General features: G+C 63.4%; 54 protein-coding genes (1 of these 54 cut by a window edge). 41 read left to right on the top strand and 13 right to left on the bottom strand.

What is annotated here, in order from left to right; genetic code table 11:
• Window positions 1-126 precede the first annotated feature (126 nt).
• The 3 genes from WH303_RS11845 to WH303_RS11835 form a co-directional block, all read right to left on the bottom strand.
• Entirely contained in the window at window positions 127-885 is a 759-nt protein-coding gene (locus WH303_RS11845) for a 3-hydroxyacyl-CoA dehydrogenase (RefSeq protein ID WP_312986395.1), read from the bottom strand.
• Window positions 886-992: 107 nt separating this feature from the next.
• Window positions 993-2,036, bottom strand: a complete 1,044-nt coding sequence (locus WH303_RS11840; protein ID WP_339518675.1) for an extracellular solute-binding protein — start codon at window positions 2,034-2,036, stop codon at window positions 993-995.
• A 360-nt stretch (window positions 2,037-2,396) separates the two neighbouring features.
• On the bottom strand, window positions 2,397-2,954 hold the full coding sequence (locus WH303_RS11835) for a phasin family protein (protein WP_027011309.1): 558 nt from the start codon (window positions 2,952-2,954) through the stop codon (window positions 2,397-2,399).
• Window positions 2,955-3,348: 394 nt separating this feature from the next.
• On the opposite strand from WH303_RS11835, the gene WH303_RS11830 reads away from it, so the two are divergent.
• The 13 genes from WH303_RS11830 to WH303_RS11770 all read left to right on the top strand — a co-directional run bounded on the left by WH303_RS11830 (window position 3,349) and on the right by WH303_RS11770 (window position 17,871).
• Window positions 3,349-3,816, top strand: coding sequence for an acyl-CoA thioesterase (locus tag WH303_RS11830; RefSeq protein ID WP_445228279.1), 468 nt, complete (start codon window positions 3,349-3,351; stop codon window positions 3,814-3,816).
• 169 nt (window positions 3,817-3,985) lie between these two features.
• A complete protein-coding gene (pncB, locus tag WH303_RS11825; RefSeq protein ID WP_339518673.1) occupies window positions 3,986-5,239 on the top strand; it encodes a nicotinate phosphoribosyltransferase in 1,254 nt (417 codons plus the stop codon).
• A 130-nt stretch (window positions 5,240-5,369) separates the two neighbouring features.
• Window positions 5,370-6,791: a sodium:proton antiporter gene (locus WH303_RS11820; RefSeq protein WP_339518671.1), complete on the top strand. Its 1,422-nt coding sequence runs from the start codon at window positions 5,370-5,372 to the stop codon at window positions 6,789-6,791.
• A 19-nt stretch (window positions 6,792-6,810) separates the two neighbouring features.
• Window positions 6,811-7,806, top strand: coding sequence for a 2-hydroxyacid dehydrogenase (locus tag WH303_RS11815; protein WP_339518669.1), 996 nt, complete (start codon window positions 6,811-6,813; stop codon window positions 7,804-7,806).
• Window positions 7,807-7,982: 176 nt separating this feature from the next.
• Entirely contained in the window at window positions 7,983-9,470 is a 1,488-nt protein-coding gene (rmuC, locus tag WH303_RS11810; protein ID WP_445228280.1) for a DNA recombination protein RmuC, read from the top strand.
• Window positions 9,471-9,523: 53 nt separating this feature from the next.
• On the top strand, window positions 9,524-10,783 hold the full coding sequence (locus tag WH303_RS11805; RefSeq protein ID WP_339518665.1) for an MFS transporter: 1,260 nt from the start codon (window positions 9,524-9,526) through the stop codon (window positions 10,781-10,783).
• 85 nt (window positions 10,784-10,868) lie between these two features.
• Window positions 10,869-11,222, top strand: coding sequence for a single-stranded DNA-binding protein (locus WH303_RS11800; RefSeq protein WP_021028635.1), 354 nt, complete (start codon window positions 10,869-10,871; stop codon window positions 11,220-11,222).
• A 42-nt stretch (window positions 11,223-11,264) separates the two neighbouring features.
• Window positions 11,265-11,960, top strand: coding sequence for a dTMP kinase (tmk, locus tag WH303_RS11795; protein ID WP_339518663.1), 696 nt, complete (start codon window positions 11,265-11,267; stop codon window positions 11,958-11,960).
• Between the two features lies 1 nt (window position 11,961).
• A complete protein-coding gene (locus WH303_RS11790; protein ID WP_339518661.1) occupies window positions 11,962-13,005 on the top strand; it encodes a DNA polymerase III subunit delta' in 1,044 nt (347 codons plus the stop codon).
• A 97-nt stretch (window positions 13,006-13,102) separates the two neighbouring features.
• Complete coding sequence (locus WH303_RS11785) at window positions 13,103-13,477, top strand: PilZ domain-containing protein (protein ID WP_021027879.1); 375 nt, start codon at window positions 13,103-13,105, stop codon at window positions 13,475-13,477.
• Window positions 13,478-13,633: 156 nt separating this feature from the next.
• The gene (locus tag WH303_RS11780) at window positions 13,634-14,440 is read left to right on the top strand and encodes a TatD family hydrolase (protein ID WP_021027878.1); all 807 of its coding nucleotides are present in this window, start codon (window positions 13,634-13,636) and stop codon (window positions 14,438-14,440) included.
• Window positions 14,441-14,469: 29 nt separating this feature from the next.
• Window positions 14,470-15,255, top strand: a complete 786-nt coding sequence (locus WH303_RS11775) for an ankyrin repeat domain-containing protein (RefSeq protein ID WP_339518775.1) — start codon at window positions 14,470-14,472, stop codon at window positions 15,253-15,255.
• A 111-nt stretch (window positions 15,256-15,366) separates the two neighbouring features.
• Window positions 15,367-17,871 (top strand): heavy metal translocating P-type ATPase, encoded by a 2,505-nt coding sequence (locus WH303_RS11770; RefSeq protein WP_339518659.1) that lies wholly within the window; start codon window positions 15,367-15,369, stop codon window positions 17,869-17,871.
• A gap of 222 nt (window positions 17,872-18,093) precedes the next feature.
• On the opposite strand, the gene fabI is transcribed toward WH303_RS11770, so the two are convergent.
• The gene (gene fabI / locus WH303_RS11765) at window positions 18,094-18,894 is read right to left on the bottom strand and encodes an enoyl-ACP reductase FabI (protein ID WP_021027875.1); all 801 of its coding nucleotides are present in this window, start codon (window positions 18,892-18,894) and stop codon (window positions 18,094-18,096) included.
• 121 nt (window positions 18,895-19,015) lie between these two features.
• Between fabI and WH303_RS11760 the strand changes: the two genes are divergently transcribed.
• Complete coding sequence (locus tag WH303_RS11760; RefSeq protein ID WP_339518658.1) at window positions 19,016-20,854, top strand: extracellular solute-binding protein; 1,839 nt, start codon at window positions 19,016-19,018, stop codon at window positions 20,852-20,854.
• A 134-nt stretch (window positions 20,855-20,988) separates the two neighbouring features.
• Window positions 20,989-22,014 (top strand): microcin C ABC transporter permease YejB, encoded by a 1,026-nt coding sequence (locus WH303_RS11755; protein ID WP_021027873.1) that lies wholly within the window; start codon window positions 20,989-20,991, stop codon window positions 22,012-22,014.
• A 52-nt stretch (window positions 22,015-22,066) separates the two neighbouring features.
• On the opposite strand, the gene WH303_RS11750 is transcribed toward WH303_RS11755, so the two are convergent.
• Window positions 22,067-22,540 carry a DUF2127 domain-containing protein gene (locus WH303_RS11750; RefSeq protein WP_027011109.1) on the bottom strand — a complete coding sequence of 158 codons (474 nt, stop codon included), beginning with the start codon at window positions 22,538-22,540 and terminating at the stop codon, window positions 22,067-22,069.
• Window positions 22,541-22,710: 170 nt separating this feature from the next.
• Between WH303_RS11750 and WH303_RS11745 the strand changes: the two genes are divergently transcribed.
• From WH303_RS11745 to WH303_RS11730, 4 genes are all read left to right on the top strand, one after another.
• Window positions 22,711-23,850: an ABC transporter permease gene (locus WH303_RS11745; RefSeq protein WP_021027871.1), complete on the top strand. Its 1,140-nt coding sequence runs from the start codon at window positions 22,711-22,713 to the stop codon at window positions 23,848-23,850.
• Complete coding sequence (locus tag WH303_RS11740) at window positions 23,843-25,480, top strand: ABC transporter ATP-binding protein (RefSeq protein ID WP_043341057.1); 1,638 nt, start codon at window positions 23,843-23,845, stop codon at window positions 25,478-25,480. Before WH303_RS11745 ends, WH303_RS11740 begins: the two co-directional genes overlap by 8 nt.
• A gap of 84 nt (window positions 25,481-25,564) precedes the next feature.
• Entirely contained in the window at window positions 25,565-26,350 is a 786-nt protein-coding gene (locus WH303_RS11735; RefSeq protein ID WP_043341056.1) for an ABC transporter ATP-binding protein, read from the top strand.
• Window positions 26,347-27,099, top strand: coding sequence for an ABC transporter ATP-binding protein (locus WH303_RS11730; RefSeq protein WP_339518653.1), 753 nt, complete (start codon window positions 26,347-26,349; stop codon window positions 27,097-27,099). The genes WH303_RS11735 and WH303_RS11730 overlap by 4 nt, the downstream gene beginning before the upstream one ends.
• Window positions 27,100-27,321: 222 nt before the next feature.
• Here the strand turns inward: WH303_RS11730 and WH303_RS11725 are convergent, their stop codons facing one another.
• The 3 genes from WH303_RS11725 to WH303_RS11715 form a co-directional block, all read right to left on the bottom strand.
• Window positions 27,322-27,924 carry a lipocalin family protein gene (locus WH303_RS11725; RefSeq protein ID WP_021027869.1) on the bottom strand — a complete coding sequence of 201 codons (603 nt, stop codon included), beginning with the start codon at window positions 27,922-27,924 and terminating at the stop codon, window positions 27,322-27,324.
• A 520-nt stretch (window positions 27,925-28,444) separates the two neighbouring features.
• Window positions 28,445-28,765: a hypothetical protein gene (locus WH303_RS11720; RefSeq protein ID WP_052330099.1), complete on the bottom strand. Its 321-nt coding sequence runs from the start codon at window positions 28,763-28,765 to the stop codon at window positions 28,445-28,447.
• A gap of 2 nt (window positions 28,766-28,767) precedes the next feature.
• Window positions 28,768-29,733: a DnaJ C-terminal domain-containing protein gene (locus tag WH303_RS11715; protein ID WP_021027867.1), complete on the bottom strand. Its 966-nt coding sequence runs from the start codon at window positions 29,731-29,733 to the stop codon at window positions 28,768-28,770.
• A gap of 187 nt (window positions 29,734-29,920) precedes the next feature.
• Between WH303_RS11715 and WH303_RS11710 the strand changes: the two genes are divergently transcribed.
• The 8 genes from WH303_RS11710 to WH303_RS11675 all read left to right on the top strand — a co-directional run bounded on the left by WH303_RS11710 (window position 29,921) and on the right by WH303_RS11675 (window position 39,562).
• Window positions 29,921-30,295, top strand: coding sequence for a thioredoxin family protein (locus WH303_RS11710; protein ID WP_021027866.1), 375 nt, complete (start codon window positions 29,921-29,923; stop codon window positions 30,293-30,295).
• A 195-nt stretch (window positions 30,296-30,490) separates the two neighbouring features.
• Window positions 30,491-31,090 carry a ribosome maturation factor RimP gene (gene rimP / locus WH303_RS11705; protein ID WP_021027865.1) on the top strand — a complete coding sequence of 200 codons (600 nt, stop codon included), beginning with the start codon at window positions 30,491-30,493 and terminating at the stop codon, window positions 31,088-31,090.
• Window positions 31,091-31,159: 69 nt separating this feature from the next.
• Window positions 31,160-32,644 carry a transcription termination factor NusA gene (gene nusA, locus WH303_RS11700; protein WP_021027864.1) on the top strand — a complete coding sequence of 495 codons (1,485 nt, stop codon included), beginning with the start codon at window positions 31,160-31,162 and terminating at the stop codon, window positions 32,642-32,644.
• A gap of 23 nt (window positions 32,645-32,667) precedes the next feature.
• Window positions 32,668-35,529 (top strand): translation initiation factor IF-2, encoded by a 2,862-nt coding sequence (infB, locus tag WH303_RS11695; RefSeq protein ID WP_021027863.1) that lies wholly within the window; start codon window positions 32,668-32,670, stop codon window positions 35,527-35,529.
• Window positions 35,530-35,535: 6 nt separating this feature from the next.
• Entirely contained in the window at window positions 35,536-35,913 is a 378-nt protein-coding gene (gene rbfA, locus WH303_RS11690; protein WP_021027862.1) for a 30S ribosome-binding factor RbfA, read from the top strand.
• 4 nt (window positions 35,914-35,917) lie between these two features.
• A complete protein-coding gene (gene truB / locus WH303_RS11685; protein WP_021027861.1) occupies window positions 35,918-36,910 on the top strand; it encodes a tRNA pseudouridine(55) synthase TruB in 993 nt (330 codons plus the stop codon).
• Window positions 36,907-38,736, top strand: a complete 1,830-nt coding sequence (gene typA / locus WH303_RS11680; RefSeq protein ID WP_021027860.1) for a translational GTPase TypA — start codon at window positions 36,907-36,909, stop codon at window positions 38,734-38,736. Before truB ends, typA begins: the two co-directional genes overlap by 4 nt.
• A 352-nt stretch (window positions 38,737-39,088) precedes the next feature.
• Window positions 39,089-39,562, top strand: a complete 474-nt coding sequence (locus tag WH303_RS11675; RefSeq protein WP_027011106.1) for a hypothetical protein — start codon at window positions 39,089-39,091, stop codon at window positions 39,560-39,562.
• A 22-nt stretch (window positions 39,563-39,584) separates the two neighbouring features.
• Here the strand turns inward: WH303_RS11675 and WH303_RS11670 are convergent, their stop codons facing one another.
• The gene (locus tag WH303_RS11670; protein WP_339518641.1) at window positions 39,585-40,475 is read right to left on the bottom strand and encodes a LysR family transcriptional regulator; all 891 of its coding nucleotides are present in this window, start codon (window positions 40,473-40,475) and stop codon (window positions 39,585-39,587) included.
• A gap of 106 nt (window positions 40,476-40,581) precedes the next feature.
• On the opposite strand from WH303_RS11670, the gene WH303_RS11665 reads away from it, so the two are divergent.
• From WH303_RS11665 to WH303_RS11635, 7 genes are all read left to right on the top strand, one after another.
• The gene (locus tag WH303_RS11665) at window positions 40,582-41,760 is read left to right on the top strand and encodes a CaiB/BaiF CoA transferase family protein (RefSeq protein WP_339518639.1); all 1,179 of its coding nucleotides are present in this window, start codon (window positions 40,582-40,584) and stop codon (window positions 41,758-41,760) included.
• Between the two features lie 87 nt (window positions 41,761-41,847).
• Window positions 41,848-42,285, top strand: a complete 438-nt coding sequence (locus WH303_RS11660; RefSeq protein WP_407928857.1) for a MaoC family dehydratase — start codon at window positions 41,848-41,850, stop codon at window positions 42,283-42,285.
• Window positions 42,286-42,335: 50 nt separating this feature from the next.
• Window positions 42,336-43,313 carry a Bug family tripartite tricarboxylate transporter substrate binding protein gene (locus WH303_RS11655; RefSeq protein WP_339518636.1) on the top strand — a complete coding sequence of 326 codons (978 nt, stop codon included), beginning with the start codon at window positions 42,336-42,338 and terminating at the stop codon, window positions 43,311-43,313.
• 15 nt (window positions 43,314-43,328) lie between these two features.
• Window positions 43,329-44,486, top strand: coding sequence for an acyl-CoA dehydrogenase family protein (locus tag WH303_RS11650; RefSeq protein WP_339518634.1), 1,158 nt, complete (start codon window positions 43,329-43,331; stop codon window positions 44,484-44,486).
• A 16-nt stretch (window positions 44,487-44,502) separates the two neighbouring features.
• Entirely contained in the window at window positions 44,503-45,528 is a 1,026-nt protein-coding gene (locus WH303_RS11645; protein WP_339518632.1) for an acyl-CoA dehydrogenase, read from the top strand.
• An 82-nt stretch (window positions 45,529-45,610) separates the two neighbouring features.
• Entirely contained in the window at window positions 45,611-46,705 is a 1,095-nt protein-coding gene (locus WH303_RS11640) for an enoyl-CoA hydratase/isomerase family protein (protein WP_339518630.1), read from the top strand.
• 255 nt (window positions 46,706-46,960) lie between these two features.
• Window positions 46,961-48,925 (top strand): oleate hydratase, encoded by a 1,965-nt coding sequence (locus WH303_RS11635; RefSeq protein WP_339518628.1) that lies wholly within the window; start codon window positions 46,961-46,963, stop codon window positions 48,923-48,925.
• Between the two features lie 90 nt (window positions 48,926-49,015).
• On the opposite strand, the gene WH303_RS11630 is transcribed toward WH303_RS11635, so the two are convergent.
• The 3 genes from WH303_RS11630 to smpB all read right to left on the bottom strand — a co-directional run bounded on the left by WH303_RS11630 (window position 49,016) and on the right by smpB (window position 50,731).
• Entirely contained in the window at window positions 49,016-49,417 is a 402-nt protein-coding gene (locus tag WH303_RS11630) for a COG4315 family predicted lipoprotein (RefSeq protein WP_027010979.1), read from the bottom strand.
• A gap of 122 nt (window positions 49,418-49,539) precedes the next feature.
• A complete protein-coding gene (locus tag WH303_RS11625) occupies window positions 49,540-50,154 on the bottom strand; it encodes a Pr6Pr family membrane protein (protein ID WP_339518626.1) in 615 nt (204 codons plus the stop codon).
• Window positions 50,155-50,257: 103 nt separating this feature from the next.
• Window positions 50,258-50,731, bottom strand: coding sequence for an SsrA-binding protein SmpB (gene smpB, locus WH303_RS11620; protein WP_021027262.1), 474 nt, complete (start codon window positions 50,729-50,731; stop codon window positions 50,258-50,260).
• Between the two features lie 137 nt (window positions 50,732-50,868).
• On the opposite strand from smpB, the gene WH303_RS11615 reads away from it, so the two are divergent.
• Both WH303_RS11615 and WH303_RS11610 read left to right on the top strand, forming a co-directional pair.
• The gene (locus tag WH303_RS11615) at window positions 50,869-51,309 is read left to right on the top strand and encodes a type II toxin-antitoxin system RatA family toxin (protein ID WP_339518623.1); all 441 of its coding nucleotides are present in this window, start codon (window positions 50,869-50,871) and stop codon (window positions 51,307-51,309) included.
• Complete coding sequence (locus tag WH303_RS11610) at window positions 51,302-51,658, top strand: RnfH family protein (protein ID WP_339518621.1); 357 nt, start codon at window positions 51,302-51,304, stop codon at window positions 51,656-51,658. Before WH303_RS11615 ends, WH303_RS11610 begins: the two co-directional genes overlap by 8 nt.
• Before the next feature lie 86 nt (window positions 51,659-51,744).
• Here WH303_RS11610 and WH303_RS11605 read toward each other — a convergent pair whose 3' ends face one another.
• Window positions 51,745-52,323 carry a DUF4124 domain-containing protein gene (locus WH303_RS11605; RefSeq protein ID WP_339518619.1) on the bottom strand — a complete coding sequence of 193 codons (579 nt, stop codon included), beginning with the start codon at window positions 52,321-52,323 and terminating at the stop codon, window positions 51,745-51,747.
• A gap of 144 nt (window positions 52,324-52,467) precedes the next feature.
• Between WH303_RS11605 and guaB the strand changes: the two genes are divergently transcribed.
• The 5 genes from guaB to guaA all read left to right on the top strand — a co-directional run.
• A complete protein-coding gene (gene guaB, locus WH303_RS11600) occupies window positions 52,468-53,943 on the top strand; it encodes an IMP dehydrogenase (protein WP_133858778.1) in 1,476 nt (491 codons plus the stop codon).
• Between the two features lie 61 nt (window positions 53,944-54,004).
• Window positions 54,005-54,463 carry a DIP1984 family protein gene (locus WH303_RS11595; RefSeq protein ID WP_239811727.1) on the top strand — a complete coding sequence of 153 codons (459 nt, stop codon included), beginning with the start codon at window positions 54,005-54,007 and terminating at the stop codon, window positions 54,461-54,463.
• A gap of 381 nt (window positions 54,464-54,844) precedes the next feature.
• Complete coding sequence (locus tag WH303_RS11590) at window positions 54,845-55,105, top strand: type II toxin-antitoxin system Phd/YefM family antitoxin (protein WP_116924086.1); 261 nt, start codon at window positions 54,845-54,847, stop codon at window positions 55,103-55,105.
• On the top strand, window positions 55,102-55,548 hold the full coding sequence (locus WH303_RS11585) for a type II toxin-antitoxin system VapC family toxin (RefSeq protein ID WP_021027255.1): 447 nt from the start codon (window positions 55,102-55,104) through the stop codon (window positions 55,546-55,548). Before WH303_RS11590 ends, WH303_RS11585 begins: the two co-directional genes overlap by 4 nt.
• A 45-nt stretch (window positions 55,549-55,593) precedes the next feature.
• On the top strand, window positions 55,594-55,882 hold the beginning of the coding sequence (guaA, locus tag WH303_RS11580; RefSeq protein ID WP_339518609.1) for a glutamine-hydrolyzing GMP synthase. Its footprint extends 1,328 nt past the window's final position; 289 of the gene's 1,617 nt are visible here — the first part of the coding sequence; the start codon lies at window positions 55,594-55,596; its stop codon lies beyond the right edge, outside the window.

Genomic DNA, 55,882 nt, shown 5'->3' with positions numbered 1-55,882 from the left:
TTGTCATGCTGCAAGAAGGCTTTTTTCATGGCGGCTGCCCGGTGTGCAGCGCCCAAGAAAAAGCCGATCGCCGGGTGGTCCCCGCAGATCGGCTTTTTGCTGGCCAAGGCCCGCAGGCCTCTGGTTTTACTTCGGTGCCAGTCGGATGGCGCCGTCGAGGCGAATCACTTCGCCGTTGAGCATGTCGTTCTCGACAATGTGCTTGACCAGCTTGGCATAGTCCTCAGGGGTGCCCAGGCGGCTGGGGAAGGGCACGCCGGCGGCCAGGGCATCCTGCACCTCCTGGGGCATGCCAAACAGCATGGGGGTGCCAAAAATGCCGGGCGCAATCGTCATGTTGCGGATGCCGCTGCGCGCCAGATCGCGGGCGATGGGCAAGGTCATGCCGACCACACCGCCTTTGGAGGCCGCATAGGCCGCCTGGCCAATCTGGCCGTCATACGCAGCCACGCTGGCCGTCGAGATCAGCACGCCGCGCTCGCCGGTGGCTTCGGGCTCGTTCTGGCCCATCGCTTCGGCGCAGAGGCGGATCATGTTGAAGCTGCCGATCAGGTTGACCGTGATGGTCTTGCTGAACAGCTCGAGCGAGTGGGCGCCTTTTTTGCCCACGGTCTTTTCAGCCGGTGCGATGCCGGCGCAGTTGACCAGGCCAAACAGCTTGCCCAGCGAGACCGCCTTGGCAACCACGGCCTGGGCTTGCTCTGCATTGGACACATCGCATTGCACAAAGGCGCCGCCCAGCTCCTGGGCCAGGGCCTGGCCTTTTTCTGCCTGCATATCGGCGATGACGACGGTCGCGCCCTCGCGGGTCAGCATGCGTGCCGTGCCTTCTCCCAGGCCCGAAGCGCCGCCTGTGACGATAAATACCTTGTTGGCGATTTGCATCGCTATGTCTCCTGGTTGTTGGATCCAAAGCATCTTAGCCCAGAGCCGGGCAGCGAGCAGTCACAAAAAAAGCCCGCGAACGGGCTTTTCGTGACAGGGCGCAGCGCTTATTGGAAGCCGGCGCGGTCCAGCATCTGCTGCACCTTGGGCATATTGCTGCCCACGGCACTGATCGGGATGGTCTCGCTCTTGAACGGCTTGTTCTGCGTCATCGTCTTCAAAGCTGGGTTGTCGGTCTCGACGTTCTTGGCCGCAGGCCACTCGTTGTTGCCGTTGGCAAAGTAGGTCTGGGCCTCGGGGCTGGCCAGGTACTCCAGGAACTTGACGGCATTGTCCTTGTTCTTGCTGTACTTGGCGACGGCGCCACCAGCGATGTTCAGGTGCGTGCCCCAGCTGCTTTGGTTGGGGAACACCACGCTGACCTTGTTGGTGATTGCGACATCGTCGGGGTTGCTCGAGCGCATCAGGCGGGCAAAGTAGTAGCTGTTGGTGATGGCGATATCGCATTCACCAGCGGCCACGGCCTTGATCTGGTCGGTGTCGCCACCCTTGGGTGGGCGGGCCAGATTGTCCTTGACGCCTTGCAGCCATTGCTGGGCCTTGGCCTCGCCGATGTGCTCGGTCACGGCGCCAAACAGGCTCAGGTTGTAGGGGTGCGAGCCCGAGCGGATGCAGATCTTGCCCTTGTTCTTGGGATCGGCCAGCTTTTCGTAGCTGTCGACATCTTCCAGCTTGACCTTGTCCTTGTTGTAGGCGATCACACGGGCGCGGGTCGAGAGACCGAACCAGGTGATGCCGCCATCGGCTTCGGGTTGGGCGTGCAGGTTGGCGGGAATCACTTCCTCCAGTTTGGCCGAGCGGATCGGCAGGAACAGGTTGTCCTTCTCGCCGCGGTACAGGCGTGCGGCATCCACCATCAGCACCACATCGGCAGGGGAGGCGGCGCCTTCTGCCTTGAGGCGGGCCACAATGCCTGCGTCGTCCGAGTCCACACGGTTGATCTTGATGCCGGTCGCTTTTGTGAAGTTGTTATAGAGCGCCTCATCCGTCGCATAGTGGCGGGCAGAGTACAGGTTGACCACTTCTTGGGCTTGTGCGGCGGCACCTGCCGTGATGGCGCAAGCCAGTGCAAGGATTTTGAAAGAATGCATAGGGCAAAACGTCTCTGTAAAGTTGGAGACGCGATCTTAATTGAAACAAGAATTGTTTCTATTTAAACCATTGCAGGCTCTGAGCTTATTCAGGTCGCGTTAAGTGTGGCTCTGGTGATAAGAAGCGCATGTAGCGCTATTGCCAAATGCAGCGCAAAAAAAAGCCCGGCAAGGCCGGGCTTTAAAAGGATCCAAGAAACCAGGTTTCGAAAAGATCCAAGGAGACAACTGGGTGCGTTGAAATTTTCAACACCATGGGTAAATTATAGGGTTTACCCTTGAGTCTGTCCAGCGCGCTGGCGAAAATTTGACCAAACTGTAGGTCTTGGGCAACGGCAGCGCGCTCAAGAGGCTCGCTAATTAGCGCTTGCGAGCGGTCGCGGCGCTGACGGTGCCAGCAGCCTTGACGGCGTTGTTGGTGATGGTGTTGAAGTTGGTTTCAGCCACTTCACCGGCTTGCTTGACCGCCTTTTGCACGGAGTCGTAGGCATTGTTGGCAGCAGCAACCGCAGTCTTCATCACGGCCACAGCGCTTTCGGAGCCAGCTGGTGCGTTCTTGGCAGCGGTGTCCACAAATTCGTTGAACTTGGACTGGGCTTCAACGGCCTTGTTCTCGAAAGCCTTGCTGAATTCCAGGCTGGTAGCAGCGGCGATTTCGTACAGATGACGGCTGTAGGCAGCGGTCTTTTCGGCCATGGGTTGCAGCAGGCCGCTTTGCACGCTCAGCAGGTCTTGGGCGTTCTTGGCATCGAGCACGGCCGAGGTGTTGGCCGAGACATCGGACAGCGCAGCGCGGGTTGCAGCCACGTTCAGTTCCACCAGCTTTTCCACGCCTTCGAAGGCCTTGTTGGTCAGGCCCAGCAGGGTTTCCAGATTAGCTTTGTGTGCAGCCAGGATTTGGTCAGGGGTCAATGCCATGTTCATACTCCGTCTCGTTAGAAGTGTTGAAGGTACAAATCCGGGCACGTCCTGTGCGCCGGAGGTTTGTGCATTGCGTTGAATTTGCTGCACTGCACAATGACTCTATTGTTGGGTATCTGCGCGCCTTTTGCAAGCCTTTTTTGTGCAGTGCAGCAAAAAAGTCTTTTGTTTTGATTTCAATCATTTACCATTTGTTTAATTGGTTGATCGGGTAACGAATTAGCCGCCTGGCAACCGACTGAAATCAGCTTGCTCTGACGTTGTAGTTGCGCCATGTGTCAGCACGATGGCAGCGCCTGTGATTGCCTGCCATCGCCTGTCCCCGACGTGCAGTGTGGCGCTGGCGCCTGGGGCCCGCACTTCTACAATGCCTGCGAACGATGTGACCAGGATGGCCAAGATGTCTTCTTCGCAGCAGCATGCCGAGCGCCCCCAGCCCCAGCCCCGATCTGCCTATGCGCAGTTTGTGCGCGTGACCACGCGCTGGGCCGACAACGATGCCTATGGGCACGTCAACAATGTGGTGTATTACAGCTGGTTCGATACCGCTGTGAACCGCTTGCTGATCGAAAAGGGCGTGCTCGACATTGAAGCGAGCAGCAGCATTGGCCTGGTGGTGGAGACCCAATGCCATTATTTTGCGCCGGTGTCCTATCCGCAGGATGTGGATGTGGGCGTGCGGGTGGCGCACCTGGGTAAAAGCAGCGTGCGTTATGAACTGGCGATTTTTGTCGCCGGTGAATCGCAAAGCGCCGCTTGCGGGCATTTTGTCCATGTCTATGTGGACCGCAGCAGCCGCCGCCCGGTAGCCTTGCCCGATGCCACGCGCGTGGCGCTGGACAGCTTGCGTTTGACCTGAACCAGAGGCTTGCCCTGCCTCGCAGCAGGGCAGCGGGCAATCGCCTACACTTGCCGCTGTTGCGACCTTATGAAATAGGCGCTGGGTTGTGAATATGAGACATGGCGTCTGCCTGTAGCAGCCGAAGGGGCTGCTGCACGTGTTGGCGCGCAACCCTGTGCTGCCAACCATGATTATCCAAAGTCTGCTGGACACCGACCTGTACAAGTTCACCATGATGCAGGTGGTGCTGCACCAGTTCCCGGGGGCCCAGGTGGAATACAAGTTCCGCTGCCGCAACCCCGGCGTGCAATTGGCGCCGTATGTGGACGAGATTCGCGCCGAAATCCAGCACCTGTGCAGCCTGCGTTTTGCCGATGACGAATTGGCCTATCTGCAATCGCTGCGCTTTATCAAAAGCGACTTCATCGATTTTCTGCGGCTCTACCAGCTCAAGGAAAAATACATCAGCGTGCTGCCGCTGCCCAGCGGCGAGATCGACATCACCATCACCGGCCCCTGGCTGCATACCGTGCTGTTCGAGATCCCGGTGCTGGCCATCGTCAACGAGGTCTACTGTCGCAATACCCAGCCGGAGCCCGACTGGGCCGAAGGGCGCCGGCGCCTGGCAGGCAAGATCGAGGCTATGCGCGGGCCGGGGCTGGAGGCGCTCAAGATTGCCGACTACGGCACGCGCCGGCGCTTCAGCCACCGCTGGCAGCGCGAGGTGCTGGGCAGCCTGGTAGGCGGGCTGGGCGTGGCCACCCATCCTGCGATGCCGGGCGAGCGCCGAGGCCAATTGGCCGGCACCAGCAATACCTTGTTTGCCAAGCAGCTGGGTCTGACCCCGCTGGGTACCATGGCCCATGAATACCTGCAGGCCTGCCAGGCGCTGGGCCCGCGCCTGCGCGAGAGCCAGATCTACGGCTTTGACATGTGGGCCAAGGAATACCGGGGCGACCTGGGCATTGCGCTGTCCGATGTCTATGGCATGGATGCGTTTTTGCGCGACTTCGACCTGTACTTCTGCAAGCTCTTTGATGGCGCGCGCCATGACAGCGGCGATCCTTTCAGCTGGGGGGAGCGCCTGATCGCGCACTACAAACTGCACAAGGTCGATCCGCTGACCAAGATCCTGATCTTCAGCGATGCGCTGACGATACCGCGCACGATTGCGCTGTTCGAGCGCTTCCAGGGTCGCTGCCAGCTGGCCTTTGGCGTCGGCACCAACCTGACCAATGACCTGGGCTACGAGCCGCTGCAGATCGTCATCAAGATGACGCGCTGCAATGGCCAGCCCGTCGCCAAGATCTCGGACACGCCCGGCAAGAGCATGTGCGACGACGAAAAATACCTGGCCTACCTGCGCCAGGTGTTCAACCTGCCCCCCAGCCAGCACATTCCCCCCCAAGGCGTGGCCCCCGCCCCCGCACGTGCGGGTTAATCGGGATGGCTGCTGTCGCCAGCGGCCCGTCTCGGGACAGGACCGCTGACTAAAATCACCGGGCTGCGTGCGTCTGCCGGACGGTGTTGGGCTGCCATGCATGAATAAGCACAAACACAAGGAGCAGGTTATGGGGCAGCAGTATGGGGTCTGGGGCAGGGTGGCGGTGGGCGCTGCGGTGCTGGCGCCGGGGTGGGCCGGCGCGGCCACAGTCAATGGGGCCGAGCTCTCCGTTTTCTGGGGCATCCCCTTTGCCGGCATTTTGCTGTCGATTGCGCTGATGCCGCTGTTTCTGCCCAGCTTCTGGCACCACCATTTTGGCAAGGTGGCCGCGTTTTGGGCGCTGGCCTTCTTGCTGCCTTTTGCGGCAGTCTTTGGCCCGGGGCTGGCCGCTGGCAGCCTGGCCCATGCGCTGGTGGCCGAATACATTCCTTTTGTGATCCTGCTGACGGCCTTGTTCACGGTCTCCGGCGGCATCTATATTCGCGGCAACCTGCATGGCTCGCCGGGTTTGAACACGGCCATCCTGGCCATCGGCGCGGTGCTGGCCAGTTTCATGGGAACGACGGGAGCCTCCATGCTGCTGATCCGCCCGCTGATCCGTGCCAACGATGCGCGCCGCAGTTGCGCGCATGTGGTGGTGTTCTTTATCTTCATCGTCTCCAACGCCGGTGGCTCGCTCACGCCGCTGGGTGATCCGCCGCTGTTCCTGGGCTTTTTGAAGGGCGTGGATTTTTTCTGGACCGTGCGCCATATCTTTGCCGAGACCCTGTTCCTGGTCGGTGCGCTGCTGGTGATCTTCTACCTGCTCGACCGCTATATGCTGCGCTTCGATGCGCAAAAACCCCGCAGCGACCCCACGCCCGACACCCACAGCCTGGGCTTTGAAGGCAAGATCAATTTTGTGCTGCTGGGCGCTGTCGTGGCCCTGGTGCTGCTGAGCGGCTTTTGGAAGTCCGACCTGCAGTGGGACATTGCCGGTGTGGCTGTGGGCCTGCCGTCCATCGTGCGTGATCTGGGCCTGATTGCGGTGGCCGTGCTGTCGTTCAAGCTCACCCCCGCATCGGCCCATGCGGCCAACCAGTTTGACTGGGGCCCGATGCAGGAAGTGGCCAAGCTGTTCGCCGGCATTTTTCTCACCATCATCCCCGTCATCGCGATGCTGCAGGCGGGCGCCAATGGCCCCTTTGGCGCCGTGGTGCGCGCGGTGACCCGGCCCGATGGCTCGCCCGACCCGGCGATGTACTTCTGGGCCGCAGGCCTGCTCAGCAGCTTTTTGGACAATGCGCCCACCTACCTGGTGTTTTTCAACACCGCCGGGGGCGACCCCCAGGTGCTGATGACCTCGATGGCGACCACCCTGGCCGCGATTTCGGCCGGCGCCGTTTTCATGGGCGCGAACACCTATATCGGCAACGCACCCAATATGATGGTCAAGGCCATTGCCGAAAGCCGTGGGGTGCGCATGCCCAGCTTTTTTGGCTACATGGCCTGGTCGTGCTCCGTCCTGGTGCCGCTGTTTGTCGTGATGACTTTTATCTGGTTCCGCTGAACCTCCGAGGAAACTGCCGATGTCCCGCCCGAAAATTCTGATTGCCCGCGCCATTTCGCCCGAAGTGGTCACCGTGCTCGAACAGCACTTCGATGTCCGCTCCAACCAGGACGATATCGCCTGGTCGCCCGCCGAGCTGGCTGAGCGCCTGCAGGGCATGGATGGCGTGCTGACCACCGGCTCGCAGCGCATCGATGCGGCCTTGCTGGCCGCCTGCCCGCAGCTGCAGATCTGCGCCAACATGGCCGTGGGCTACAACAACTTTGATGTGGCCGCGATGACGGCGGCCGGCGTGCAGGGCACCAATGCGCCCGATGTGCTGACCGAGACCACGGCCGATTTCGGCTTTGCGTTGCTGATGGCCACCGCCCGCCGCATCACCGAGAGCGAGCATTTTCTGCGCGCCGGCCAGTGGAAGGACTGGCGCTATGACCTGTTTGCCGGCGCCGAGGTGCATGGCAGCACCCTGGGCATTCTGGGCATGGGCCGCATCGGCCAGGCCATAGCCCGGCGCGGCGCGCATGGCTTTGGCATGCAGGTGGTCTACCACAACCGCTCGCGCCTGTCTGCCGAGCTGGAGGCCGATTGCAAGGCCCGCTATGTGAGCAAGCAAGAGCTGCTGAGCACGGCCGACCACCTGGTGCTGGTTGTGCCCTACACCCCTGAGGCCCACCACACGATCGGCGCGGCCGAGATCGCCAGCATGAAGCCGACTGCCACGCTGATCAATATCGCGCGCGGCGGCATCGTGGACGATGTGGCGCTGGCCAAGGCCTTGGCCAATAAGACCATTGCAGCTGCTGGCCTGGATGTGTTCGAGGGTGAGCCTGCGGTGCACCCGGATCTGCTGGCGCTGTCCAACGTGGTGCTGACGCCGCACATCGCCAGCTCTACCATGGGCACGCGCCGGGCCATGGCCCAGCTGGCCGCCGACAACCTGATCGCCTACCTGGGCGGGAAGGCGCCGGTCACGCCCGTCAACCGCCTGGAGCACAGCCGCCGCAGCGCTGCCTGAACGCAAAATATTTCAATAAAGATGGCTGTTTGTGCCCACCAGACGGGTGCAAGCAGCTATTATTTTTGCAGTCTTCTCAAACACGGGGAACGGTTGTGAATCTGGATCTGGATCGGTCGCTGCTCAGCCTGGTGCTGCTGGCCTTGGTACTGCTGGCGGTGCTGGCCAACCTGCTGGTGCTGCTGCTGCGCCGGCCCAAGGTCGATCTGGGGGAGGCCTGGCTGCAGCAGCAGGAGCGCCAGGCCCGTGACCAGCAGCAAACCGTGCAGGCACTGGCGCGCAGCGAAGGCGCGCTCAGCCACCTGTCGCAGCACATGACCTTGCAGCTGCGCGAGTTGAACCAGGGCAGCCAGGATGTGATGGGCGAGTTCCGCGAATCGCTGGAAGCGCGCATGGCGCAAAGCCTGGCCGAGTCGCGCCTGGGGCGCCAGGAGCTGGCCCAGGCGCTGGCCGGGTTCGAGACCCAGCTCGCCCAGCGCCTGGCCCACCTCGATGCGGCCGTCAACCAGCGCCTGTCGGTGCTCGATACCTCGCTCACCCAGCGCGTCGATGCGCTCACCCGCGCCAACCACCAGAGCCTGGCCACGCTCAAGACCGATGTGCAGTCGCACCTGGCGGGCATGCAAGACGGGGTGGGGCGCCAGCTGGCCCAGCTGCTGCAGGCCAACCAGCAGCAGTCCGAGCAGCTGCGCGGCACGCTCAACGAGCGCCTGGCCAGCATCCAGAGCGACAACGCCAGCAAGCTCGAAGAGATGCGCAAAACGGTCGATGAAAAGCTGCATGCCACCTTGGAGCAGCGCCTGGGTGAATCCTTCAAGCTGGTCAGCGACCGGCTCGAGCAGGTGCACAAGGGCCTGGGTGAGATGCAGACGCTGGCGGGCAGCGTGGGTGACCTCAAGCGCGTGATGACGAATGTGAAATCGCGCGGCACTTGGGGCGAGCTGCAGCTGGGCATGATCATCGACAACGTGCTGACGGCCCAGCAGTACGCCAGGAACGTCAAGACCGTGCCGGGCAGCGACGAGATGGTGGAGTTCGCCATCCGCCTGCCGGGCCACAGCGATGACAAGCCGGTGTGGTTGCCGATCGACTCCAAGTACCCTGTCGAGCATTACCAGCGGCTGATGGATGCGCAGGAAAGCCTGGACAAGGCGGCGATCCAGTCGGCCAGCATCGGCTTTGAGAACTCGATCCGGTTAGAGGCCAAGAAGATCTACAGCAAGTATGTCTCGCCGCCCAACACCACCGATTTTGCGGTGCTCTACCTGCCCACCGAGGGCCTGTTTGCCGAAGTGATGCGCCGGCCGGGTCTGGTCGAAGCCTTGCAGAACGACTGCCGGGTCATGGTCTCGGGGCCTGCCAACCTGGCAGCGATGCTCAGCAGTCTGCAGATGGGCTTCAAGACCCTGGCCATCGAAAAGCGCAGCTCCGAGGTCTGGGCGGTGCTCGGCCAGGTCAAGACCGAGTTCAACAAGTTTGGCGATGTGGTGGAGGCCACGCGCAGGTCGCTGGACCAGGCGGCCAAGAAATTCGAGCAGGTCGATGTGCGCACGCGGGCCATCCAAAAGCGGCTCTCGCATGTGCATGAGACGCCGGCCGCTGGCGAGCTGGGCCCTTTAACCACCGATACGGACGAAGGCGACAGCGCAGCGGCCCTGACTTAGCCGACAATGCAGGCCAAGCAAGTGCCAGTTGCCCACGGTGCTGAAGGGAACGCGTGAATCGCGAGTTGATACGGCTGATCATCGGCCAGTTTTTTGTCCATACCTGTATGACAGGCACGCGCTTGGCAGCCCCGCTGCTGGCCCTGCGCGATGGCCACACCCCCGGCGCGGTGGGGTTCTTGCTCAGTCTGTTTGCGCTGACCCAGGTGTTCCTGGCGCTGCCGGCGGGCCGCTACGCCGACAAGCACGGCTTCATGAAGCCGATGCTGGCCGCCATTGCGCTGGCCTTTGCCGGCACTGCCATTGGCGTGGCCTTTCCCCGGTTTGAAGTGCTCTGCGTCGCGGCGCTGCTCACGGGGGCTGGCTGCGGCATCTCGATCATCGCGCTGCAGCGCCATGCCGGCCGCGTCGCCCATGAGGCCAGCGAACTGCGCCAGATCTTCAGCTGGCTGTCGCTGGGCCCGGCGATTGCCAATTTTCTGGGCCCCATGGTCACCGGCCTGATCATCGACCACTCGACCGGCCAGGCCGGCAACAACCTGTCCTACCGCATCGCTTTTGCGGTGCTGGCACTGTTCTCGGTCGTCGCCTGGTGGTGCGTGCGCAGCGCGCAGGAGATGCAGGCTGAGCCGCCCAAGAGCGATGGCCAGCCCCACCATGCCTGGGACCTGCTGCGCGAGCAGTCCTTCCGGCGCTTGCTGATCGTCAACTGGCTGGTCGCCTCTTGCTGGGATGTGCACACCTTTGTTGTGCCCTTGCTGGGCCATGACCGGGGGCTGTCGGCCTCCGAGATCGGTGCCGTGCTGGGCGTGTTTGCGCTGGCGGCCTTTGTGATCCGGGTGCTGCTGCCCGCCATCTCGCGCCATATGCGCGAGATGACCGTGGTGATGGCCGCGATGGTGCTCACGGCTGCGATTTTTGCGATCTACCCGCTGATGCCCAATGCCTGGGCAATGGCCTTTTGTTCGGCCTTGCTGGGCATCGGCCTGGGCAGTGTGCAGCCCATGGCCATGAGCATGCTCCACCAGATCACTCCCGAGGAACGCCATGGCGAGGCCGTGGGCCTGCGGCTGATGCTGATCAATGGCTCGAGCGTCTGCATGCCGCTGATGTTTGGTGCCGCTGGCGCGGCCATTGGGGTGGGCGGCGTCTTCTGGGTGATGGGTGCCTTGGTAGGTGCGGGCTCGCGCATGGCCTGGGTGCTGGGCAAAACGCCGCTGCCCAACTTTCGGGTGCTGGACAGCAGCCATGGCGCGGAACCGGCGGGCCATGCGCTGGGCGAGAAACAGGCCCAGCCACCCGATAAGCGCTGACCACAAGCGCTGAGCTTGGTGCCCCGCCTCGCCGGTGGCGGCCGGCCAAGCGGCTAAACTGCAGGGCTTATTGGGGGATCAAAGCATGATGGATGGATTGGTATCCGGGCGCATACTGGGCCAGCCGGTCGAGCGCAGCAGTAAAACCGGCAAGCCCTATGCGCTGGCCAAGGTGCGCGCCAATGCGGGCGCGGGCGACGGCGAGATGCTGATTGTCAATGTCATCGCTTTTGACGATGCCCCGGTGGCGGCGCTTTTGGGCCTGGGCGACGGCGACAGCATCTGCCTGTCGGGCAGCCTGACCCCCAAGGTCTGGGTCGACCGCGATGGCGTGACCCGCCCCAGTGTCGATATGGTCGCCCACCAAGTGCTGACTGCTTACGCCGTGGCCCGCAAGCGCGGCCTGGCCGGTGACGCGGACTTTGACCCAGCCGCCTGAACCCATCAGGGGGGCGGGCGGGCACGTACAATCTGGCGCAGCATGACTCCATCTTCTCCCGCATCTTCCCCAGCTGCTTCGCGCGGCCTGTTCATCAGCTTTGAAGGCATTGACGGCGCTGGCAAATCCTCGCATATCCAGGGCCTGCACGATGCCTTCCTGGCCGCAGGCCGCCAGGTGGTGAGCACGCGCGAGCCCGGTGGCACGCCGCTGGCCGAGAAGCTGCGCGCGCTGTTCCTGCAGGAGCCCATGGATGCGTTGACCGAGGCCTTGCTGGTCTTTGCCGGCCGGCGTGACCACCTGCAGCAGGTGATCGAGCCGGCGCTGGCGCGCGGCGATGTGGTGCTCTGCGACCGCTTTACCGATGCCACTTTTGCCTACCAGGGCGCCGGGCGCGGCTTTGACCTGCAGGTGCTGCAGGTGCTCGAGCGCATGGTGCAGGCCCGGCCCGAACTGGGCGAGGGCGCGTTGCGCCAGCCCGACCTGACCATCTGGTTTGACCTGCCCACCGAGGTGGCCGCCGAGCGCCTGGCCGGTGCACGCGCCCCCGACCGTTTTGAGGCCGAACCCCAGCAGTTTTTTGCCCGCGTGGCCGCCGGTTATGCCGAGCGCGCGCTGGCGCAGCCCGCGCGGTTTGCGCGCATCGATTCGCACCAGCCCAAGCCGGCGGTGTGGCAGGCGGTGCGCCAGGCCATAGCAGCCCAGGGCTGGCTGCCGGCCAACAAGGTGGAGGGCTGATATGGCCACCGCCAAGAACACGGCAGCGGCCGAGCCCGTAGCCGCAGCACCGGCGCCCACCGCGCCCTGGATTGCCCAGCAGCGCGAGCAGCTGCTGGCCCAGCGCGGCCATGCCTGGCTGCTGCAAGGCCCTTCGGGCCTGGGCCAGTTCTCGCTGGCCATGGGCCTGGTGCGGGCCTGGCTGTGCGATGCGCCGACACCCCAGGGCGCCTGCGGCCACTGCGCCAGCTGCCATGCGATCGATGTGCATGCCCACACGGACCTGTGTGTGCTGATGCCCGAGACGGAGATGCTGGCGCTGGGCTGGCCGCTGCCGGAAAAGGCCCAGGCCGACATCGACGACAAGAAACGCAAGCCCAGCCAGGAAATACGTGTCGATGCGATGCGCGATGCGGTGGAGTTCACCCAGCGCACCTCGGGCAGGGGCAAAGGCAAGGCGGTGCTGGTGTTTCCGGCCGAAAAGATGAATGCGGTGACGGCCAATGCGCTGCTGAAGACCTTGGAGGAGCCGCCAGGCGATGCCCGCTTTGTGCTGGCCACCGAAGCCGCTCACCAGCTGCTGCCCACGATCCGCAGCCGCTGCCTGGCCCACACCATGCAGTGGCCCGATACCGCATCGGCCCGCAGCTGGCTGGTGGCGCAGGACGTGCCGGCCGACCAGGTCGATGCGCTGCTGCAGGCCGCAGGCGGCCGCCCCGACGACGCGCTGGCGCAGATGCATGCCGGCCGCTCACCCCAGGTCTGGAAGAAGTTGCCCAAGGACCTGGCCAATGGCCAGCCCGGTGCCTTGTCCAGCCTGTCGGCACCCGAAGTGGTCGATGCCTTGCAAAAGCTCTGCCATGATCTGCTGATGCTGCGTGTGGGGGCTGCGCCACGGTTTTTTGATGCGGCCGATCTGCCCGCGCCGCCGGCGCTGGCGGTGCTGGCGCGCTGGAGCAAGGCCTTGGCGCAGTCGATGCGCACGGCGGCGCACCCCTTCAACCAGGGGCTGATGCTCGAAGCGCTGGTCGCACAGGCGGCCAGCGTGCTGCAGTCGCGGCGCTGAGCCGGGCCCATCTGCCGGTGTAACAGGCCGCTGAAGTGGCCTGTGTTTGCGCTGGCATCTGGAAATAGGCAGCAAAATTTGGTTATCCTTGGAATCTATGAACAGTCCTACCCCCGCACCGGGCACGGCCAGCGCTCGCCCCAGCGTGCTGCAATTGGCCATCAAGGAAAAGGCCGCGCTCTATGCCGCCTACATCCCCTTGTTCAAGGAAGGGGGCATCTTTGTCCCCACGCCCAAGGACTATGCACTGGGCGACGATGTCTACCTGCTGCTGACCTTGCCCCAGGATCCGCAGCGCTACCCCATTGCCGGCAAAGTAGGCTGGGTGACGCCGGCAGGCGCCGGTGGCAACCGCACCCAGGGCATTGGCGTGCGCTTTCCCAAAGACCCCAAGACGGATGAGCTGCGTTACAAGATTGAACAGATCTTGGGCACGGCCTTGCAGGCCGACCGCGCCACGCAAACCATCTAAACGCCCAATTTGGACCCTGTCCCACCCGCATTTCTTAGCCGGGCTGACAGGGTTTTACGGTGGTGGCGACCGGCGGAGCAGCCGGAGCGGGGACAATGGCAGCAGTTCTTTGTATTTGGACTGCGGCGCTTTGTTCGTCTGCAGCGTAGACGATTGATGTTCACCGACTCCCACTGCCACCTCAACTTTCCCGAGCTTGTCCAGGACCTGCCAGCCATCCGCGCCAAGATGGACGAGGCGCGGGTGACCCGCGCGCTGTGCATCAGCTGCACGATGGAGGAGTTTCCCGACGTGCATGCGCTGGCGATGCGCTATGACAACTTCTGGTGCAGCGTGGGTGTGCACCCCGATACCGAAGGGCTGACCGAGCCCAGCGTGCAGGACCTGGTCGAGCGCGCGGCGCTGCCCCGTGTGGTGGCCATTGGCGAGACAGGCCTGGACTACTACGGCATGGAAGACCGCAAGGGCGGCCGCACGGTGGCTGATCTCGAGTGGCAGCGCGAGCGCTTTCGCACCCATATCCGCGCGGCCCAGCAGGTGCGCAAGCCGCTGGTGATCCACACCCGCAGCGCATCGGATGACACCTTGCGTCTGCTGCGCGAAGAGGGCGAGACCGGTGGCGCCAATGCCGCAGGCGGCGTGTTCCACTGCTTTACCGAGAGCATGGAAGTCGCCCGCGCGGCGCTGGACCTGGGTTTTTACATCTCGTTTTCCGGCATCATCACTTTCAAAAAGGCGCAGGATCTGCGCGATGTCGCCGCCTTTGTGCCTGAGGACCGGCTGCTGATCGAGACCGACAGCCCTTATCTGGCGCCGGTTCCGTTTCGCGGCAAGACCAATACGCCCGCCTATGTGCCGCATGTGGCCGCGCAGATTGCGCAGGTGCGCGGCACCAGCGTGGAAGCGGTGGCCGAGGCCACCAACCGCAATTTCGATCGACTCTTCAGCGGAGTGCTGTCATGAAGCTGCCTGCTACACCTGGTTCTTTGTCTGTGCTTCGAGCGGCCTGCGCGGCGGCCCTGTGGCTCGCCTGCGCGGCCGCGCAAGCGGGCTCGTATGACGACTTCTTCACCCGTATCATCCGCGATGACGCCAAGGGCATCGAGGCGCTGGTGCAGCGCGGCTTTGACCCCAACACCGTGAGCGAAAAGGGCGAGACGGGCCTGACCCAGGCCTTCAAGCTTGACTCCTACCGCGCGGCCAAGGGCATGATTGCGCTGCCGACCACCAACGTGAACCTGGCCAATGCCAAGGGCGAGACACCGCTGATGATGGCCGCCATCAAGGGCCAGGTCGATCTGGCCAAGGCCTTGATTGCCCGGGGCGCCGATGTGAACCGCGAGGGCTGGACGCCGCTGCACTATGCCGTCTCCGCCCCCAGCGAAGACGGCTCCGACCTGCAGATGGTGGCGCTGCTGCTGGAGCACCATGCCTACATCGATGCCGCATCGCCCAATGGCACCACGCCGTTGATGATGGCCGCCCAGTACGGCACGCGCAGCGCCGTGCAACTGCTGATCAAGGAAGGCGCCGACCCCAGGCTGAAAAACCAGCAGGGACTGACGGCGAGCGACTTTGCCACCCGTGCCGACCGCTCGGAAGTGGTGACCTGGCTGAGCCAGGCCGGCGCTGCAGCGCCAGGGGCGGGTGCCAGCGCTGGGGCTGGCGCTGCCGCTGCAGGCAGCACGGCTGCGCCCAAGCCGCAGCCCGGTGCTTACGTGCCGCAAAAGCCCGCGTTCCCGCAGGAAGGCCGGCGCAAGATCCAGAGCAACTGGTAAGGCGGCAGGCGGCGATGCCCATGTTGTGTTAGCACCCGCTGTGGGCAGGGGCTTGACATTCACACCATGGCAATCTTTAGAGTGGCAGCCATGGATAGAAAGACTCCCGCCATGACTGCCCAAACCACCCCATCCGCCACCCCGCTGCTGCAACTGCCGATCGAGGGCATGACCTGTGCGTCCTGCGTCGGCCGTGTCGAGCGCGCCTTGCAGGCTGTGCCCGGTGTGCAAAGCGCCCATGTCAACCTGGCTACCGAACAGGCCAGCCTGCAGCTGGGCGACCAGGCCGCCGCCGCCCAGGTGCTGGAGCAGGCGCTGGCAGCGGTCCACAAAGCCGGCTACAGCGTGCCTGCACATGCGCTGGAGCTGGAAGTCGAAGGCATGACCTGCGCCTCTTGCGTGGGCCGGGTTGAGCGGGCATTGAAGGCCGTGCCCGGCGTGCAAACGGCCGCCGTGAACCTGGCTACCGAGCGCGCCACGGTGCAGCTGACGGCGGGTGTGCCAGCCGCGCAACTGCTGGCCGCCATTGCCAAGGCCGGCTATACCGCCCGCACTGTGCCACAGGCGGCCGAAGCCAGCGAGGCGGCCGATGCCCATGCTGCGCAAAGCCAGCGCCAGCAGCAGGCGCAGAGCAGCCTGCTGCGTGACCTGTGGCTGGCTGCGTTGCTGGCTGCACCGGTGTTTGTGCTGGAGATGGGCGGCCATCTGCTGCCGGGCTTTCACCACTGGGTGAGCCAATGGCTGCCCCAGCAAAGCAACTGGCTGCTGCAGTGGGTATTGACCAGCCTGGTGCTGGCCGGGCCGGGCCGGCGCTTTTACCGGCTGGGGCTGCCTGCGCTGGCGCGGGCCGCGCCCGATATGAACTCGCTGGTCGCAGTAGGCACCTTGTCGGCCTACCTCTATTCGCTGGTGGCCACCTTTGCGCCTGGCGTTTTGCCTGCGGGCACCGTGCATGTCTATTTCGAGGCAGCGGCGGTGATCGTGGTGCTGATTTTGCTGGGCCGCTGGATGGAGGCGCGCGCCAAGGGCAACACCTCGGCGGCGATCAAGCGCCTGGTGCAGCTGCAGGCCAAGACGGCCTGGGTGCTGCGCGATGGCGGCTGGCAATCGCTGGCCATTGACGCGGTGCAGCCCGGCGATAGCGTGCAGGTGCGCCCCGGCGAGCGCATCCCAGTCGATGGCCGGGTAACGGATGGCGAGAGCTATGTCGACGAATCGATGATTAGCGGTGAGCCCGTGCCGGTGCACAAAACGGCAGGCGCGCAGGTGGTGGGCGGCACCATCAACCAAAAAGGCGCCTTGACGCTGGAAGCGACCGAGGTGGGCGGCAACACCGTGCTGGCGCAGATCATCCGCATGGTCGAACAGGCCCAGGGCGGCAAGCTGCCGATCCAGGCCGTGGTGGACAAGGTGACCATGTGGTTTGTGCCCGCCGTGATGGCCGCCGCCGCGCTGACCTTTGTGCTCTGGCTGCTGCTGGGCCCATCGCCCGCGCTGAGCCTGGCCCTCGTCAATGCGGTGGCGGTGCTGATCATCGCCTGCCCCTGCGCGATGGGCCTGGCGACGCCCACCTCGATCATGGTGGCCACCGGCCGCGCCGCCCAGCTGGGGGTGTTGTTCCGCAAGGGCGAGGCGCTGCAGCTGCTGAAAGACGCCCAGGTGGTGGCCGTGGACAAGACCGGTACCCTGACCGAAGGCCGGCCTGCGCTGACCGACCTGGTGCTGGCCCCCGGCTTTGAGCGCGCGGCGGTGCTGGCGGCGGTGGCCGCCGTCGAGAGCCAGTCCGAGCACCCGATAGCCCAGGCCATTGTGCAGGCCGCCCAGGCCGAAGGGCTGCAGATACCGCCGCTGTCCGGCTTTGAATCGGTGACCGGTTTTGGCGTGCGTGCCCAAGTGGGCGCTGCGCGGGTCGAAGTCGGTGCAGACCGCATGATGGCGCAGCTGGGCGCCGATGTGGCGCTGTTTGAGGACGAGGCCGCCCGCCTGGGCGCCGAAGGCAAGACGCCGCTGTATGCCGCCATCGATGGCCAGCTGGCGGCCATGATCGCCGTGGCCGACCCGATCAAGCCCACGACACGCGCCGCGATTGAGGGCTTGCATGCGATGGGCCTCAAGGTAGCGATGATCACCGGGGACAACCGCCGCACCGGTGAAGCGATTGCCCAGCAGCTGGGCATTGACGAGGTGGTGGCCGAGGTGCTGCCCGATGGCAAGGTGGCGGCCGTCAAGCGGCTGCGGGCTGCGCATGGCGCGCTGGCCTATGTGGGCGATGGCATCAATGATGCGCCCGCGCTGGCCGAGGCCGATGTCGGCATTGCCGTGGGCTCGGGCACCGATATCGCCATCGAGTCAGCCGATGTGGTGCTGATGGGCGGCGACCTGCGCGGTGTCGTGACTGCCATCGGGCTCTCGCGCGCCGCCATGCGCAATATCCACCAGAACCTGTTCTGGGCCTTTGCCTACAACGTGGCGCTGATCCCAGTCGCCGCGGGCTTGCTGTACCCGGTCAATGGCACCCTGCTGTCGCCGGTGTTTGCGGCGGGGGCCATGGCGCTGTCGAGCGTGTTTGTGCTGGCCAATGCGTTGCGGCTTAAGCGCTTCCGTGCAGGGTTATAAACCGGCTTCCCTCCATCTTTTTGCGCTGAAACTGCAAGGATGAGTGTGTGCTAGCCCAAGCGGTTGTCTGAAGCAGAGCAACGTGCAAGTTTTGCACTTTGGCCAGCTCAACAAATCCGTTAGCTTGACGGCGCTAGCGTGGGACAAAATGCAACCGCACCATTGAAAGCAAAAAGCCCCGCAGGCGCCAAGCCTGCGGGGCTCTTGTTCAAGCGTTGAGGCTTAGACCTGGTCGGCCGACAAGCCAGCCGTCTGGCTGAAGCCACCGTCCACATAGGTGATCTCGGCGGTCACGCCCGAGGCCAGATCGCTCAGCAGGAAGGCGGCGACATTGCCCACGTCTTCGATGGTCACATTGCGGCGCAGCGGGGAGGCGTCGGCCACGCGGCCGAGCAGCTTGCCAAAGTCCTTGATGCCCGAGGCGGCCAGGGTCTTGATCGGGCCGGCGGAGATGCCGTTGGCACGGATGGCGCGGCCGTCTTCGGTGCGGCCCACGGCCTCGGCCAGGTAGCGCACGGAGGCTTCCAGCGATGCCTTGGCCAGGCCCATGGTGTTGTAGTTGGGGATGGAGCGCAGGGCGCCCAGGTAGGACAGGGTCAGCAGGGACGACTTGTCGTTGAGGTAGGGCAGGGCGGCCTTGGCCAGCGCAGGGAAGCTGTAGGCGCTGATGTCATGGGCAATGCGGAAGCCTTCGCGCGACAGGCCATCGAGGAAGTTGCCGGCAATCGCCTCGCGCGGCGCAAAGCCGATCGAGTGCACAAAACCATCGAACTTGCCCCAAGTAGCAGCCAGGTCGGCAAACATTTTCTCGATCTGGGCGTCATCGGCCACATCGCAGTCGAACACCAGCTTGGAGTCAAACTCGGCGGCAAACTCGCTGATACGGTCCTTGAAGCGTTCACCCACATAGCTGAAAGCCAGCTCGGCGCCTTGCTGGTGGCAGGCCTTGGCAATGCCATAAGCGATAGAGCGGTTGGACAGCACGCCCGTGATCAGCAGTTTCTTGCCGGTCAGAAATCCCATTGTTCTTCTCCTGATGAGTTCCAGGCCATGAGGAATGGCCAAAAAAGACTTGGGCACCGGCGCAAAGCGTTTCTCGGGGGTAAACGCTTGCACAGGTGGCCAGCTAGGGCAGAATTGTCGCATGCGATTCTGCCTTCCGCTGATTTTGTGTGCTGCTGCGGCAGCACCTGCCTGGGCCAGCCATGCCTACGCCCTCTGGGGCGAGCCGCGCTACGCGGCGGATTTCAAGCACTTTGCCTATGCCAACCCCGAGGCGCCCAAGGGCGGTGAGCTGCGGCTGGTCAGTGCGCTGCGCTACTCCACGTTTGACAAATACAATCCCTTCACGATCAAAGGCTCACCCCCGGCCTATATGGCCGAGATGCTGTTTGACAGCCTGCTGATTGCCAGCCTGGACGAGACGACGACCGGCTACGGCCTGCTGGCCGAGGACATCGATGTGGCCGCCGATGGCATGTCTGCGACATTCAAGATGCGCAGGGCGGCGCGCTTTCACAACGGCAAACCGGTGCTGGCCCAGGATGTGAAGCACAGTTACGAGGCGCTGATCAGCCAGTACGCCGCGCCCGGCTACAAGACCTTGCTGGCCGATGTGGAAGGCTGCGATGTCATCGACGACCGCACGGTGCGCTTTCGCTTCAAAAAGCCCAACCGCGATCTGCCGCTGACCGTGGGCAGCCTGCCGGTCTTTAGCCGCGACTGGGGCCTGGGCGCTGGTGGCAAGCCCAAGCGCTTTGACCAGATCGTGACCGATATGCCGATCGGCAGCGGCCCCTACAAGATCGGCCCGGTGGTGTTTGGCCGCGACATTACCTACGTGCGCGACCCCGACTACTGGGCCAAGGACCTGCCGGTGCGCGTGGGCAGCGCCAATTTTGACCGGGTCACGATCAAGATCTACAAGGACAACACCGCCAAGCTGGAGGCGCTCAAGGCCGGTGAGTTCGATGTGATGCGCTTTTTCAGCGCCGGCGACTGGGCGCGGCGCCTCTATGGCAAGCGCTTTGACCGGGGTGAGCTGCGCAAGGGGGACTTTGCCAACAAGCTGCCGTCAGGCTTTCAGAGCTATTTTCTGAACCTGCGCCGCCCGCTGCTGCAGGATGTGCGGGTGCGCGAGGCGCTGGGCCTGGCGTTTGACTACGAGTGGATGCAGCGCCAGCTGTTCTACGGTGCCTACGAGCGCGTGCATGGCCTGTTTGGCAACACCATGTGCGAGACGCATGGCAGCCCGAGTGATGCCGAACTGGCCCTGCTCAAGCCCTTTGAGAAAGACCTGCCCGCCGGTACCTTGGGGCCGCTGCAGGATCCCCCCCGCACCGACCAGGGCAGCAGCCTGCGCGACAACCTGCGCAAGGCCCAGGCGCTGTTGGGCGATGCCGGCTGGAAGGTGGACACGAATGGCGTGCTGCGCAATGCCAAGGGCGAAGCGCTGGAGCTGGAGTTCCTCGACAGCAACGAAGGCGGCATTCGCACCGTGTCCACCTGGATGCGCAACCTGGAGAAGCTGGGCATCAAGCTCCGGCTGCGGGTGGCCGATTACGCGCTCTACCAGCAGCGGGTCGACAAGTTCGACTATGACCTGATATCGGTCAATGTGCCGGGCACCAATATCCCGGGTCAAGAATACGCCGAGCTGTTTGGCAGCGCGGCGGCGGAGCAGGAAGGCTCGGGCAATTTCATTGGCTTGAAGAGCCCGGCCGTCGATGCGATGATTGCCCAGATGGCCAGCGCCAAGAGCGAGCAGGAGCTGCTGCCCGCCTGCCATGCGCTCGAGCGCATCATTGTGGCGGGCCACTACCTGATCCCACAGTGGTATGCCGCCAGCCACCGCGTGGTGTATGACGCCTGGCGCCTGGTCGAGCCGCCGCAGGTGCCGGCCTATGTGCCGGGGGAGACCTGGGTGATGTACTACTGGTGGGCGCGCATGCCGCCGATCACCGCTGACACGGCCAAGCCATGACCCGGTCTGACGCAGCGCCCCGCCGTTATATGATCCTTCTCACCGCCCCAGCGCGCCTGCCGCGCTGCCCAGGCCTTTTCTGCCACAGTGCCACGGCGCTTGCCCGCCCTTGCTGACATTGGAGCCCGCCCCACATGCTTGCCTATATCCTCAAACGTTTGCTGCTGATGATCCCCACCTTGTTCGGGGTCTTGCTGCTGACCTTTGTGGTGATCCAGTTTGTGCCGGGCGGCCCGGTCGAGCAGTACCTGGCAGAGGCCAAGGCCGGCAACCGGGGCGCGGAAGGCGCTGGCATGGGCTACCGGGGCGCGCAGGGCATTGACCCCAAGCGGCTCGACGAGATCAAGGCCTTGTATGGCTTTGACAAGCCGCCCATCGAGCGCTTTGTGCAGATGCTGGGCCAGTTCGCCCGCTTTGATCTGGGCAACAGCTTTTTCCAGAACAAAAGCGTCTGGCAACTGATCAAGGACAAGCTGCCCGTCTCCATCAGCCTGGGGCTGTGGACCTTTTTTATCAGCTACCTGATTGCGGTGCCGCTGGGCATTGCCAAGGCCGTGCGTGCGGGCAGCCGGTTTGACATGGTCACCACGGTGATCGTGCTGGTGGGCTATGCGATACCGGGCTTTGTGCTGGGTGTGGCGCTGTTGGTGATCTTTGGCGGGCAGCTGCAGTGGTTTCCGCTGCGCGGGCTCACCTCATCGGGCTGGGAGGAGATGGGCTGGGCCGCCAAGCTGGTGGACTACCTCTGGCATATCACCTTGCCAGTCACCGCCATGGTGGCCGGCAGCTTTGCGGTGACGGCCATGCTCACGAAAAACGCCTTTCTCGAAGAGATCCGCAAGCAGTATGTGGTGACGGCCAAGGCCAAGGGTCTGAGCGAGCGCCAGGTGCTGTGGCGCCATGTGTTCCGCAATGCCTTGCTGCCGATCGTCACGGGCTTTCCGGCGGCCTTTGTCGGCGCGTTCTTTACCGGGGCCTTGTTGATCGAGACGCTGTTCTCGCTCGATGGCCTGGGCCTCCTAAGCTACGAGAGCGTGCTGCGCCGCGATTACCCGGTCGTGCTGGGCACCTTGTACCTGTTTACCTTGATCGGTCTGCTCACCAAGCTGGTGAGCGACCTGTGCTATGTCTGGGTGGATCCGCGTGTCAAGTTTGACTGAGGCGCGCATGCCTGCATCGGCCAGCCCAGCGCCAGCGGCCTGGCGCTGCGCCTCAGGCCTTGCGGCGCAGGTACAGGCGCCGCAGCAGCACGGCCACGACGACGATGTTGAGCAGCAGCACCAGCGCGCCTTGCCAATGGCGGTGCGCCAGCAGGTGCTGCACTTCCAAGGGGATGTACAGCCCCGAGGACAGCGCGCCCAGCCATTCGCCCCAGGCCTTGTCATGCCACAGGCCCCAGGCCTCCAGCCAGCGCAAAGCGATATAGGTCGCGCCCAGCAACACCAGCGTATGGACGGGCGTGGCATTGATCTTGTCTACCCAGCCGATCAGCACGGCCGGGTAGCGGGCGTTGGGCGAGAGGCCAACGTGGCCGATCAGCTCCAGCGCGAGGCGGTGCAGATCGTGGTGCAGCAGGCTGAGCAGTCCCAACAGGCCCAGCAGCGCGGCAACGCCTTTGAGCGCTTCAAAAATGGCAATGCTTTTGAGCGCGGTGCGCAGGGCTTGGGGGCTGGTGCTGACGGGCATGGCGCAGAGCATGGCCGATGGCGCGCCGTTTGGCTGTCGGCCAATGGCGACAGCGCAGCACCCCGTGCCGTCGCCGCCACAGTTGCCCACGTCGGCCCCAGGCCGCCCTATTCAGTGACAGCAGTGACAGGAGGGGGACGGTGCCCACACCGTCTCTGCAGACCATAACGATGACCGAGCCTGTTTCCCCACTTCCCCCCGGCCGCTCGCCTGCGGCCCGCGCCTGGCGCCGTTTCAAGTCCAACAAACTGGGCTTTTACAGCCTGCTGCTCTTTATGGTGCTGGTGGTGCTCAGCCTGTTTGCCGAGCTGATCAGCAACGACAAGCCGCTCATCGTGCGCTATGAGGGACAGACCTATTTCCCGCTGGCCAAGGACTACCCCGAGACCAGTTTTGGTGGCGACTTCCACACCGCCACCGATTTTCTCGATCCCTTCATCCAGCAGCAGCTGCGCAAGGATGGCAACTGGGCGATCTTTCCGCTCAACCGCTACGGCCCCAACACCATCAACTACTTTGCCAAATCGCCCACGCCTTCGGCACCCTCGGCGGACAACTGGCTGGGCACCGATGACCGGGGGCGTGATCTGCTGGCCCAGCTGATCTACGGCTTTCGCGTCAGTGTGCTGTTTGGCCTGGCGCTGACGGCCGTCGGCACGCTGATCGGGATTCTCACCGGTGCGATACAGGGCTTTTTCGGCGGCAAGGTGGACCTGGTGTTCCAGCGCTTTACCGAAATCTGGAGCGCCATGCCAATTCTGTACCTGCTGATCATCTTCAGCGCGGTGCTGGCGCCCAGCGCTGGCCTGCTGCTGGTGCTGCTGAGCCTGTTTGGCTGGATGGCGCTGTCCGACTATGTGCGGGTGGAGTTTTTGCGCAACCGCCAGATGGACTATGTGAAATCGGCGCGGGCCCTGGGCGTGCCGAGCTGGAAAATCATGTGGCGCCATATTCTGCCCAACAGCATGACGCCGGTGGTCACCTTTTTGCCGTTCCAGATGAGTGCCGCGATCCTGACCCTGACATCGCTGGATTTTCTGGGCCTGGGCGTACCCCCGGGCACCCCGAGCCTGGGCGAGCTGTTGAACCAGGGCAAGAACAGCATCGATGCCTGGTGGATTTCGCTATCGACCTTTGCGGTGCTGGTCGCCACCTTGCTGCTGCTGACCTTCATGGGCGATGCGCTGCGGGATGCGCTGGACCCGCGCAAGCAGCTCAACACGCCACGTGCTGGCGCAGCACCAGCTGCAGCGCCGGCCCAGCCAGCGCCGACGGCCAGCGCAGATGCCAAGGAGGCCCGCCATGCTTGAGCCAACACTACCCCCGGTGGCCGTGCCCGCGCCGCTGCTGCAGGTCAACCACCTCTATGTGGGCTTTGGCGGGCAGGACGTGGTCAAGGACCTGAGCTTTTGCATACAGGCTGGCGAGAAGCTGGCGTTGGTCGGCGAATCAGGCTCTGGCAAGACAATCACGGCCCTGTCGCTGCTGCGCCTGGTGGGCGAGGCCCAGCTACGCGGCGAAGCGCTGATGGGTGGGCGCAACCTGCTGCAGATCTCCGAGCGCGAGATGCAAGCCGTGCGGGGCGATGAGATTGCGGTGATCTTTCAGGAGCCGATGACGGCGCTGAACCCGCTGATGACCATGGGCGCACAGATTGCCGAGGTGCTGCAGCTCAAGCAGGGCCTGGGCGACAAGGCGGCCTGGGAGCAGGCGGTGCAGCTGCTGGCCACCACCGGCATCCCCGAGCCGCAGCGGCGCGCCGGCAGCTACCCGCACCAGCTCAGCGGCGGCCAGCGCCAGCGCGCGATGATTGCCATGGCGCTGGCCTCCCGGCCCAAGCTGCTGATCGCCGATGAGCCCACCACCGCGCTGGATGTGAGCCTGCGCGGCCAGATCCTGGAGCTGCTGAGCGACTTGCAACGCCAGACCGGCATGGCGGTGCTGATGATCACCCATGACCTGCCGCTGGTGCGCCATTTTGCCGACCGGGTCGCGGTGATGGAAAAAGGCCGCCTGGTGGAGCAGGGGGCCGTGGCCGAGGTGTTTGCCGCGCCCCAGCATGCCTATACCCAGAAGCTGCTGGCCAGCACGCCCCAGCGCCAGGTGGTGGCCCGCCAGCCTGAGGCACCCACGGTGCTGAAAACGCGCGGTCTGCAGGTGGCCTATGCCACGCCGCTGCCGGGCTTTGCCGGCTGGTTCCGCAAGGGCCGGTTCGAGGCGGTGCGCGGCGCCAGCCTGGCGCTGGGCAGGGGCCAGACCTTGGGGGTGATTGGCGAGTCGGGCTCGGGCAAGTCCACCTTGGCCCAGGCGATCCTGGGCCTGCTGCCCAGCCAGGGCGAGCTGCGCATTGGCCAGGAGACCTGGCAGTTGCCGGCCCAGCGCAACAGCGCGGCCAACCAGCAGCTGCGCCGCAAGGTGCAGGTGGTGTTCCAGGATCCGTTCTCGTCGCTGTCGCCGCGCATGACGGTGCAGGAGATGGTGGGCGAAGGCCTGCAGCTGGCGCAGCCCCAGCTGGCTCCAGCCGATCTGCAGCAGCAGGTGCTGGCGCTGCTGCAGGAAGTGGGCATGACCGAGGCGCAGTTCCCGGGCCTGCTCGAGCGCTATCCGCATGAGTTCTCGGGCGGCCAGCGCCAGCGCCTGGCCATTGCCCGTGCGCTGATCGTGGAGCCCGAGATCCTGGTGCTGGACGAGCCCACCAGCGCGCTCGATGTCACCATCCAGCAGCAGGTGCTGGCCTTGCTGCAGCGCCTGCAGCGCGAGCGCGGCCTGAGCTATGTGCTGATCACGCACGATGTGGCGGTGATCCGGGCTATGGCCCATGAGGTGCTGGTGATGAAGGATGGCGAGGTGGTGGAGAGCGGCGAGGTCATGCAGGTGCTCGATGCCCCGTGCCAGGCCTACACGCAGCGCCTGATGGCCGCCAGCCTGGAGCTGGGCTGAGCGGGCAGCGCCCGGCAACGACTTTTTGAGCGGAATAGGGCCGCTGGCAGTGCGCAAGCTGCCTGCGGCATCAACGGGAAATCCATGACAGTATTGCTGCAAGTGACCGGTTTGGGCAAGCGCTTTGGCGGCGTGCAGGCCGTGGCCGATGTGAGCTTTGCCTTGCGCCGGGGTGAAGTGCTGGCGCTGATTGGCCCCAATGGCGCGGGCAAGACAACCACCTTCAACATGCTGGGCGGGCAGCTGGTGCCCGATGCCGGCAGCATGCTGCTGAGCGGCACGGCCCTGGGTGGCAAGCGGCCCCGCGAAATATGGCGCCTGGGCGTAGGGCGCACCTTCCAGATTGCCGAGACCTTTGCCTCGCTGACGGTGGCAGAGAACGTGCAGATGGCCCTGCTGTCGACCGCAGGCCGCGTCTTTGGCCTGTGGCAGAAAGCCGCCCACTTTCAGCGTGATGAGGCGCTGGCCTTGCTGGCGCTGGTGGGCATGCAGGACCAGGCCGACCGCGCTTGCAGCGCGCTTGCCTATGGCGATGTGAAGCGGGTGGAGCTGGCCATCGCCATGGCCCACAAGCCTGTGCTGCTGCTGATGGATGAGCCCACCGCCGGCATGGCGCAGGCCGAGCGCCTGCAACTGATGGCACTGACCCGGCAACTGGCCCGCGAGCGCGACATGGCCGTGCTGTTTACCGAGCACAGCATGGATGTGGTGTTTGCCTATGCGGACCGCATCATCGTGCTGGCGCGGGGCCGGCTGATTGCCGAGGGCGCGCCGGAGGCCGTGCGGCGCAACCCCGAGGTGCAGGCGGTCTACCTGGGCAAGGGCAGCACCTATGACAGCCAGGAACAGAGCCAGGAGCCAGCCGTATGAGCGCGCCGATACCCGATATGCACGCCGATCTGCTGCTGCTGGTGAGCGCGTTCAACGCCTGGTACGGTGAAGCCCATATTCTGTTTGATGTGGGGCTGGAGGTGCGGCGCGGCGAGGTCGTGGCCTTGATGGGCCGCAATGGCGCGGGCAAGTCCACCACGCTCAAGGCCATCATGGGCCTGGTGGAGCGGCGCAAGGGCGCTGTGCAGTTCATGGGCCAGAACATTGCACAGGCCGACCCCTGGCGCATTGCGCGCCTGGGCCTGGGCTATGTGCCGGAAGAGCGGCGCATCTTCAACGACCTGACGGTGCTGGAGAACCTGGAAGTGGGCCGCCAGCCGCCCCGGCGCTGGGCCGATGGCAGCCTGGCCAGCCAGTGGACGGTGGATGAGTTGCTGGCCTTTTTTCCCAATCTGGCAGCCATGCCGCAGCGCGCTGGTGGGCAGATGAGTGGTGGCGAGCAGCAGATGCTCACCGTTGCCCGCACCCTCATGGGCAATCCCTATCTGGTGCTGCTCGATGAGCCCTCTGAAGGCGTGGCGCCTGTCATCGTCGAGCAGATGGCGCAGATGATTGTGCAGCTCAAGCAGCGCGGCGTGAGTATTTTGCTGTGCGAGCAAAACCTGCACTTTGCGCGCCTGGTGAGCGACCGGGCCTATGTGCTGGAGAAGGGCGCGATCGCATTTGCCGGCAGCATGCAGGCGCTGATCGACGAAGAGCGCGCTGGCGCCAAGCGGATTGGCGTTTAAGGCGCAAAGCCTACACATGGAACGTCCAGGATTGGACGCCCCTCCGGCATTTGACGGGGACTGCGGCTTGGAGCCGTTAACACGGCCCAGCAAACCGAAGGTTTGCGATGGAAGCTGGGGCGCGCCCCCGACAAGGCGTCAAGCCGCAGGCAGTACAGCAGTACGACCAGGCTTGGCGCGGCCGGCCAGGCAACGACGTATCAAGGGTTGTGTTGGCGGCTCTTACCAGTGGCCCGTGGGGTTGATCCCGTCTTGCATCACCCAGTGGATGCGCGAGGTCTCGACCCCCATCAGTGCGGCCTGGTGCACCAGCATGTCGGTGGTCTTGCCATCGAGCACCGGCTGGCGCGAGAGCAGCTTGAACGAGTCGGTGGTGTCGCCCATCAGCATGGCCCAGCGGTAATCGGGGTCGATGGCGACGACATGGTAGCCCTCGTGGAAGGGACCCATGAACGAGGCCTTCATCGCGCCAAAGTTGGGCGCGCCGACAAAGCGGGCAATGCCATGGCCCTCGACCCAGCGGTGGGTGCCGGCATGGAAACCCCGGGTCGTGATGCCCAGGCTGCCGTCGCTCAGCAGCTCGTACTCGACGCGTGAGCGCGTCAGCGGCTTGCCCAGGCCGCGCTCAATGCGGGCGATCTCGTACCAGTCGCCTACAAAGCGTTCTGCGTCAAAGTCGGCGACGGGCTCAATCAGGTCGACCGGCACGACTTTGCGGGATTTGTTGCTGGTCCACCAGTAAACGGCCAAGGCGGCCACGCCAGCTGCCAGGGGGAGCCAGAGAGAGCGCTGTTGCGGTCGTTGTTGATGATCGAGCTCTTGCATAAGAAATTATTCCTTGTTTTGTTTTCTGAATCCTAACCAGATAGGCGTAATTTACAAGCTGCCAGCGCGGGCCAAATGTAAGCAAAGCGCCTGATTTGCGCAGTTGCTTTGCGGTTTGCATGCCTAATTTCGCACCAAGGCACGGGAATTAGCAGGTATTTTTATCTGCTCGCTTGGCATCTGTGGCCTAATGTCGGTTTTGTTTATCGCGAGGTCCCAGGATGGGCAACAAAATCGTTACGGAAGCTGACCGCAAGTTCACCCCTCAACCGGCCCTGCCTAACGGCAAGAGCCTGCCTACTGCTGGCCGCGGCCAACAGGTCAGCCGTGCCCGTGGCACTGCTACCCGTTCCAAGAAGAACCCAGGCAAGCGTACGCACAAGGGCGGTTAATACCGCCTACCGGTTTGCCCCGTCCGCATGCCGCGCTTGCCACGATCAGGCGCGGCATGCGGATGGTGCTTTTTCGGTAAGGATGAGCCCGCATCAGCGGGCTTTTTTGCGTCTGTCTGAAGGGATTGTCAGCGCTGCAAGCGGCGGCGCAGCTCCAGCACCTCTTCCATCAGGTCGACGGTCAGCGCGGCCAACTGGGGGTCGGCATCATAGGTGTGCTCCAGCAGCGCCACACGTCGCGCGCGCAAGATGCAGGTGGCCGCAAAGCGCCAGCTGGTGACCGCTTCGGGGTTGCGTGTGCCGGTGCTGGGGGTGAGCACGCCATCGACGACGCGGGCCTGCACCCAGTCCAGGTTGCGCTGGCAGGCCTGGGCCAGGCTGGCCGCATCGAGGCTGTCGTCGTCAATGATCTGCAAGCTGCTGGTGTGTACGGTCGTGTAGTGGGGCATGGTCACACTCCTTGGCGAGGCTGGTAGTGGGGAAAGGCCTGGGCAAAGGCCGCGTAGGCAGCGCGCTCTTGCTCGGTCGTGGCCGGTGGTATGTGCAGTTGCAGCTCCAGGTACAGATCACCTGGCGTGGCAGCGGGCAGGCCCTTGCCCTTGATGCGCAGCTTGCGCCCGGCCGACCAGCCTGCAGGAATCGTCACTTCCAAGGTGCCGGCCGGCGTCTTGACCTCCGCGCTACCACCCAAAGCCGCTTCCCAGGGGCTGACGGGCATCGGCATATAGACATCCTTGCCTTCGGCACGCCAGCGCTTATCGGGGCGAAAGTGCACTTCGAGCAAGAGATCGCCTGCGGGCCCACCTTGGTAGCCGGGTCCGCCCTGGCCAGCGAGGCGAATCATCTGGCCCTCGCGCACCCCGGCAGGGATCTTCACCTGCAGCTGGCGCTCCTGGCTGCGTACTTCGCCATCCTCGGTCACTTCCTGGCCGTGCAAGGTCAGCATGCGTTCGCTGCCCTGGTAGCTGTCGGTCAGGTCCAGCTCGATGCTGGCGTGCTGGTCCTCGCCCCGCATCGCCGCACGTGGCCCGCCGCTGCCAGGGCCACCGCGCTGGGCGCGTGCCGCGTCGCCAAACATCTGGCGAAAGAAATCACTGTAGTCGGCATCGCCCCCCATGCTCTGGCGGCGAAACTGGTAATCGCCGCTGTCAAAGCCCTCGGCGCTGCGGAAGGGGTTGCCCGCGCCTGCCCCAAAGCCGCGCGGCGCGTCGAGCATGGCGTCGTATTCGGCACGCTTTTGCGCATCCGACAGCACCGCATTGGCCTCGTTGACCTCGGCCATGCGCTGGGCGGCGTCTTTTTCCTTGCTCAGGTCCGGGTGGTATTTGCGGGCGAGCTTGCGAAATGCTTTTTTGATCTCGTCTGCGCCGGCCTTTTTGTCCACGCCCAGAACGTTGTAGTAGTTTTTCGAATCCATGCCTGCTCCCGAAGATATGGCAGTTTGCTGTTGTACAGGCAACTGCCCAATGGCTGATGACTTCCTAGAACTTAGTTGCTTTTGGGTCTGATTCAAGTCAGAGAAGCGCGTATTCTCAAAGGCAGCAGGGCCCTCGGATACCGCAATGGTGGTACAAATACGCCTTTGTGTGTGGGATGGGTTGTGTATGACCGAGGCTGCGACGGCGCCCTGGCTGGTGGTGTGTTTGTGCGCGCAGTGGTGCGGTACCTGTGGCCAGTACCAGCCTGCCTTTGATGCGCTGGCCAAGGAGTGGCCGGACATGGCCTTTGTCTGGCTCGATGTCGAGGACGAGGAAGAGGCGCTGGGCGAGCTCGATATCACGACCTTCCCCACGGTGCTGCTGGGGCGTGGCACCGAAGCCATGTTCCTGGGCCCTGTTCTGCCCCAGCCCGGCGTGCTGCAGCGCATGCTGGAGCGTTTTTCGCAAGGTGACGCGCAGGCCTTGCCTTCGGGTGATGAAGCCCATGCGCTGCTGCAGCGCACCGCGGCCATCGTGCAGGCGCGCAATACGCAGACTTAGTCGTTCGCACGCCTAAAAGCCACTTCGCATCATTGCATCGATACTGGTTTGCCCCTATAATTGATGTCTACACGACCAACTGGGCGGTGCCAACCGCCCATTTTTTTTGGTCGCATGTTTTTCAGCTCGATGCTGCGGAATGTGTAACATTCCGTGGTTCTCGGGTTTTTTGTATTTGCGGGATAAATAGCACACGTGAGCTTGCAAGAAACCACCCTACAAACGGTGAGCGGCCTGGGCTACGACTTGGTGGAGATCGAACGCTCTGCCAGCGGCCTTTTGCGCATCACCATCGACCTGCCTTGGAATGCGGATGAAGTCCGCCCGGAAGGCGTGCCAGAGCAGTTTGTGACGGTGGAGGATTGCGAGAAGGTCACCCGCCAGCTGCAGTTTGCACTGGAAGTCGATGGCGTGGAATACAAGCGCCTGGAAGTGTCCTCGCCCGGTATTGACCGTCCATTGCGCCATGAGCAGGATTTCATCCGCTTTGCCGGCGCGGTGGTGGACCTGACGCTGAAGGAATCCATCGGTGCAGCTGCCGAGGGCACGACCATCAGCGCCAATCGCAAGAAATTTCGGGGCACGCTCGAGCGTACCGAGGCAGGTGGCTGGCAGATCGTCTGGAGCGATGCGCCGCCTGTGAAGCCCGGTGCCCGCGTGAGCAAGAAGCGCCCACCGGCACCGCTGCAAAGCCTGGGTTTTACGCTCGATGAGTTGCGTGAAGCGCGTCTGGCACCCATCGTGAGCTTCAAGGGCAGGGCGGCAGCAGGTGCTGCCGACGAACCCCAGGCCTGAGTGGCCCCGCACATGGTGGCGCTGATGATGCCGCCTTCTGGTTAAAGATTGAAATAGGAGAGTCGTCGCATGAATCGCGAATTGTTGATGCTGGTGGATGCCATCGCGCGCGAAAAGAACGTAGAGCGCGATGTGGTGTTCGGAGCTGTGGAATCTGCCCTGGCCCAGGCTACGAAGAAGCTGTATCCCGGCGAAGTGGATGTGCGTGTGGCTATCGATCTCGATACCGGCGACTACGACACCTTCCGCCGCTGGCTGGTGGTGCCTGATGATGCGGGCCTGCAAAACCCTGACGCCGAAGAAATGCTGATGGATGCCGTTGACCGCAAGGCAGACGCGCAGGTGGGCGACTACATCGAAGAGCAGATCGAATCGGTGCCTATCGGCCGTATCGGTGCCATGGCGGCCAAGCAGGTGATCCTGCAAAAGATCCGTGACGCCGAGCGCGAGATGCTGCTCAACGACTTCATGGCACGCGGCGACAAGATCTTCAACGGCACCGTCAAGCGCATGGACAAAGGCGACATCATTGTCGAGTCCGGCCGCGTGGAAGGCCGCTTGAAGCGCGGTGAAATGATTCCGAAGGAAAATCTGCGCAATGGTGACCGCGTTCGCGCGATGATCATGGACGTGGACCTGACCCTGCGCGGCGCGCCGATCCTGCTCTCGCGCTCTGCGCCCGAGTTCATGGTCGAGCTGTTCCGCAACGAAGTGCCCGAAATCGAGCAAGGCCTGCTGGAGATCAAGAGCTGCGCCCGTGACCCAGGCAGCCGCGCCAAGATTGCCGTGCTCAGCCACGACAAGCGCATTGACCCGATCGGCACCTGCGTTGGCGTGCGCGGCAGCCGCGTGAACGTGGTGACCAATGAGCTCGCTGGCGAGCGCGTGGACATCGTGCTGTGGTCCGAGGACCCGGCCCAGTTCGTGATCGGTGCGCTGGCGCCGGCCAATGTGTCCTCGATCGTGGTGGACGAAGAAAAGCATGCCATGGATGTGGTGGTGGACGAGGAAAACCTCGCGATCGCCATTGGCCGTGGTGGTCAGAATGTGCGTCTTGCCTCCGATCTGACGGGGTGGAAGATCAACATCATGGACGCGGCCGAATCGGCCCAGAAGCAGGAAGAGGAAACCAGCACTTCCCGCAAGCTGTTCATGGAAAAGCTGGATGTGGATGAGGAAATCGCTGACATCCTGATCGAAGAAGGTTTCTCCAGCCTGGAAGAAGTGGCCTATGTGCCGCTGCAGGAAATGCTGGAAATCGAGAGCTTCGACGAAGAGACCGTCAATGAGCTTCGCACGCGCGCCAAGGATGCGCTGCTGACGATGGAAATCGTCCACGAAGAGAGTGTTGCCCGTGTTTCCCAAGCGTTGCGTGATCTGGAAGGGATGACGCCTGAGTTGGTAGCCCAGCTGGAAGCTGGTGGAATCCACACGCGTGACGACCTGGCCGATTTGGCCATTGATGAATTGACCGAGCTGACCGGACAGTCTGCCGATGACGCAAAAGCCTTGATCATGAAGGCCCGCGAACATTGGTTTGATGGACAGGAATAAGGTCAGGAGGCACGGAACAAGATATGTCGAGTAATACTGTCGCCGAGTTCGCTGTTGAACTCAAGAAATCACCGGATACATTGCTGGAGCAACTGCAAGCCGCAGGCGTGTCCAAGCACGATGCATCCGATGCACTGACTGAAACGGACAAACAAGCGCTGTTGTCCCATCTGCAGGCCGCCCACGGCGCTGCCGACCGCAAGAAGATCACATTGACCAAGAAATCTACCAGCGAGATCAAACAAGCCGACGCCACGGGCCGGGCGCGCACCATCCAGGTGGAAGTGCGCAAGAAGCGGACCTTCGTCAAGCGTGACGAGGTGGCAGACGCCGATTCCGACGAAGCCCTCAAGCACGCCGAAGCCAAGCAAAAGGAAGCCGAACACAAGGCTGACCTGGTCAAGCGCGAAGAGGAAGCCCGCCGCGAAGTGGACCTGATCGGCAAGCAGGAAGCCGATCTGGTGCAGCAACGTGCCGAGCGCGCCGAGCGTGAAGAGCGCGAGCGCAAGGAACGTGAGGCGGAAGAGCGCGCCGCTGCCTACGTGGCCAAGACGCAAGAGCGCAAGGCCCAGGAAGCTGCCGAGCAGGAAGAGGCTGCGCGCCGCCACGCCCAGGAGCTGGCTGCCCGCAACGAAGCCCAGGCTGAAGCCAAGAAAAAGGCCGAAGACGAATCCAAGGCCCGCGAGGCGGAGGAAACCGCGCGCGCTGTCGATCTGGACGAGCGCCGCCGCAAGGCCCTGGCCGAGGCAGAAGCCATTCGCGCCATGATGAATGCACCCAAGAAGGTGCTGGTGGCCAAGAAGCCTTCGGAAGAGAAGAAGGAAGTCAAGGCCGCTGATGCCAAGAAGGGCACCTTGCATAAGCCTGCCACGACCGGCACTGGCGCGGCCAAGCCTGCCGCTGGCGCAGCGCCTGGCAACAAGGAAGTCAAGTCGGCCAAGCTGTCTTCGAGCTGGAGCAACCAGAACGACAGCAACGGCAAGAAGAAAGAACTCAAGACCCGTGGTGATTCCTCGGGTGGTGTGGCCGGTCGCGGCAACAACTGGCGCTCGGGCCCCCGTGGCGGCCGTCGCGGCAATGACCGCAACGACCACCGTGGTGCGCAATCGGCTGCACCGGCGGAAGCACGCGTGCTCGACGTCTATGTGCCCGAGACCATCACCGTGTCCGAGCTGGCCCACAAGATGGCCATCAAGGCCTCCGAGGTGATCAAGTCGCTGATGAAGATGGGCCAGATGGTCACCATCAACCAGCCGCTGGACCAGGACACCGCGATGATCGTCGTGGAAGAAATGGGCCACAAGGCGCATATCGCCGCACTGGACGATCCGGAAGCGTTCACCGCCGAAGAAGAATCCCAGGCCGAATCCGAAGCGCTGCCACGCGCGCCGGTCGTGACCGTGATGGGCCACGTCGACCACGGCAAGACCTCGCTGCTGGACTACATCCGCCGCAGCAAGGTCGCTGCGGGCGAAGCCGGCGGCATTACGCAGCACATTGGTGCCTACCACGTGGAAACCCCACGCGGCATGATCACCTTCCTCGACACCCCTGGTCACGAGGCCTTCACGGCCATGCGTGCCCGTGGTGCACAGTCGACCGACATCGTGATTCTGGTGGCTGCTGCCGACGACGGCGTGATGCCCCAGACCAAGGAAGCGATCAAGCACGCCAAGGCCGCTGGTGTTCCTATCGTGGTGGCCATCACCAAGGCTGACAAGCCCGATGCCAACCCCGAGCGCGTCAAGCAGGAGCTGGTGGTCGAGCAAGTGGTGCCCGAAGAGTACGGTGGTGACTCGCCTTTCGTGGCCGTGTCGTCCAAGACCGGCCAAGGCATTGACGAGCTGCTCGAACAGGTGCTGCTGCAGGCCGAAGTGCTGGAACTCAAGGCACCGGTGGAAGCCAATGCCAAGGGTTTGGTGATCGAAGCCCAGCTGGACAAGGGCCGCGGCCCGGTGGCCACGGTGCTGATTCAGTCCGGTACCTTGAAGGTGGGCGATATCGTGCTGGCCGGTCAAACCTATGGCCGCGTGCGTGCCATGGTCGACGAAGACGGCAAGGTTGCCAAGGAAGCCGGTCCATCGCTGCCCGTTGAAATCCAGGGTCTGTCGGATGTGCCGCAGGCTGGTGACGACTTCATGGTGCTGCCCGATGAGCGCCGCGCCCGTGAAATCGCGACCTACCGTGCTGGCAAGTTCCGCAACACCAAGCTGGCCAAGCAACAAGCGGCCAAGCTGGAGAACATGTTCGCCGAAATGGGTGCGGGCAACGTGCAATCGCTGCCGATCATCATCAAGGCCGACACCCAGGGTTCGCAAGAAGCGCTGGCTGCCTCCTTGCTCAAGCTGTCGACCGACGAGGTCAAGGTGCAGATGGTCTACACCGGCGTGGGCGGTATCAGCGAGTCGGATGTGAATCTGGCGCTGGCCTCCAAGGCGATCGTGATCGGTTTCAACGTGCGTGCCGATGCGCAAGCGCGCAAGACCGCCGAGAGCAACGATGTCGATATCCGCTACTACAACATCATTTACGACGCTGTCGATGAGTTGAAGGCGGCCATGTCCGGCATGCTCGCTCCCGAGCAACGCGAAGAGATCATCGGTATGGCCGAGATCCGCACCGTGTTCGTGGCCTCCAAGATCGGCACTGTGGCTGGTTCGTACATCACCCAGGGTCACGTTACCCGCAATGCACACTTCCGTCTGCTGCGCGACAACGTGGTCATCTACACCGGTGAGATCGACTCGCTGCGCCGCCTCAAGGACGACGTCAAGGAAGTCAAGGAAGGCTTCGAGTGCGGTATCAAGCTCAAGAACTACAACGACATCAAAGAAGGTGATATGTTGGAAGTCTTTGAGATCAAGGAAATCGCTCGTACGCTGTAATTTCCGATGGCAACTCGCAAGAAAACTGCTGCGCCCAATCGCAGCTTCAAAGTCTCCGACCAGATCCAGCGGGATCTGTCGGAGCTGATCGCCCGTGAGTTGAAGGACCCACGTGTGGGCATGGTGACGCTGCAAGCCGTTGAGGTGACGCCGGACTATGCCCACGCCAAGGTCTATTTCAGCTTGCTGATCGGTGACCCCGACCAGACCCAGGACGCACTGAACCAGGCAGCTGGCTTCTTGCGCAATGGCCTGTTTAAGCGCCTGCATATCCACACCGTGCCGACCTTGCACTTCATCTACGACCGCACCACCGAGCGTGCCGCCGACATGAATGCCTTGATCGCCAAGGCCGTGGCATCGCGCGGACCCGAGGAAGGCTGATCGCATGCATGCCTCTCGCACACGGGTGCAGCGGCGCCCTGTGCACGGGGTGTTTCTGCTCGATAAACCCATTGGCCTGTCCAGCAACGACGCTTTGCAAAAAGTGAAGTGGCTGCTGCGCGCCGAAAAAGCGGGCCATACCGGCACGCTCGACCCATTGGCCACGGGTGTGCTGCCTCTGTGTTTTGGCGCGGCCACCAAGTTCAGCCAATTGCAGCTCGATGCCCCCAAGACCTATGAGGCCCTGGTACACCTGGGTGCCACTACCACCACCGGCGACGCCGAGGGTGAGGTGCTGCAGACCTGGGCGGTGGATGCGCCCGCGCTGACGCCCGAGAAACTGGCCGCCGTGGCGGCCCGCTTCACCGGCCCCATAAGCCAGGTGCCGCCGATGTACAGCGCGCTCAAGCGCGATGGCAAGGCCCTCTACGAATACGCCCGCGCCGGCATCACGCTCGAGCGTGAGCCGCGCGCTGTCACCATCTTGCATCTGACGCTGTCGCGTGTGCAAGAAGAGCAGGCCTTTGTCGCGCTCAAGATGACGGTGCGCTGCAGCAAGGGCACCTATGTGCGTACGCTGGCCGAGGATATTGGCCAGGCGCTGGGCTATGGCGCGCATTTGCGCAGCCTGCGCCGCATAGAAACCGGTGGGATCGACCTGTCCCGCTGTATCAGCCTGCAAACCCTGGAAGCGACGCCCGATGCGGAGCGCCTGCACACCGTGTTGCCTGTCGACACGTTGCTGGCAGCGCACACCCGTGTCACGCTCGATGGTGATAATGCAGGCAGATTTTTGTCCGGCTTGCGCCGGCGGGGTGAATGGGCCGATGCCGATGCAGTGGCCGTTTACGGAGAAGAGCCTCCTGCGCTTTTGGGTGTGGCACACATCCGGGCGCGCGAGCTCATTCCCGACCGCCTCTTAAGCCCCGTCGAGATTCAACAAATTTTGGAAGGAACGCCGCGCCCACAAGCCAGCGGCATTTTGGAAACATCATGAGCAAACAAATCCGCAATATTGCGATCATCGCCCACGTTGACCATGGCAAGACGACCATGGTGGACCAGCTGCTGCGCCAGTCTGGTACCTTCGCCGAACACGAAAAAGTCGTGGACACCGTGATGGACAACCACGCCATCGAGCGTGAGCGCGGCATTACCATCCTGGCCAAGAACTGCGCCGTGTCCTGGAACGACACCCACATCAACATCCTCGACACCCCCGGTCACGCGGACTTCGGTGGTGAAGTGGAGCGCGCGCTGTCCATGGTGGACGGTGTGGTGCTGCTGATCGACGCGCAAGAAGGCCCCATGCCCCAAACGCGTTTTGTGACCAAGAAGGCACTGGCCCTGGGTCTGAAGCCCATCGTCGTGGTGAACAAGGTCGACAAGCCCGGTGCCAACCCCGACAAGGTCGTGAACGCTGCGTTTGACCTGTTCGACAAGCTCGGCGCGACCGATGAACAGCTGGACTTCCCTGTGGTGTACGCCTCGGGCATCAACGGCTGGTCGTCGAAGGAAGAAGGCGAGCCAGGCGCGCAATGGGGCCCCGACATGTCGGCCCTGTTCGAAACCATTCTGGAACACGTGCCTGCGGTGCAGGGCGACGCGACTGCACCGCTGCAGATGCAAGTCTCCGCACTGGACTACTCCACGTTCGTGGGCCGTATCGGCGTGGGCCGTATCACCCAGGGCACGCTCAAGCCCGGCCAGCAAGTGGCCGTGATGGCCGGCCTGGACGGCAAGAGCTACACCGGCAAGATCAACCAGGTCCACACCTTCCAAGGTATTGACCGCGTGCAAGCGACCGAAGCCGGTCCTTCCGAGATCGTGCTGATCAGCGGTATCGAAAACATCGGTATCGGTGAGACCGTGACCGACCCGGCCAATCCACAGCCTCTGCCGATGCTGAAGATTGACGAGCCTACGCTGACCATGAACTTCTGCGTGAACACCTCGCCTCTGGCAGGTCGTGAAGGCAAGTACGTGACCAGCCGCCAGATCTGGGACCGCCTGCAAAAGGAGTTGCGCTCCAACGTGGCCCTGCGCGTCAAGGAAACCGACGAAGACGGTATCTTTGAAGTGGCTGGCCGTGGCGAACTGCACCTGACCATTCTGCTCGAAGAAATGCGCCGCGAAGGCTACGAGCTGGCCGTGTCCAAGCCACGCGTCGTGATGCAAATGATCGACGGCGTGCGCAACGAGCCTATCGAGCTGGTGACGGCTGACATCGAAGAAGGCCACCAAGGCGGCGTGATGCAGGCGCTGGGCGAGCGCAAAGGCGAGTTGGTGAACATGGAACCCGATGGCCGCGGTCGCGTCCGTCTGGAATACCGCATTCCGGCCCGTGGCCTGATCGGCTTCACCAACGAATTCCTGAACCTGACCCGTGGTTCCGGCCTGATCGCCAACATCTTCGACAGCTACGAGCCGCACAAGGGCGAAATCGGCGGCCGCAAGAACGGTGTGCTGATCTCGATGGACGACGGTGAAATCTTCACCTACGCGCTGGGCAAGCTCGACGACCGTGGCCGCATGTTCGTCAAGCCCAACGACCCTGTGTACGAAGGCATGATCGTTGGTATCCACAGCCGTGACAACGACCTGGTGGTGAACGCCACGCGTACCAAGCAGCTGACCAACTTCCGCGTGAGCGGCAAGGAAGACGCGATCAAGATCACGCCTCCTATCGAGCTGTCGCTGGAATACGGCGTGGAGTTCATCGAAGAAGACGAGCTGCTGGAAATCACCCCCACCAGCCTGCGCGTGCGCAAGCGCCACCTGAAGGAACACGACCGCAAGCGCGCATCGCGCGAAAACGCATAATCTGCGTTGCGACGTGATCCAACACCAGCAAAGGCCGCAACTGCGGCCTTTTTTGCGTCTTAGACTTGCTGAAAGTAGGCGGGCGAACTGTGGCGAACACGAGACTCGCGGCATGGCGCTGCCAACATCAAATGATAGAATCGAGCTATTAATTTAATAATATGAATTAATAAATATTAACAATTTGCGAGGCCGATTTTCGGCCTTCGTCTTTTGTTTTTGAGCAATCGATGCGGGCCGATTTGCGCCATTTGTGCGATCTATACCGCACGTGCTTGATGACCGCATCGATATCCATCGGCAGCCAAAGTCTGCCGCTCATCCTTGTTATTTCTTCATGGAGTAGTTCGCTTTGAAGTTCCATTATTTGGCAGTGTTAGCTGCAGTGTCGCTGTCCGGCTGTGTCAGCAACCCATCGACTTCGTCAACCGATGCCAAGCCCCAGGAGCTGGTGCAGGCCATCCAGATCTTTGAACAGGTCTGCATCAAGCAGGCCCCGTCCTTTGCGGGCTCGATCCAGGCAGCAGCCGAGTTCGGCGTCAAGGACGTCATGGATGGGGGATTTGCCACATTTGCGTCTAAACCCGACAAGAGCCTGACTGTGCAGGTCAAAGAGGGACGAGAGTGCGCTGTAACCACGCCTTCGCAGCGCGACAGAACGCTGCGCAAACAGCTGCTGTCCGTTATTCAGAAATATTCCACCACCACGGTGGCGACGCGCATCCCAACGCAGGGAACCATTGAAGGCACAAGCTTCCTGTTCCACCACGACCGCAAGGGTGGCGAAGCCTTTGTCATGCTGGCCAAGGATGGCGTCAAGAAGTAAAGGGCTTCAGCTCGTATGTTCATCACTGTCCCAAGCTCAGCAGCAGCTCCTTCAAACGCTGCGCCGTGGCCACCGGCTGGCGCTGGTTCAAGGCCAGCGCAATGCCGATCTGGGGCAGGTGCTGGGTGTCGGTCAGCTCGCGGAAGATGACGCCGGGTGTCGCGGCCTTGGCGACCACGGCCGGCACCAGGGCCACGCCCAGGCCGGCGCCCACCAGGCTCACCAAGGTCTGGGCCTGCACGGCATGCTGCTTGATCTGCGGCATAAAGCCGGCGTTCTGGCAAGCCAGCACCACGAGGGCATGCAGGCCCGGCACCTCGCTGGGGCGGTAGTTCACAAAGGGCTGGTCGGCCAGGTCGATCAGCTGCAGGCTGTCCTTGATTTGCAGCGGGTTGCCAGCGGGCAGGGCGGCAATCAGGCGGTCGGGCTCGACGGGGGTGATGGACAGCTCGGTGGCCTGCGTGACGGGGTAGCGCAGCAGGCCGGCATCAAAATCACCGCTGGCGACCTGGGCGCAGATCTCGCGCGTCGTGGATTCGGTCAGCACCAGGTCAATCGCAGGGTGGGCGGCACGAAAGGCCTGCACCAGCTGCGGAATCAGCGAGAACGTGGCCGAGCCGATAAAGCCGATATGCAGGCGCCCCAGCTCGCCGCTGGCGGTGGCCTGCGACACGGCCTGCACCTGGCGCGCATGGTAGAGGGCGAGCTTGGCGCTCTCCAGCGCCGCCCGGCCGGCGCCCGAGAGCACCGTGCCGCGCCGGTCGCGCTCGAACAGCTGCACGCCCAGGTCGTCTTCGAGCTTGCGGATTGACTGCGACAGCGGCGGCTGCGACATATGCAGCTGCTCGGCCGCCTGGCGGTAGTTCAGGGTTTGCGCCAGGGTGACAAAGTGGCGCAGTTGGCGCAAGTCCATTGATATCTCCTGTGTATCAGTACCTGTCAATTGCGACATAGACACAGCTGTGAAACATATCAAATAATGCCATTCATCGCTATCACCACAACGACGGAGACAAGCCTTGAGTGCATTGACAGGCCTGCGGGTGCTGGACTTATCCAGCGTGATTTTCGGGCCGCTGGCCAGCCAGGTGCTGGCCGATTACGGCGCCGAGGTGATCAAGATCGAGCCGCCTGGCGGCGACTCCACGCGCTACACCGGGCCGGCGGCCGAAGCCGGTATGTCGGCGCTGTTCATGGGCTCCAACCGCAGCAAGAAAAGCGTGGTGCTGGACCTCAAGGCGCCCGAAGCCCAGGCAGCGCTGCATGCGCTGCTCAAGACCGCCGATGTCTTCATGCACAGCATGCGGCCGCAAAAGCTCGCCAAGCTGGGGCTCGACCCAGTGCGGCTGCGCGCCCAGTACCCGCGCCTGGTCTATGTGGGCCTGCATGGTTTTGGTGAGGACGGGCCCTATGCAGGCCTGCCGGCCTATGACGATGTGATCCAGGGCATGAGCGGCCTGGCCGACCTGATGGAGCGCCAGACCGGCGAGGCCCGCTACCTGCCCACGATTGCGGCCGACAAGACCTGTGGCCTGGTGGCAGCGCATGCGGTGATGGCGGCGCTGTTCCAGCGCGAGCGCACGGGCGAGGGCAGCTTTGTCGAGGTGCCGATGTACGAAACCATGGTGGGCTTCAACCTGGTCGAGCACTTTTACGGCATGCATTTTGAGCCCGCGCTCAGCGGCGCCGGCTACCCGCGCGTGATGGCGCCTTGGCGCAAGCCCTACAAGACGCAGGACGGCCATGTCTGCATGATGCCCTACACCGATGGCCACTGGCACCGCTTTTTTGCCGCCGTGGGCCAGCCTGCGCTGGCGCAAGACGAGCGCTTTGCCACCCAGGCCCAGCGCACCCGCCATATCGCGACCCTGCTGGAGACCATGAGCAGCTACGTGGCGCAAAAAGACACTGCCTACTGGCTGCAAACCTGCGAGGAGCTGGAGATCCCCGCCGCCCCCGTCGCGCGCATGGACGATTTGCCGCGCGACCCGCACCTGCAGGCCACCGGCTTTTTTGTCGAGCAGCACGACCCCGCCATGGGCACCGTGCGCTTTCCGCGCTCTTCCGTGCGCATCGATGGCGCGCAGGCGCCCATCGGCATGCCGCCGCGCCTGGGTGAGCACACCGAGCAGCTGCTGCGCGAAGCGGGTTGGGACGATGCCCGCATTGCCGCTTTGCAGCCCTCCATCGCTGAATGAATCTTTGAGAGTAACAAGGCCATGACCGCCCATAACTGGATTTCTTCGACCGACAACCGCGCAGCCAAGCTGGCAGGCACTGCCCGCATGGGCCAGGGCTTTGTCTGGCAGGACCTGCAGGTCGGCCAGCAGCTGCGCACCTTTCGCCGCACGGTGACGGAGACCGACCTGGTCAACTTCATCAACACCACCGGCATGCTCGAGGCCATCTTTATCGAAGACGGCTACGACGGCGGCGCGATCCGAGGCCGCCCGGTGCCCGGTGCGCTCACCTACACCTTGATCGAAGGCTTCATCCTGCAAAGCATGATCCAGGGCACGGGCCTGGCGATGCTGGAGCTGCACCAGAAGATCCTGGGCCCGGTGGTGGTCGGAGACACGATCGAGGCGCTGGTGGAGGTGACCGATATCAAGCCGACCAGCAAAGGTGGCCGGGCGGTGGTGACTTCGCGCATTGAGGTCTACAACCAGCGCCAGGAGCAGGTGATGGTCTACACCGCCGTGCGCCTGCTCGCTGGGCGCTAGGCGATCACAGCAGCCAGCGTCAGATGAAAAAACACATACAGGAGACAAAGATGCAATATGGTTTCGTACGTCGTTCCGCCCTGCTGGCCCTGGCGATGGTTGCTGTTGGTGGGGGCGCGCAGGCGCAGGACCCCTGGCCCAGCCGGCCGATCACCCTGGTCGTGCCGTTCCCGCCTGGCGGGCCCACCGATATGGTAGCGCGCGTGCTGGCCCAGCAGGTGGGCCAGCAGCTGGGGCAGACGGTCATCGTCGACAACCGGCCCGGCGCCAACGGCAATATCGGCAATGCGCTGGTGGCCAAGGCCGCCGCCGATGGCTATACGGTGCTCTACAACACCTCGTCGATTGCACTCAGCCCCTCGCTCTACAAAAAGCTCAGCTATGACGTGGCCAAGGACCTGCGCCCGGTCGCATTGACGGCCGTGGTGCCGCTGGGCCTGGTGGTCAACCCCAAGGTGCCTGTCAGCACGGTGCAAGAGCTGGTGAAGTACGCGCAGGACAACAAGGGCAAGCTTTCCTACGGCTCGGCCGGCAATGGCAATGTCACCCACCTGGCCGCCTTTCAGGTGGTACAGCACTTTGGCATCGACGCCAGCCATGTGCCCTACAAAGGCAGCGCCCCGGCCGATGTGGACCTGGTGGCGGGTCAGATCGAGTTCATGACCGACACCATCAACTCGGTCGCGCCCTTCATCAAGGACGGCAAGCTCAAGCTGCTGGCAGTCAGCACCGCCCAGCGCATTCCAAATTTTCCCAACGCTCCCACCCTGGCTGAGAGCGGCATGACCGGCTTTGAGGCTGGTGCCTGGCAAGGCGTGATGGTGCCGGCCAAGACGCCCGATGCGGTGGTGCAGCGGCTGAACGCCGAGCTGCTCAAGGCGCTGAAGGACCCCGGTGTGCTGGAGAAACTGCGCGTGCAGGGCACCGAGCCGCTGGGCTCCACCCCGCAGGCCTATGGCGACTATATCCAGAGCGAGATCAAGCGCTGGGCCGGCGTGGTCAAGAGCACGGGCGTGTCCCTGGATTGAACGAAAGCGAAGACGATGACGATTTTGAACGGACTGGCGCTGACGCGCATTCCGCCCGAAGGCGAAGCGCTGCGCGCCCAGGTGCGTGCCTTTTTGCAAGGGGCGGTCAAAGACATTCCCGCCCATATCCGCGCCAAATCCTGGAGCGGCTACGACCCGGCCTTCAGCCGCAAGCTGGGCGAGAAGGGCTGGCTGGGCATGACCTTTCCCACCGCCTATGGCGGCCACGCGCAGGGTGCGTTTGCGCGCTATGTGGTGGTCGAGGAGCTGCTCAATTTTGGCGCCCCGGTGGGCTCGCACTGGATTGCCGAGCGCCAGAGCGCGCCGCTCATCCTGAAGTACGGCACCGAGGCGCAAAAACAGCGCTATGTGCCGCCGGTGGCGCGCGGTGAGAGCTTTTTCTGCATCGGCATGAGCGAGCCCAATGCCGGCTCGGACCTGGCCAGCGTGCGCACGCGCGCCGTGCCCAACGATGCCGGTTGGCTGCTCAATGGCCAAAAGATCTGGACCACCAACGCCCAGCACTGCCAGTACATGATTGCGCTGGTGCGCACCTCGGGAGAGGCGGCCGACCGCCAGAAAGGCCTGTCGCAACTGATCGTGGATTTGAGCCTGCCGGGCGTGACCGTGCGGCCCATCGAAGACATGTCGGGCGACCGCCATTTCTGCGAGGTCTTTTTTGACAACGTGCAGCTCGCCCCCGATGCGCTGGTGGGCGCCGAAGGCCAGGGCTGGGAGCAGGTGACGGCAGAGCTGGCTTTTGAGCGCAGTGGGCCTGAGCGCCTGTTTTCGTCCGTGGTGCTGCTGGACCAGTGGCTGGCCTTTTTGCGCACGCAAGCGGCGCCGCGGGTCGAATCGCTGAAGCTGGCCGGTCAGATCCTGGCGCGCCTGGCACCGCTGCGCGCGCTGTCGGTGGCGGCGCAGGAAAAGCTGGTGCAAGGCCAGAGCCCCATCGTTGAGGCCGCCCTGGTCAAGGACCAGGGCACGGTGCTGGAGCAGTTCATTCCGGCCGCGATTGCCGATGACCTGATGGCCCTGGATGGCGGGGCCGTGCCACACGAACTGCTGCTGACCCTGAACTACCTCACCCTGGTATCGCCGTGCTACACGCTGCGCGGCGGCACCCGCAGCATTTTGCGCGGCATGATCGCGCGCGGCCTGGGCCTGCGTTGAGCGCAAGGAGAAGAACATGGACCATTTGATTACCGAGGCCTTGCGCGATCTGCTGACCGGCCAATGCACGCCCGCCGTGGTGCGCGCGATCGAGGGCGAAGTGGCTGCCGGCCAGAGCCCCGCCGCTGCGGCGCTGTGGCAGCAGATTGAGGACACCGGCTTTGCCGACCTGCTGCTGAGCGAAGAGGCTGGCGGCGCCGGCCTGGGCTTGCGTGATGCCTTTGGCGTCTGGGACTTGCTGGGCCAGCACGCGATGCCGCTGCCGCTGGCAGAGACCATGCTGGCGCGGGCCTGGCTGGCAGCTGCCGGTGTGGCGCTGCCGCAGGGCGCTATCGCCTTGGCACCAACGCTGGCGGCGGCCGAAGGTGGCCTGCGGGCCAGTGGTGTGCGCGGCGCCCGCGTGGCGCCATGGGTGCTGGGCCAGCAGGGCGCTGATCTGTGGTTGCTGCCGGCGGCCGCCGCGCAGGCCAGTGCCAGCATTTTTGTGCTCGATGCGGATCTGCTCTGGCCCGAAGTAGCGCTGGCCTCGGCCCAGCGGCTGCCGGCCGCAGCGTCATTGCTGGTGGCCCAGGCCGGGCTGGTGTCGGCCTTGCTCGCGGGCAGCCTGCTGACGGTGTTTGAGAGCACCTTGAACTTTGCCAACGAGCGCCAGCAGTTTGGCCGCCCGATTGGCAAGTTCCAGGCGATCCAGCATGAGCTGGCGGTGATGGCCGAGCATGTGAGCGCCGCACGCATGGCCGCGCAGATCGCCTGCGAGGCCGATGGCGTGGCCGCAGACCCGCTCAAGGTGGCCGTGGGCAAGGCGCGCACCAGCGAGGCTGCGGTGGAGGTGGCATCGCTCGCGCATTCGATCCACGGCGCGATCGGCTTTACCACCGAGTTTGACCTGCAGCTGTACACCCGCCGCCTGCACCTGTGGCGCCAGACCGCTGGCAGCGAAAGCTATTGGCAGCTACAGGCTGGCCAAGCATTGTTGGCGGCCGATGGCATGGCGCTCGATGTGATCCGCCAGATCACCGACAGCTGCACGCCCGTAGCCTGATTTGGCACCTGATTGACCGCAGCCCGCGCCGTTTTTCGGCTATGGTGGCGGTTGTTTTCAGAAGAACAAGGAGTCAAATCTTATGTCGGTCTACACCGAAGATGTGCAAAGCGAAGTGCGTGGCCAGCTGGGCTTGATCACGCTCAACCGGCCCAAGGCGCTGAACGCGCTGTCGCTGGCGATGGTGCGCGAGCTGCGCGATGTGCTGCTGCGCTGGCAGCAGGACGAGAAGGTGCTGGCCGTAGCGATCCGGGGCAGCAACAAGGAGGGCGCCTTTGGCGCTTTCTGCGCTGGCGGCGATATCCGCTTTTTGCATGCAGCGGGCATGGCAGGCAACCCCGAGCTGGAGGATTTCTTCAGTGAGGAATATGCGCTCAACCACCTGATCCACCATTTTGGCAAGCCCTATATCGCCTTCATGGATGGCATCGTGATGGGCGGCGGCATGGGCATCAGCCAGGGAGCAAGCCTGCGCATCGTCACCGAGCGCACCAAGATGGCCATGCCCGAGACCGCCATCGGCCTGTTCCCCGATGTGGGCGGCGGCTACTTCCTCTCGCGCTGCCCCGGCCATGTGGGCGAGTACCTGGGCCTGACGGGCCAGATGATCGGCGCGGCCGATGCATTGGCCTACCAGCTGGCCGATGGCTACCTGGACAGCGCGCAGCAGCAGGCGCTGTGGGACGGCCTGGCAACTGGCAACTTTACCAACGGCGATGCCGTGCAAGCCTTTGCCAAAGCCGCTTTGGCGTCCGCACCAGAACGTGCTAACAACCCCGATGCCGAGATCGCGCAGTACTTTGGCCTGGCTGATGTGCCGGCCATCATCGCTGCGCTGGAGGCCGGCAGCAGCGACTTCGCCCGCACCACCGCCGAGACCCTGCGCAAGCGCTCGCCGCTGATGCTGTTTGTCGTGCTCGAGCAGATCCGCCGTGCACGCGGCATGGGCCTGGCCGAAGACCTGCGCATGGAGCGCGACTTGGTGCGCCACTGCTTCTATTTGCGCCCTGACCGCAAGAGCGAAACGCTCGAAGGCATCCGCGCGCTGGCGGTCGATAAGGACCACCACCCCCGCTGGAGCCCCGCCCGCATTGAAGAGGTGGACCTGCAGGAAGTGGCGCAGATGTTTGCCAGCCCTTGGCCGGTAGAGGCGCACCCGCTGCTGACGCTGAACTAAGAGCCGCTACCACAACCCTTGATACGTCGTTGCCAAGCCTTGTCGTACGTCTGTACTGCCTGCGGCTTGACGCCTAGTCTCAACCGCAAACCTTCGGTTTGCTGGGTCGTGTTAGCAGCTCTAAGCCATCAGGGCTTGCGAGCCATACGAGGGCGTGCGTGAATACGTAGGCCCTTGCCGCCTGTCAAAGAGCCTGGCGAATCGGTGTGCTATACCTTGGCATGTGATCCTCAGGTATCCATGAAAGGCAAGACCATGACGCATGCAGACTCCCAGGCCTCCTCGATCCGCGTGGAGGCCAATATCGGCGAAGGCTTTTGGCGCAAGGGCCCCCAAGACAGCCTGCCACCACCGGACATGATGGGCGCCTATATGCGCAACCGGCCGGTGCTGGGCGCGCCGGTCGTGGGGCGCAAGGCCTGGATCATCGGCAGCGGCATTGCCGGCCTGGCAGCCGCCTTCTACATGATCCGCGACGGCGGCATGGCCGGCGAAGACATCACCATCTTGGATACGCTGGATGTGGCTGGCGGCTCGCTCGATGGCGCGGGCAATGCTGAGCAAGGCTATATCGTGCGCGGCGGCCGCGAGATGAACTGGAACTACGACAACTTCTGGGACCTGTTCCAGGATGTGCCGGCGCTCGAGCTGCCCGAGGGCTACAGCGTGCTGGACGAATACCGCTTCGTCAACGACAACGATCCGAACTGGTCCAAGGCCCGGCTGATGCACCAGCAGGGCAAGATCCGCGATTTCTCGACGCTGGGTCTGACCAAGGCGCACCAGTGGGAGATCGTCAAGCTGCTGCTCAAGCGCAAGGAAGAGCTCGACGACATCAGCATCGAATCCTATTTCAGCGCCAGTTTTCTGGAAACCAATTTCTGGTACCTGTGGCGCTCGATGTTCGCGTTCGAGAACTGGCAAAGCCTGCTGGAGATGAAGCTCTACATGCACCGCTTCCTGGACGCCATCGATGGCCTCACCGACATGTCGGCGCTGGTGTTTCCCAAGTACAACCAGTACGACAGCTTTGTCGTGCCGCTGACGCGCATGCTCAAGAACAAGGGCGTGAAAGTGCAGTTCAACACCCGAGCCTATGACCTGGACATGAAGGACGATGCCGGCAGCCGCACGGTGACCGCGATCCGCTGCAAATCCGCAGGCCAGGAGGTTCAGATTGATGTCGGCCCCTATGATGTGGTGTTTGCGCTGACCGGCTCGATGACCGAAGGCACCGCCTATGGCGACCTGGACACTGCACCGGTATTGGCACGCGGCAATGAGGAGCCGGGCGAGGACAGCGACTGGACCTTGTGGAAGCGCCTGGCGGCCAAGTCGCCGGTGTTTGGCCGGCCCGAGAAGTTCTATGGCGATGTCAAGGGCTCGATGTGGGAGTCGGCCACCTTGACCTGCAAAGCCTCGCCGCTGATCGACAAGCTCAAGGAGCTGTCGGTCAACGATCCGTACTCGGGCAAGACGGTGACCGGCGGCATCATCACCTTCACCGATTCGAACTGGGTGATGAGCTTTACCTGCAACCGCCAGCCGCACTTCCCCGACCAGCCCGGCGATGTGCTGGTGCTGTGGGTGTATGCGCTGCTGATGGACAAAAAGGGCAACCATGTGGCCAAGACCATGCCCGAATGCACGGGCCGCGAGATTCTGGCCGAGCTGTGCTACCACCTGGGCATTGCCGACCAGATCGATGCGGTGGCGGCCAACACCAAGGTGCGCCTGGCCTTGATGCCTTACATCACCGCGCAGTTCATGCCCCGCGCAGCTGGCGACCGGCCCCATGTGGTGCCCGAGGGCTGCACCAACCTGGCCTTGGTCGGCCAGTTTGTCGAGACCAGCAATGACATCATCTTCACGATGGAAAGCTCGGTGCGCACCGCGCGCATCGGTGTCTACACCTTGCTGGGCCTGCCCAAGCAGGTGCCAGACATCAGTCCCACGCAGTACGACATCCGCAACATCATCAAGGGTGCGCGGGCGCTGAATGGCAACCAGCCCTTTGTCGGCGAGCGTTTGCTGCACCGGGTGCTGGGCAAGACCTATTTCGCTCACATCCTGCCGCCGCTGCCCGAGAACGAGGAGACCTTGCGCGAGCGCGCAGAATCGGAGCTGGCGCAACTGCTGGGCAAGGGCGGCCAGGCCTTGAGCAAGGTCTCCGCCTGGCTGGAGCGCTACAGCAGCAATCTGCGCGACAAGTCCAAATAAGCAGCGCGCGGGACAGATCGCCCCAATGCAAAGAGGTGGCCGCAAGGCCACCTCTTGTTGTTTGCGCTAAAAGCTACTGGCGCTGGCCAATCAGGGCTTGGCCAGCTTCCATACACCGCCGCCCATGCCATCGCCACGCTTGTCGCCTGCCTGGCTGTCTTTGGCAAAGTAGTACAGCGGCCAGCCCTTGTAGGCCCATTGCTGGGTGTTGTCGGTGCGGGTGATGATGCTGAAGTCACCAATCGGCTTGGCACCGGCGGCCACGCCCAGTGGCGGCCAGTTGGTGGCGCATTGCTGGTAGCAGGTGGATGCACCGCTGCCGGCAGTGTCCTTGGTGAAGGTGTAGAGCGTGCGGCCATCGGGGCCGACGAGCACGCCATCTGCGGATCGCACTGGCGTGCTCGTGTCCGCCGCTTTGTGGTGCATGGAGCCACAGGCGGTCAAAAGAACGGCGGACAGCGGAATGGCCAGTACAGCAAGCTTGGAGAACATAGACGGCACCCAGGTTGGTTGATGGTGTCCTCAATATAGGTGGGGGCGCTGGCCTGCCATGTCGGACAGATGCCCATCCTGGCCGCGCGCCGCGCCCAGCCCCCGGTCCGCTGTGTCGGGCCTTATCGCATGCGCTTGCTGGCAGCCAGGCCCTGGGCGGCAGCCAGCAGCACACTCCCCAGCACGACAAAACCCAGCGCAATCGCTGCCGCATAGACCGCCACACCGCCAAAGCCACCGACATGGGCCGGGTTCAAAAAAGGGTAGGGGTACCAGCCCGTCAGCTGGCCGCGCAGCAAGGTGTAGAGGAGGTAGAGCGCCGGCAGGACCAGCGCCTTGCCCAGAGCCTTGCGTGCCAGCGGCGTGGCCGGCGGGGCGAGCAGCCAGTCGAGCACCACGGCGACCGGCATCAGGTAGTGCAGTACCGCGTTGATCCAGGCCTGCATCAGGCCCACATCCAGATTGCGCAGCAGCAAGGCAAACACCAGGCCGACAATGGCCATATTGAGCGCGGAGAAAAAACGCAACAGGCTGAGCCAGGGGCGTTCGCCATGCGCCGGTGTGCATGCACTGAGCACCAGCACCAGCGCGGCCAACAGGTTGGACAGCACCGTGAAATAGCTGAAGAAGTTGGCAAAACGCAGGCCGTGCGCGGCATGCAGAGACAGCTGTTGGCCGATAGCCGCAAGGACCAGGGTGGCCAGGCCAAAGCGCGCAAGCCGCAGCAGTGTGTGCATGGCGGGGTCTCCCGTCAGAATGGAGCCGCTATCTTAGAGCCTGGGCATGATTTTTCTCAAACGCTGACGCCCAGGTGCAACCACCATTGGAGCATCTGGTCTATCAGCGGTTATGCACCTTCATCGCGCGCTCGACCTCGCGCTTGCCTTCGCGGTCCTTGATCACATCGCGCTTGTCGTGCTCGGCCTTGCCCTTGGCCAGCGCAATATCGCATTTGGCCAGGCCGTTTTTCCAGTGCAGGTTGATGGGGACGAGGGTATAGCCCTTTTGCTCGACCTTGCCGATCAGGCGCTTGATCTCGTCCTTCTTCATCAAGAGCTTCTTGATGCGTGCGGCATCGGGGCTGACATGGGTGGAGGCGGTCTTGAGCGGGTTGATCTGGCAGCCCATCAGAAAGAGCTCGCCGTTCTTGACCAGCACATAACCATCGGTGAGCTGGGCCTTGCCCTCGCGCAGCGCCTTGACCTCCCAGCCGTGCAGCACCATGCCCGCTTCGAAGCGTTCCTCAAAGAAATAGTTGAATGCAGCCTTCTTGTTATCGGCTATGCGGCTGTTGGTGTTGTTCGTCTTCGACATAATTGCAATATTAGGGGCAAAACGGCTTTCCCAAGTCCATAGGGCTGCTGGGGGCTGCGCTTTTTGTTCTGGTCTATGATTTTATGAATGTTTCGGGCCGCAGCCGGTTTGCTGCTGCGGCCCTCTCTCCTGTCTGCATGAAAACTGTCAACAAGTCCGTCCTGATCTGGTACAGCCCCCAGGAGATGTTCGATCTCGTGGCTGATGTGCCGCGCTATCCCGATTTTCTGCCCTGGTGTGACCATGCGCGCGTGCTCGAGCAGCACGCCGATGGCGTGACGGCCGAGGTCGGCATTGCGTTGGCGGGCATCAAAAAATCCTTTGTCACCCGCAACACCTATGAGCCGGGCAAGCGGCTGCAGATGGCCCTGGTCAAGGGGCCGTTCTCGCAGCTGCAAGGCGACTGGCGCTTTGAGCCGGTGGGCGATGGCAGCCAGCGCGCCTGCAAGGTGTCGCTGAGCCTGAGCTATGGCTTTGACAGCATGGCCCTGGCCGCCGTGGTCGGCCCCATTTTTGACAAGATCGCCGGCACGATGATGGATGCCTTTATCCAGCGGGCCGAGAAGATCTATGGCTGATACCGCAGCGGGCGCCGCGCTGATGCAGATCGAGGTGGTCTGGGCCCAGAACGGCCAGCCCCAGACGGTGCAGCTGCAGCTGGCCGCCGGTGCCAGCCTGGCCCAGGCCCTGGCAGCGGCTGGCCAGCAAACCGGCCAGGTGTTTGCCGATGCGCAGGATGCAGGCATCTGGGGCAGGGTGCGGCCCCGCAGCCAGCTGCTGGCCGATGGGGATCGGGTGGAGCTGTACGAAGCCCTCAAGGTCGACCCCAAGAAAGCGCGCCGTGAGCGCTTTGCCAAGCAGGGCGCCCGCGGCACCGGCCTGTTTGCCAGGCGCAGGACGCAGTCCAAAGCCGGCTACGGCGCCTAAAGAAAGGGTTCACAGCCATTGCGCGGCCATCGCCGCATAAAAAAAGCCAAGCGTCTGCTTGGCTTTTTGGCGTGGGGCAAGGGTGATCAGCAGTTGTTGAAGATCACCTCATCGGTGCGCTTGATCTCGGCGGCGCGCTGCTCGGCGCTCTGGAACACCATCTCGCCCTTTTCATTGGGCGCGCGCACGGCCTTGCCAGTGTCATACATCGCCTTGGCCTGCTGGGCGCGTTTGCAGTTGTCGGCCTTGGCTGCTGCTTGCTTGGCTTTTTCAGCGGCTTCAGCATCGGCCTTGGCTTTGGCATCAGCTGCCTTCTTGGCTTCAAGCTCCTTGTCCTTGCCGGTAGCGGCCTTGACAGCGGCTGCGCCGCCAGCCGGGGCGGCCCCAGCAGCGGGGGCGGGGGCTGCTGCACCATCGCCAGACTCGCCTTCCTGGGGCGCAGGGGCGACCTCGCGCAGCGCTGGGCCCGTGCCCGAGGACTGCACGCCCTTGAGCGAGCCATAGCCCTTGGGGCGCTTGACGATGTTTTTCTCTGGCACGTCCAGCCCGGGTGGTCGGTCGCTGAAGACCTTGCGGCCATCTTTGTCGATCCACTGCCATTGGGCCATGGCGGGCGCGCCAATGCCAATGGCTACCGTGAGCAGGAGCAGCTTGATGAGTTTCATAGAAGGCGAGTGTAGCTTGCCGATTGTCAACGCCAGACAAAGTTGTTGGTTAGAGATAACAACCTGGAGTTGTGGGGCTGTCATACGGCGGCCCTGCAAGCTGCTTACAAAAGACGGTAGAATCTTTCTTTTGGAGCCTTCACAATGCGCCTGATCGGAAAAGCGCTCACCTTCGACGATGTGTTGCTGGTGCCCGCATACTCCCAAGTCCTGCCCAAGGACGTCTCTCTCGCCACCCAATTCTCCCGCAATATCCGCCTGAACCTGCCCCTGGTGTCTGCCGCCATGGACACGGTGACGGAAGCCAGACTGGCGATTGCCATCGCCCAAGAGGGCGGTATTGGTGTGATCCACAAGAACATGACCGCCGAGCAGCAAGCTGCCGAGGTCTCCAAGGTCAAGCGCCATGAATCGGGCGTCGTGCACGACCCGGTGGTGATCACGCCTGAGCACACCGTGCTGCAGATCATGCAGCTGTCCGACGAGCGGGGCATCTCCGGCTTCCCGGTCTGCGACGGCGGCAAGGTGGTTGGCATTGTGACCAGCCGCGATCTGCGCTTTGAGACCCGCTACGACGTCAAAGCGCGCGACATCATGACGCCGCGCGACAAGCTGGTGACCGTCAATGAAAAGGACGACACCACGCCAGCTGCTGCCAAGGCTTTGCTCAACAAGCACAAGCTCGAGCGCATTCTGGTGGTGAACGATGCGTTTGAACTCAAGGGCCTGATTACCGTCAAGGACATCACCAAGCAAACCACCTTCCCCAATGCCGCACGCGACCGTGCTGGCCGTCTGCGCGTGGCTGCAGCCGTGGGCGTTGGCGCTGGCACCGAAGAGCGTGTGGACCTGCTGGTCAAGGCTGGTGTGGACGCCCTCGTGGTGGACACCGCCCACGGCCACAGCCGTGGCGTGATCGAGCGCGTGCGCTGGGTCAAGCAGAACTACCCCCAGGTCGATGTGATCGGCGGCAACATCGCCACCGGCGCTGCGGCGCTGGCGCTGGTCGAGGCCGGCGCTGATGCGGTCAAGGTCGGTATCGGCCCCGGCTCCATCTGCACCACCCGTATCGTGGCCGGTGTGGGCGTGCCCCAGATCATGGCTGTCGACAGCGTGGCCCAGGCGCTGCAAGGCACCGGCGTGCCCTTGATCGCTGACGGCGGTATTCGCTTCTCGGGCGATATCTCCAAGGCCCTGGCCGCTGGTGCATCGACCATCATGATGGGCGGCATGTTTGCGGGTACCGAAGAAGCACCCGGTGAAGTGATCCTCTACCAAGGCCGCTCGTACAAGAGCTACCGTGGCATGGGCTCGATCGGCGCGATGCAGCAAGGCTCGGCCGACCGCTACTTCCAGGAATCGAGCACCGGCAACCCCAATGCCGACAAGCTGGTGCCCGAAGGCATTGAAGGCCGCGTGCCCTACAAGGGCTCGATGGTTGCCATCGTCTACCAAATGGCCGGCGGCGTGCGCGCATCGATGGGCTACTGCGGTTGCGCATCGATTGCCGAGATGAACGAGAAGGCCGAGTTTGTGGAAATCACCGCAGCCGGTATCCGTGAGTCGCACGTGCACGATGTGCAGATCACCAAGGAAGCGCCGAACTACCGCGCTGACTGATGGTCCTGAGAATGGCTGCCGCTGGCAGCCATTTTTTTGGAACCCCTTTGAAGGAATGCCGATGAAGCTTGCCGAAGCCTTGTTGCTCCGTGCCGACCACAAGAAAAAGCTGCTCTCGCTGCGTGAGCGCATTGCGCGCAATGCCATCGTGCAAGAGGGCGAGCAGCCCAAGGAGCGGGTCGAAGACCTGCTGGCCGAGGCCACCTCGACCTTGCTCGCGCAGCAGCAGCTGGTACGCGCTATCAACACCGCCAACGAGACGGCCCGCTTGGCCGATGGCCGTCTGCTGGCCGATATCCTGGCCGAGCGCGATACCCTGGTCGCCCAGCATTCGCTGCTGGTCGCCACCATCGCCGCCACGCACAAGGACGTGGACCGCTACAGCCAGCGCGAGATCAAATGGCTGCCGCAGATCAACGTGGCCAGCTTGCAAAAGCAGGCCGATGACCTGTCGCGCCGCATCCGCGAGACCAATGTGGTGCTGCAATCGGCCAATTGGCAGGTTGATGTGGCGGCATAGGTTTTCACTGACCCAGCAGGAGATGACTGTCTAGTTTTTGGAGCGCCACGGGCGAGTGCAAAGACCCCGGCCGGGAGCCAGGGGGTTGAAAATATTCTGGGTCCCATCTGGATGCGCGGAGGGCAGCGCAAACGTGCTCAATACACGGCTTACCCATCAGCCCGGAACCACGTACCCTGTACCTTTGACAGCGTATACCTCACTACCTTGCACTGACGCGGCGCTCCTCTCTCTTGTGACAACAGCCCATCAGGCGCTGTTGCACCACAAGCAGCCACAACCAAAACCCCTTCAATTCTGGTCTGTTGGCATAAAACTGGTCTGAATGATAGAATCTGGTCTGAATTGATGTTCAGGCCAGTTTTTTTGTCACCCATTCCCATGCACAGCGTCGGTATCTACGAAGCCAAAACCCGTTTTTCTGCCCTGGTCGAGTTGGTCGAGCAGGGCGAGGAAGTGCGCATCACGCGCCACGGCAAAGAAGTGGTGCGCATGCTGCCGATGCGGCGCAAGCCGGTGATCACCGACGAGCAGATTGCCCGTGAGCTGGCGCAGATCGAGGCTTTGCAGGCCAGCATTGCGCCCGCCTCTGATGCGGATGCAGTCCCCCAACTGCGCCGCAGCGGCAGGAGTGCCGCATGAGTGCCGCCTTCAGCGCCTTTGTGCTCGATGCCTCGGTCACCGCCGCCTGGCTGCTGCCCGAAGCGGCGAGCAGCCATACCCAGCGCCTCTATGCCCGCATTCGCCGCCATGAGGTGGACCCGCAAGCGCCCAACCTGTGGTTTTGGGAATGCAGCAACCTGGTGGCCACCGGCGCCAACAGCGGCCGTATCCCGCTGGGCAGTGTCGAAGGCCTCTGGGGCGTGCTCGATGCGATACGCCACCGGGTGGAGCTCCATGACCTGGCGCCCGCCCAGCACAAGGCCGTGCTGGATGTGGCGCTGGCCACCGGCCTGCCGGTCTACGATGCCGCCTATCTGTGGCTGGCGCAGTCGCTGCGCTTGCCGCTGGCCAGTTTTGATGCCGCGCAGGTGGCAGCCGCCCGCCAATGCGGTATCACCGTGCTGGCCGCCGACGATTTTTGACCCATCCACCCCGTTTTTCCTCCATCCAAACCCAACGATCCTGCTATGCAACACGACAAGATCCTCATCCTTGACTTTGGCTCCCAAGTCACCCAACTGATCGCCCGCCGCGTGCGCGAAGCCCATGTCTACTGCGAAGTGCATCCCTGCGATGTGAGCAGCGACTGGGTGCGCGAGTTTGCCGCTGACGGCAAGCTCAAGGGCGTGATCCTGTCCGGCAGCCATGCCAGCGTCTACGAAGTGGACGACCGCGCGCCAGATGCCGTGTTCGAGCTGGGCATTCCCGTGCTGGGCATCTGCTACGGCATGCAGACCATGGCCACCCAGCTGGGCG

Origin of the sequence: Comamonas sp. MYb69, assembly GCF_037479315.1 — a bacterium.
Classification (GTDB): Bacteria; Pseudomonadota; Gammaproteobacteria; order Burkholderiales; family Burkholderiaceae_C; genus Comamonas.
The sequence above is the reverse complement of the archived record's forward strand: the minus strand, read 5'-3'. Positions and strand labels throughout refer to the sequence as shown.

Bases quoted from the DNA above. Each gene is read 5' to 3' on its own strand.
- WH303_RS11845 (WP_312986395.1), bottom strand. From the start codon at position 885: ATGCAAATCGCCAACAAGGTATTTATCGTCACAGGCGGCGCTTCGGGC.
- WH303_RS11840 (WP_339518675.1), bottom strand. From the start codon at position 2,036: ATGCATTCTTTCAAAATCCTTGCACTGGCTTGCGCCATCACGGCAGGT.
- WH303_RS11835 (WP_027011309.1), bottom strand. From the start codon at position 2,954: ATGGCATTGACCCCTGACCAAATCCTGGCTGCACACAAAGCTAATCTG.
- WH303_RS11830 (WP_445228279.1), top strand. From the start codon at position 3,349: ATGGCCAAGATGTCTTCTTCGCAGCAGCATGCCGAGCGCCCCCAGCCC.
- pncB (WP_339518673.1), top strand. From the start codon at position 3,986: ATGATTATCCAAAGTCTGCTGGACACCGACCTGTACAAGTTCACCATG.
- WH303_RS11820 (WP_339518671.1), top strand. From the start codon at position 5,370: ATGGGGCAGCAGTATGGGGTCTGGGGCAGGGTGGCGGTGGGCGCTGCG.
- WH303_RS11815 (WP_339518669.1), top strand. From the start codon at position 6,811: ATGTCCCGCCCGAAAATTCTGATTGCCCGCGCCATTTCGCCCGAAGTG.
- WH303_RS11800 (WP_021028635.1), top strand. From the start codon at position 10,869: ATGATGGATGGATTGGTATCCGGGCGCATACTGGGCCAGCCGGTCGAG.
- tmk (WP_339518663.1), top strand. From the start codon at position 11,265: ATGACTCCATCTTCTCCCGCATCTTCCCCAGCTGCTTCGCGCGGCCTG.
- WH303_RS11790 (WP_339518661.1), top strand. From the start codon at position 11,962: ATGGCCACCGCCAAGAACACGGCAGCGGCCGAGCCCGTAGCCGCAGCA.
- WH303_RS11785 (WP_021027879.1), top strand. From the start codon at position 13,103: ATGAACAGTCCTACCCCCGCACCGGGCACGGCCAGCGCTCGCCCCAGC.
- WH303_RS11780 (WP_021027878.1), top strand. From the start codon at position 13,634: ATGTTCACCGACTCCCACTGCCACCTCAACTTTCCCGAGCTTGTCCAG.
- WH303_RS11770 (WP_339518659.1), top strand. From the start codon at position 15,367: ATGACTGCCCAAACCACCCCATCCGCCACCCCGCTGCTGCAACTGCCG.
- fabI (WP_021027875.1), bottom strand. From the start codon at position 18,894: ATGGGATTTCTGACCGGCAAGAAACTGCTGATCACGGGCGTGCTGTCC.
- WH303_RS11760 (WP_339518658.1), top strand. From the start codon at position 19,016: ATGCGATTCTGCCTTCCGCTGATTTTGTGTGCTGCTGCGGCAGCACCT.
- WH303_RS11755 (WP_021027873.1), top strand. From the start codon at position 20,989: ATGCTTGCCTATATCCTCAAACGTTTGCTGCTGATGATCCCCACCTTG.
- WH303_RS11750 (WP_027011109.1), bottom strand. From the start codon at position 22,540: ATGCCCGTCAGCACCAGCCCCCAAGCCCTGCGCACCGCGCTCAAAAGC.
- WH303_RS11745 (WP_021027871.1), top strand. From the start codon at position 22,711: ATGACCGAGCCTGTTTCCCCACTTCCCCCCGGCCGCTCGCCTGCGGCC.
- WH303_RS11740 (WP_043341057.1), top strand. From the start codon at position 23,843: ATGCTTGAGCCAACACTACCCCCGGTGGCCGTGCCCGCGCCGCTGCTG.
- WH303_RS11735 (WP_043341056.1), top strand. From the start codon at position 25,565: ATGACAGTATTGCTGCAAGTGACCGGTTTGGGCAAGCGCTTTGGCGGC.
- WH303_RS11730 (WP_339518653.1), top strand. From the start codon at position 26,347: ATGAGCGCGCCGATACCCGATATGCACGCCGATCTGCTGCTGCTGGTG.
- WH303_RS11725 (WP_021027869.1), bottom strand. From the start codon at position 27,924: ATGCAAGAGCTCGATCATCAACAACGACCGCAACAGCGCTCTCTCTGG.
- WH303_RS11720 (WP_052330099.1), bottom strand. From the start codon at position 28,765: ATGCCCCACTACACGACCGTACACACCAGCAGCTTGCAGATCATTGAC.
- WH303_RS11715 (WP_021027867.1), bottom strand. From the start codon at position 29,733: ATGGATTCGAAAAACTACTACAACGTTCTGGGCGTGGACAAAAAGGCC.
- WH303_RS11710 (WP_021027866.1), top strand. From the start codon at position 29,921: ATGACCGAGGCTGCGACGGCGCCCTGGCTGGTGGTGTGTTTGTGCGCG.
- nusA (WP_021027864.1), top strand. From the start codon at position 31,160: ATGAATCGCGAATTGTTGATGCTGGTGGATGCCATCGCGCGCGAAAAG.
- infB (WP_021027863.1), top strand. From the start codon at position 32,668: ATGTCGAGTAATACTGTCGCCGAGTTCGCTGTTGAACTCAAGAAATCA.
- rbfA (WP_021027862.1), top strand. From the start codon at position 35,536: ATGGCAACTCGCAAGAAAACTGCTGCGCCCAATCGCAGCTTCAAAGTC.
- truB (WP_021027861.1), top strand. From the start codon at position 35,918: ATGCATGCCTCTCGCACACGGGTGCAGCGGCGCCCTGTGCACGGGGTG.
- typA (WP_021027860.1), top strand. From the start codon at position 36,907: ATGAGCAAACAAATCCGCAATATTGCGATCATCGCCCACGTTGACCAT.
- WH303_RS11670 (WP_339518641.1), bottom strand. From the start codon at position 40,475: ATGGACTTGCGCCAACTGCGCCACTTTGTCACCCTGGCGCAAACCCTG.
- WH303_RS11660 (WP_407928857.1), top strand. From the start codon at position 41,848: ATGGGCCAGGGCTTTGTCTGGCAGGACCTGCAGGTCGGCCAGCAGCTG.
- WH303_RS11655 (WP_339518636.1), top strand. From the start codon at position 42,336: ATGCAATATGGTTTCGTACGTCGTTCCGCCCTGCTGGCCCTGGCGATG.
- WH303_RS11650 (WP_339518634.1), top strand. From the start codon at position 43,329: ATGACGATTTTGAACGGACTGGCGCTGACGCGCATTCCGCCCGAAGGC.
- WH303_RS11645 (WP_339518632.1), top strand. From the start codon at position 44,503: ATGGACCATTTGATTACCGAGGCCTTGCGCGATCTGCTGACCGGCCAA.
- WH303_RS11640 (WP_339518630.1), top strand. From the start codon at position 45,611: ATGTCGGTCTACACCGAAGATGTGCAAAGCGAAGTGCGTGGCCAGCTG.
- WH303_RS11635 (WP_339518628.1), top strand. From the start codon at position 46,961: ATGACGCATGCAGACTCCCAGGCCTCCTCGATCCGCGTGGAGGCCAAT.
- WH303_RS11630 (WP_027010979.1), bottom strand. From the start codon at position 49,417: ATGTTCTCCAAGCTTGCTGTACTGGCCATTCCGCTGTCCGCCGTTCTT.
- WH303_RS11625 (WP_339518626.1), bottom strand. From the start codon at position 50,154: ATGCACACACTGCTGCGGCTTGCGCGCTTTGGCCTGGCCACCCTGGTC.
- smpB (WP_021027262.1), bottom strand. From the start codon at position 50,731: ATGTCGAAGACGAACAACACCAACAGCCGCATAGCCGATAACAAGAAG.
- WH303_RS11615 (WP_339518623.1), top strand. From the start codon at position 50,869: ATGAAAACTGTCAACAAGTCCGTCCTGATCTGGTACAGCCCCCAGGAG.
- WH303_RS11610 (WP_339518621.1), top strand. From the start codon at position 51,302: ATGGCTGATACCGCAGCGGGCGCCGCGCTGATGCAGATCGAGGTGGTC.
- WH303_RS11605 (WP_339518619.1), bottom strand. From the start codon at position 52,323: ATGAAACTCATCAAGCTGCTCCTGCTCACGGTAGCCATTGGCATTGGC.
- guaB (WP_133858778.1), top strand. From the start codon at position 52,468: ATGCGCCTGATCGGAAAAGCGCTCACCTTCGACGATGTGTTGCTGGTG.
- WH303_RS11595 (WP_239811727.1), top strand. From the start codon at position 54,005: ATGAAGCTTGCCGAAGCCTTGTTGCTCCGTGCCGACCACAAGAAAAAG.
- WH303_RS11590 (WP_116924086.1), top strand. From the start codon at position 54,845: ATGCACAGCGTCGGTATCTACGAAGCCAAAACCCGTTTTTCTGCCCTG.
- WH303_RS11585 (WP_021027255.1), top strand. From the start codon at position 55,102: ATGAGTGCCGCCTTCAGCGCCTTTGTGCTCGATGCCTCGGTCACCGCC.